The organism is Pseudomonas morbosilactucae (assembly GCF_023241715.1).
Taxonomy (GTDB): domain Bacteria; phylum Pseudomonadota; class Gammaproteobacteria; order Pseudomonadales; family Pseudomonadaceae; genus Aquipseudomonas; species Aquipseudomonas morbosilactucae.
Genome location: NZ_JALQCW010000087.1, coordinates 1 through 56,553, shown reverse-complemented (window position 1 = coordinate 56,553; position 56,553 = coordinate 1). Strand labels below are relative to the sequence as shown.

At 58.5% G+C, this 56,553-nt stretch carries 57 protein-coding genes, 1 tRNA gene and 1 pseudogene (1 of these 59 only partly in view); 20 read left to right on the top strand and 39 right to left on the bottom strand.

Features of this window, described 5'->3' with window-relative positions; all coding sequences use genetic code 11:
* The 3 genes from M1B34_RS28625 to cmoB form a co-directional block, all read left to right on the top strand.
* On the top strand, positions 1–132 hold the final stretch of the coding sequence (locus tag M1B34_RS28625; protein ID WP_268266889.1) for a lysoplasmalogenase. 504 nt of this gene lie to the left of the window's left edge; 132 of the gene's 636 nt are visible here — the last part of the coding sequence; its start codon lies off the left edge, out of view; it ends in the stop codon at positions 130–132.
* Positions 133–199: 67 nt separating this feature from the next.
* Positions 200–982 (top strand): carboxy-S-adenosyl-L-methionine synthase CmoA, encoded by a 783-nt coding sequence (gene cmoA / locus M1B34_RS28620; RefSeq protein WP_185039078.1) that lies wholly within the window; start codon positions 200–202, stop codon positions 980–982.
* Positions 979–1,935 carry a tRNA 5-methoxyuridine(34)/uridine 5-oxyacetic acid(34) synthase CmoB gene (gene cmoB, locus M1B34_RS28615; protein ID WP_123328740.1) on the top strand — a complete coding sequence of 319 codons (957 nt, stop codon included), beginning with the start codon at positions 979–981 and terminating at the stop codon, positions 1,933–1,935. Before cmoA ends, cmoB begins: the two co-directional genes overlap by 4 nt.
* 108 nt (positions 1,936–2,043) lie before the next feature.
* Here the strand turns inward: cmoB and tadA are convergent, their stop codons facing one another.
* From tadA to M1B34_RS28575, 8 genes are all read right to left on the bottom strand, one after another.
* Complete coding sequence (gene tadA, locus M1B34_RS28610) at positions 2,044–2,532, bottom strand: tRNA adenosine(34) deaminase TadA (protein ID WP_268266888.1); 489 nt, start codon at positions 2,530–2,532, stop codon at positions 2,044–2,046.
* Entirely contained in the window at positions 2,532–3,908 is a 1,377-nt protein-coding gene (locus M1B34_RS28605) for a multicopper oxidase family protein (RefSeq protein WP_123328742.1), read from the bottom strand. The genes tadA and M1B34_RS28605 overlap by 1 nt, the downstream gene beginning before the upstream one ends.
* A 132-nt stretch (positions 3,909–4,040) precedes the next feature.
* Positions 4,041–4,562 carry a helix-turn-helix transcriptional regulator gene (locus M1B34_RS28600; RefSeq protein WP_268266887.1) on the bottom strand — a complete coding sequence of 174 codons (522 nt, stop codon included), beginning with the start codon at positions 4,560–4,562 and terminating at the stop codon, positions 4,041–4,043.
* Positions 4,563–4,564: 2 nt separating this feature from the next.
* Positions 4,565–4,846 (bottom strand): hypothetical protein, encoded by a 282-nt coding sequence (locus M1B34_RS28595; RefSeq protein ID WP_268266886.1) that lies wholly within the window; start codon positions 4,844–4,846, stop codon positions 4,565–4,567.
* A 288-nt stretch (positions 4,847–5,134) separates the two neighbouring features.
* A complete protein-coding gene (gene guaA / locus M1B34_RS28590; RefSeq protein WP_123328745.1) occupies positions 5,135–6,712 on the bottom strand; it encodes a glutamine-hydrolyzing GMP synthase in 1,578 nt (525 codons plus the stop codon).
* A gap of 129 nt (positions 6,713–6,841) precedes the next feature.
* Positions 6,842–8,311 (bottom strand): IMP dehydrogenase, encoded by a 1,470-nt coding sequence (guaB, locus tag M1B34_RS28585; protein WP_123328746.1) that lies wholly within the window; start codon positions 8,309–8,311, stop codon positions 6,842–6,844.
* A gap of 205 nt (positions 8,312–8,516) precedes the next feature.
* A complete protein-coding gene (locus M1B34_RS28580) occupies positions 8,517–9,065 on the bottom strand; it encodes a sugar ABC transporter ATPase (RefSeq protein ID WP_123328747.1) in 549 nt (182 codons plus the stop codon).
* A gap of 132 nt (positions 9,066–9,197) precedes the next feature.
* Positions 9,198–9,965 (bottom strand): sulfite exporter TauE/SafE family protein, encoded by a 768-nt coding sequence (locus tag M1B34_RS28575; protein ID WP_123328748.1) that lies wholly within the window; start codon positions 9,963–9,965, stop codon positions 9,198–9,200.
* A 101-nt stretch (positions 9,966–10,066) separates the two neighbouring features.
* On the opposite strand from M1B34_RS28575, the gene M1B34_RS28570 reads away from it, so the two are divergent.
* The 4 genes from M1B34_RS28570 (at position 10,067) to leuA (ending at position 15,269) form a co-directional block, all read left to right on the top strand.
* Positions 10,067–10,969, top strand: a complete 903-nt coding sequence (locus M1B34_RS28570; RefSeq protein WP_268266885.1) for a LysR family transcriptional regulator — start codon at positions 10,067–10,069, stop codon at positions 10,967–10,969.
* A gap of 60 nt (positions 10,970–11,029) precedes the next feature.
* Complete coding sequence (gene xseA, locus M1B34_RS28565) at positions 11,030–12,409, top strand: exodeoxyribonuclease VII large subunit (RefSeq protein WP_268266884.1); 1,380 nt, start codon at positions 11,030–11,032, stop codon at positions 12,407–12,409.
* A gap of 3 nt (positions 12,410–12,412) precedes the next feature.
* Positions 12,413–13,234: a peptidoglycan DD-metalloendopeptidase family protein gene (locus M1B34_RS28560; protein ID WP_268266883.1), complete on the top strand. Its 822-nt coding sequence runs from the start codon at positions 12,413–12,415 to the stop codon at positions 13,232–13,234.
* 355 nt (positions 13,235–13,589) lie between these two features.
* On the top strand, positions 13,590–15,269 hold the full coding sequence (gene leuA / locus M1B34_RS28555; protein WP_123328752.1) for a 2-isopropylmalate synthase: 1,680 nt from the start codon (positions 13,590–13,592) through the stop codon (positions 15,267–15,269).
* A 96-nt stretch (positions 15,270–15,365) separates the two neighbouring features.
* Here the strand turns inward: leuA and M1B34_RS28550 are convergent, their stop codons facing one another.
* The 22 genes and pseudogenes from M1B34_RS28550 to trmJ form a co-directional block, all read right to left on the bottom strand.
* A complete protein-coding gene (locus M1B34_RS28550) occupies positions 15,366–15,776 on the bottom strand; it encodes a hypothetical protein (RefSeq protein WP_268266882.1) in 411 nt (136 codons plus the stop codon).
* A 67-nt stretch (positions 15,777–15,843) separates the two neighbouring features.
* Positions 15,844–16,634: pseudogene (locus tag M1B34_RS28545) on the bottom strand (amidohydrolase).
* Positions 16,622–17,770 carry a pyridoxal phosphate-dependent aminotransferase gene (locus M1B34_RS28540; RefSeq protein WP_268261793.1) on the bottom strand — a complete coding sequence of 383 codons (1,149 nt, stop codon included), beginning with the start codon at positions 17,768–17,770 and terminating at the stop codon, positions 16,622–16,624. Before M1B34_RS28540 ends, M1B34_RS28545 begins: the two are co-directional and overlap by 13 nt.
* Positions 17,771–17,936: 166 nt before the next feature.
* Positions 17,937–19,409 carry a ribosome biogenesis GTPase Der gene (gene der, locus M1B34_RS28535; protein ID WP_268261794.1) on the bottom strand — a complete coding sequence of 491 codons (1,473 nt, stop codon included), beginning with the start codon at positions 19,407–19,409 and terminating at the stop codon, positions 17,937–17,939.
* Between the two features lie 138 nt (positions 19,410–19,547).
* Entirely contained in the window at positions 19,548–20,699 is a 1,152-nt protein-coding gene (gene bamB / locus M1B34_RS28530; protein WP_123328757.1) for an outer membrane protein assembly factor BamB, read from the bottom strand.
* Entirely contained in the window at positions 20,692–21,333 is a 642-nt protein-coding gene (locus M1B34_RS28525) for a YfgM family protein (RefSeq protein ID WP_123328758.1), read from the bottom strand. Before M1B34_RS28525 ends, bamB begins: the two co-directional genes overlap by 8 nt.
* 40 nt (positions 21,334–21,373) lie before the next feature.
* On the bottom strand, positions 21,374–22,663 hold the full coding sequence (hisS, locus tag M1B34_RS28520; protein ID WP_123328759.1) for a histidine--tRNA ligase: 1,290 nt from the start codon (positions 22,661–22,663) through the stop codon (positions 21,374–21,376).
* Between the two features lie 22 nt (positions 22,664–22,685).
* Positions 22,686–23,795: a flavodoxin-dependent (E)-4-hydroxy-3-methylbut-2-enyl-diphosphate synthase gene (ispG, locus tag M1B34_RS28515; protein WP_123328760.1), complete on the bottom strand. Its 1,110-nt coding sequence runs from the start codon at positions 23,793–23,795 to the stop codon at positions 22,686–22,688.
* Positions 23,796–23,798: 3 nt separating this feature from the next.
* The gene (locus tag M1B34_RS28510; protein WP_268266881.1) at positions 23,799–24,827 is read right to left on the bottom strand and encodes a RodZ domain-containing protein; all 1,029 of its coding nucleotides are present in this window, start codon (positions 24,825–24,827) and stop codon (positions 23,799–23,801) included.
* Positions 24,827–25,585 carry a type IV pilus biogenesis/stability protein PilW gene (gene pilW / locus M1B34_RS28505; RefSeq protein WP_123328762.1) on the bottom strand — a complete coding sequence of 253 codons (759 nt, stop codon included), beginning with the start codon at positions 25,583–25,585 and terminating at the stop codon, positions 24,827–24,829. The genes M1B34_RS28510 and pilW overlap by 1 nt, the downstream gene beginning before the upstream one ends.
* A 12-nt stretch (positions 25,586–25,597) precedes the next feature.
* On the bottom strand, positions 25,598–26,746 hold the full coding sequence (gene rlmN, locus M1B34_RS28500) for a dual-specificity RNA methyltransferase RlmN (protein WP_123328763.1): 1,149 nt from the start codon (positions 26,744–26,746) through the stop codon (positions 25,598–25,600).
* 28 nt (positions 26,747–26,774) lie between these two features.
* Complete coding sequence (gene ndk, locus M1B34_RS28495) at positions 26,775–27,200, bottom strand: nucleoside-diphosphate kinase (RefSeq protein WP_017846179.1); 426 nt, start codon at positions 27,198–27,200, stop codon at positions 26,775–26,777.
* 92 nt (positions 27,201–27,292) lie between these two features.
* A complete protein-coding gene (iscX, locus tag M1B34_RS28490; protein ID WP_123328764.1) occupies positions 27,293–27,493 on the bottom strand; it encodes a Fe-S cluster assembly protein IscX in 201 nt (66 codons plus the stop codon).
* A 14-nt stretch (positions 27,494–27,507) separates the two neighbouring features.
* The gene (gene fdx / locus M1B34_RS28485) at positions 27,508–27,849 is read right to left on the bottom strand and encodes an ISC system 2Fe-2S type ferredoxin (RefSeq protein ID WP_123328765.1); all 342 of its coding nucleotides are present in this window, start codon (positions 27,847–27,849) and stop codon (positions 27,508–27,510) included.
* 3 nt (positions 27,850–27,852) lie between these two features.
* The gene (hscA, locus tag M1B34_RS28480; RefSeq protein ID WP_268266880.1) at positions 27,853–29,715 is read right to left on the bottom strand and encodes a Fe-S protein assembly chaperone HscA; all 1,863 of its coding nucleotides are present in this window, start codon (positions 29,713–29,715) and stop codon (positions 27,853–27,855) included.
* 51 nt (positions 29,716–29,766) lie between these two features.
* Positions 29,767–30,288 (bottom strand): co-chaperone HscB, encoded by a 522-nt coding sequence (gene hscB / locus M1B34_RS28475; RefSeq protein ID WP_123328767.1) that lies wholly within the window; start codon positions 30,286–30,288, stop codon positions 29,767–29,769.
* An 8-nt stretch (positions 30,289–30,296) separates the two neighbouring features.
* Complete coding sequence (gene iscA / locus M1B34_RS28470; RefSeq protein WP_123328768.1) at positions 30,297–30,620, bottom strand: iron-sulfur cluster assembly protein IscA; 324 nt, start codon at positions 30,618–30,620, stop codon at positions 30,297–30,299.
* Between the two features lie 46 nt (positions 30,621–30,666).
* Positions 30,667–31,053: a Fe-S cluster assembly scaffold IscU gene (gene iscU, locus M1B34_RS28465; protein ID WP_007929523.1), complete on the bottom strand. Its 387-nt coding sequence runs from the start codon at positions 31,051–31,053 to the stop codon at positions 30,667–30,669.
* 96 nt (positions 31,054–31,149) lie between these two features.
* Positions 31,150–32,364, bottom strand: a complete 1,215-nt coding sequence (locus M1B34_RS28460) for an IscS subfamily cysteine desulfurase (protein WP_123328769.1) — start codon at positions 32,362–32,364, stop codon at positions 31,150–31,152.
* A gap of 50 nt (positions 32,365–32,414) precedes the next feature.
* Positions 32,415–32,906 (bottom strand): Fe-S cluster assembly transcriptional regulator IscR, encoded by a 492-nt coding sequence (gene iscR, locus M1B34_RS28455; RefSeq protein WP_011063217.1) that lies wholly within the window; start codon positions 32,904–32,906, stop codon positions 32,415–32,417.
* Positions 32,907–33,142: 236 nt separating this feature from the next.
* Positions 33,143–33,919, bottom strand: coding sequence for a serine O-acetyltransferase (gene cysE / locus M1B34_RS28450; RefSeq protein ID WP_123328770.1), 777 nt, complete (start codon positions 33,917–33,919; stop codon positions 33,143–33,145).
* Positions 33,919–34,692 (bottom strand): tRNA (cytosine(32)/uridine(32)-2'-O)-methyltransferase TrmJ, encoded by a 774-nt coding sequence (trmJ, locus tag M1B34_RS28445; RefSeq protein ID WP_123328771.1) that lies wholly within the window; start codon positions 34,690–34,692, stop codon positions 33,919–33,921. The genes cysE and trmJ overlap by 1 nt, the downstream gene beginning before the upstream one ends.
* Positions 34,693–34,837: 145 nt before the next feature.
* On the opposite strand from trmJ, the gene suhB reads away from it, so the two are divergent.
* The gene (gene suhB / locus M1B34_RS28440; protein ID WP_123328772.1) at positions 34,838–35,656 is read left to right on the top strand and encodes a type III secretion system regulator SuhB; all 819 of its coding nucleotides are present in this window, start codon (positions 34,838–34,840) and stop codon (positions 35,654–35,656) included.
* 136 nt (positions 35,657–35,792) lie between these two features.
* Here suhB and M1B34_RS28435 read toward each other — a convergent pair whose 3' ends face one another.
* From M1B34_RS28435 to queA, 6 genes are all read right to left on the bottom strand, one after another.
* Positions 35,793–36,347 (bottom strand): glycine zipper 2TM domain-containing protein, encoded by a 555-nt coding sequence (locus tag M1B34_RS28435; RefSeq protein WP_123328773.1) that lies wholly within the window; start codon positions 36,345–36,347, stop codon positions 35,793–35,795.
* Positions 36,348–36,468: 121 nt separating this feature from the next.
* Positions 36,469–37,383: a protein translocase subunit SecF gene (gene secF, locus M1B34_RS28430; protein WP_268261800.1), complete on the bottom strand. Its 915-nt coding sequence runs from the start codon at positions 37,381–37,383 to the stop codon at positions 36,469–36,471.
* Between the two features lie 9 nt (positions 37,384–37,392).
* Complete coding sequence (secD, locus tag M1B34_RS28425) at positions 37,393–39,261, bottom strand: protein translocase subunit SecD (RefSeq protein ID WP_123328775.1); 1,869 nt, start codon at positions 39,259–39,261, stop codon at positions 37,393–37,395.
* Positions 39,262–39,323: 62 nt separating this feature from the next.
* Positions 39,324–39,662, bottom strand: coding sequence for a preprotein translocase subunit YajC (gene yajC, locus M1B34_RS28420; protein ID WP_011063224.1), 339 nt, complete (start codon positions 39,660–39,662; stop codon positions 39,324–39,326).
* A 47-nt stretch (positions 39,663–39,709) separates the two neighbouring features.
* On the bottom strand, positions 39,710–40,825 hold the full coding sequence (gene tgt / locus M1B34_RS28415) for a tRNA guanosine(34) transglycosylase Tgt (RefSeq protein ID WP_185039113.1): 1,116 nt from the start codon (positions 40,823–40,825) through the stop codon (positions 39,710–39,712).
* 14 nt (positions 40,826–40,839) lie between these two features.
* Positions 40,840–41,889 carry a tRNA preQ1(34) S-adenosylmethionine ribosyltransferase-isomerase QueA gene (gene queA / locus M1B34_RS28410; protein WP_123328777.1) on the bottom strand — a complete coding sequence of 350 codons (1,050 nt, stop codon included), beginning with the start codon at positions 41,887–41,889 and terminating at the stop codon, positions 40,840–40,842.
* Between the two features lie 108 nt (positions 41,890–41,997).
* On the opposite strand from queA, the gene M1B34_RS28405 reads away from it, so the two are divergent.
* The 11 genes from M1B34_RS28405 (at position 41,998) to M1B34_RS28355 (ending at position 51,044) form a co-directional block, all read left to right on the top strand.
* Positions 41,998–42,082 (top strand) — tRNA-Leu (locus M1B34_RS28405).
* A 165-nt stretch (positions 42,083–42,247) separates the two neighbouring features.
* Entirely contained in the window at positions 42,248–43,489 is a 1,242-nt protein-coding gene (locus M1B34_RS28400) for a tyrosine-type recombinase/integrase (RefSeq protein WP_268266879.1), read from the top strand.
* A gap of 290 nt (positions 43,490–43,779) precedes the next feature.
* Positions 43,780–44,628 (top strand): hypothetical protein, encoded by an 849-nt coding sequence (locus M1B34_RS28395; RefSeq protein ID WP_268266878.1) that lies wholly within the window; start codon positions 43,780–43,782, stop codon positions 44,626–44,628.
* An 86-nt stretch (positions 44,629–44,714) separates the two neighbouring features.
* Positions 44,715–44,996 (top strand): helix-turn-helix transcriptional regulator, encoded by a 282-nt coding sequence (locus M1B34_RS28390; protein ID WP_041752566.1) that lies wholly within the window; start codon positions 44,715–44,717, stop codon positions 44,994–44,996.
* Complete coding sequence (locus tag M1B34_RS28385) at positions 44,993–45,298, top strand: hypothetical protein (protein ID WP_268266877.1); 306 nt, start codon at positions 44,993–44,995, stop codon at positions 45,296–45,298. The genes M1B34_RS28390 and M1B34_RS28385 overlap by 4 nt, the downstream gene beginning before the upstream one ends.
* A gap of 531 nt (positions 45,299–45,829) precedes the next feature.
* Entirely contained in the window at positions 45,830–46,114 is a 285-nt protein-coding gene (locus M1B34_RS28380) for a hypothetical protein (protein WP_053153623.1), read from the top strand.
* Positions 46,111–46,380 carry a DUF3077 domain-containing protein gene (locus tag M1B34_RS28375; RefSeq protein WP_268266876.1) on the top strand — a complete coding sequence of 90 codons (270 nt, stop codon included), beginning with the start codon at positions 46,111–46,113 and terminating at the stop codon, positions 46,378–46,380. Before M1B34_RS28380 ends, M1B34_RS28375 begins: the two co-directional genes overlap by 4 nt.
* Positions 46,377–49,289: a DUF927 domain-containing protein gene (locus M1B34_RS28370; protein ID WP_268266875.1), complete on the top strand. Its 2,913-nt coding sequence runs from the start codon at positions 46,377–46,379 to the stop codon at positions 49,287–49,289. The genes M1B34_RS28375 and M1B34_RS28370 overlap by 4 nt, the downstream gene beginning before the upstream one ends.
* A gap of 228 nt (positions 49,290–49,517) precedes the next feature.
* The gene (locus tag M1B34_RS28365) at positions 49,518–50,360 is read left to right on the top strand and encodes a chromosome segregation protein SMC (protein WP_268266899.1); all 843 of its coding nucleotides are present in this window, start codon (positions 49,518–49,520) and stop codon (positions 50,358–50,360) included.
* A 63-nt stretch (positions 50,361–50,423) separates the two neighbouring features.
* On the top strand, positions 50,424–50,612 hold the full coding sequence (locus tag M1B34_RS28360; RefSeq protein ID WP_268266874.1) for a hypothetical protein: 189 nt from the start codon (positions 50,424–50,426) through the stop codon (positions 50,610–50,612).
* A gap of 66 nt (positions 50,613–50,678) precedes the next feature.
* Positions 50,679–51,044, top strand: a complete 366-nt coding sequence (locus tag M1B34_RS28355) for a histone-like nucleoid-structuring protein, MvaT/MvaU family (protein WP_268266873.1) — start codon at positions 50,679–50,681, stop codon at positions 51,042–51,044.
* Between the two features lie 226 nt (positions 51,045–51,270).
* On the opposite strand, the gene M1B34_RS28350 is transcribed toward M1B34_RS28355, so the two are convergent.
* Positions 51,271–52,929, bottom strand: coding sequence for an ATP-dependent nuclease (locus M1B34_RS28350; protein WP_268266872.1), 1,659 nt, complete (start codon positions 52,927–52,929; stop codon positions 51,271–51,273).
* A gap of 769 nt (positions 52,930–53,698) precedes the next feature.
* Here M1B34_RS28350 and M1B34_RS28345 point away from each other — a divergent pair.
* Positions 53,699–54,829 (top strand): hypothetical protein, encoded by a 1,131-nt coding sequence (locus M1B34_RS28345; protein ID WP_268266871.1) that lies wholly within the window; start codon positions 53,699–53,701, stop codon positions 54,827–54,829.
* Positions 54,830–55,013: 184 nt separating this feature from the next.
* On the opposite strand, the gene M1B34_RS28340 is transcribed toward M1B34_RS28345, so the two are convergent.
* Positions 55,014–55,577, bottom strand: a complete 564-nt coding sequence (locus M1B34_RS28340; protein ID WP_268266870.1) for a YfbU family protein — start codon at positions 55,575–55,577, stop codon at positions 55,014–55,016.
* Between the two features lie 14 nt (positions 55,578–55,591).
* Positions 55,592–56,095 (bottom strand): hypothetical protein, encoded by a 504-nt coding sequence (locus M1B34_RS28335; protein WP_268266869.1) that lies wholly within the window; start codon positions 56,093–56,095, stop codon positions 55,592–55,594.
* Positions 56,096–56,553: the final 458 nt, after the last annotated feature.

Sequence of the window (56,553 nt, the reverse complement as noted above, 5' to 3'; positions counted from 1 at the left end):
TTCTCCGACAGCCTGATCGGCATCAGCCGCTTCGTGACCGGCTTCGATGCCGCGCCGTACCTGATCATTGTTTTCTACTGGCTGGGCCAGTGGGGCATTGCCGCGTCAGCGTTCAGCCAGAAGCCGCGCTAAACCTTGTGTCGCACTCAAGGTCCCGAAGGCCCTTCGGGCCTTATCGCAGCCAGCGGCAGCGGCTACAATGCCGCCCCTTATTTTTATCGCCATCGCCGGAACCGCCGTGAGCAAAGAACCCGATCGCCTTTTCGCCCAGCCCCTGGCCCAGGTGCCCGACTTCGCCTTTAACGAGGATGTGGTGCGGGTGTTCCCGGACATGATTAAGCGCTCGGTGCCGGGTTACCCGACCATTGTCGAAAACCTTGGCGTGCTCGCCGCCCAGTTCGCCCAGCCGAACAGCGTGCTCTACGACCTGGGCTCGTCCCTGGGTGCGGTCACCCAGGCCCTGCGCCGCCATGTGCGCACCGACGGTTGCCGGGTGATCGCAGTGGATAACTCGGCGGCCATGGTCGAGCGTTGCCGGGAATACCTCAACGGCCAGGACTCAATGTTCCAGGAGCTGTTGCCGGTGCAGGTGATTGAGGGCGACATCCTCGCCCTGGAGTTCCAGCCGGCCTCGGTGGTGGCGCTGAACTTCACCTTGCAGTTCATTGCGCCGGAACAGCGCACCGCCCTGCTTGCACGTATTCGACAGTCGTTGCTGCCCGGTGGGGCGTTGATTCTCTCGGAGAAACTGCGCTTCAACGATAGCGAGGAGCATGCGCTGCTCACCGACCTGCACATCGCCTTCAAACGCGCCAACGGCTACAGCGAGCTGGAAATTGCCCAGAAGCGCAGCGCCATCGAAAACGTCATGAAGCCCGACAGCCTCGAAGAACACCGCGAGCGCCTGCTGGCTGCCGGTTTCTCGAAAGTCGTGCCGTGGTTCCAGTGTCTTAACTTTGCCTCGTTGATTGCCTTGCCATGATTGATCTGTCCCCCCTCGCCCGCCGCCTGGCCGGCACCCCCCTCGCCGAGTGGGCCGCCAGCCTGCAGGGCCAGCTCGACGCCAAGATGGAGAAGGGTCACGGTGATCTGGAGCGCTGGCAGAGCGCCCTGGATGCCTTGCCGAAGATCCAGCCCAGCCAGGTCGACCTGCTGCACGGCCTGACCCTGGACACCGAGTGCGACGACGCCACCCGGGCGCAGATGCACAGCGCGCTGATGGGCCTCTCGCCTTGGCGCAAAGGCCCGTTCGACCTGTTCGGCGTGCACGTGGACACCGAATGGCGCTCGGACTGGAAATGGTCACGGGTGGCCCCGCACCTGGATTTGAACGGCAAGCGCATCCTCGATGTGGGTTGCGGCAATGGCTACTACATGTGGCGCATGCTCGGCGCTGGCGCCCACAGCGTGATCGGCGTGGACCCCAACTGGCTGTTCTTCTGCCAGTTCCAAGCGGTGCAGCGTTACCTGTCAGAGCCGTCGGTGTGGCACCTGCCCTTCCCCTTCGAAGACCTGCCAGCCAACCTGGAAGGCTTCGACACGGTGTTTTCCATGGGCGTGTTCTACCACCGTCGCTCGCCTATCGAGCACTTGCTGGCCCTCAAGGACTGCCTGGTCAAGGGTGGCGAGTTGGTGCTGGAAACCCTGGTGATCGAAGGCGATCAGCATCAGGTGCTGGTGCCTGAAGACCGCTATGCGCAGATGCGCAATGTGTGGTTCCTGCCCTCGGTGCCGGCCCTAGAGTTGTGGCTGCGGCGCGCAGGCTTCAGCGACGTGCGCTGCGTGGATGTGAGCGTGACCAGCGTCGAGGAACAGCGCGGCACCGAGTGGATGAAGTACCAGTCCCTCAGCGACTTTCTGGACCCCAACGATCACAGCAAGACCATCGAGGGCCTGCCGGCGCCGATGCGCGCAGTGATTGTTGCAAAAAAATAGATCCCGCCTTCTTGTAGGAGTTGGCTTGCCAGCGAAAACGCCCGTATGAGCGGTGCAAGGCTCTAGGGCCTTTTCGCCGGCAAGCCGGCTCCTACGTGGCTGGTAAGCTCAGCGCGCTCGACGGGCTTTGAAGAATTCGCTCAGCACCGTGCCGCACTCTTCGGCCAGCACGCCGCCTTCGAACAGCACCCGGTGGTTGAGAAAACCCTGGGTGAAAAACTGCCCCTGGCTCTGCACGATCCCCGCCTTGGGCTCCAAGGCGCCATACACCACGCGGGCAATGCGCGAATGCACGATCAGGCCGGCGCACATGCTGCAGGGCTCGAGGGTCACGTACAGGGTGCTGCCGGGCAGGCGATAGTTGTTCAACGCCTGGGCTGCCGCCCGAATCGCCACCATCTCCGCATGAGCGCTGGGGTCGCTGCCGCTGATGGGGCAGTTGTAGCCGCGGCCGATGACCTGGCCATCCTGCACCAGCACCGCTCCCACCGGGACCTCGCCCAAGGCAGCGCCCTGGGCCGCCAGCGTCAGGGCTTCGCGCATAAAGTCCTGGTCACGGCTGCGGTCGATGATCGGCGACGGGCGAATCTGCCGCATCAGGCCACCTCGATGGCGGCCATCAGGCCGGTTTCCATATGGTCGATCACGTGGCAGTGGAACATCCACACGCCAGGGTTATCCGCCACCAGCGCCACCCGGGCTCGCTCGTTCTTGCCCAGCAGGTAGGTGTCGGTGAAATAAGGGGTGATCTTCTTGCGGTTGGAGGCGATGACCTTGAAGCTCATGCCGTGCAAGTGGATCGGGTGCTGATACTGGGTCATGTTCTTCAATTCGAAAATGTAGCTATTGCCCTTCTTCAAGGTCGCAATCGGCCGGTCGGCACAGGTCTTATCGGTGATGTCCCAGGCCTTGCCATTGATCTGCCACAGGCTCGGCGGCTTGCCATTATCCACGTTCACCGAGACCGAGCCCACCCACTCGAAATTGAAGTTGAGCTTTTCGGCATTCTCCAGGTCCGGCTCGGCAATCGGGTTGGCCGGCAACGCCGGAGGCCAGGCGCCCGGCGCGTCGCTGTTGGCCACCGAACGGAAAGTGCCCAGGCGCACTGGACCATTGCGCAGCGACAACTCCTCGCCGGCAGGCGGTGCCTTGATCGCCAGGCAGATGCGCATGCCCGGGCCCAACCAGTACTCCTTGCCCAGGGGGCGCGGTTCGATAGGGTTGCCGTCCAAGGCGTAGATCTGCGCCTCGACGCCAGGAATATTGATGCGGTAGGTCAGGGTGTTGTCGAGGTTGAGCAAACGTACCCGGGTGATCTGCCCGGCCGGCAGATCGACCACCGCCTGGGGCACACCGTTGATGGTCGACAAACGGCCGGCGGTGCCACCCCGGGCGGCTTCCCGGGGGATGCTGAAGGGTACGAAAGCGCCCTCTTCATCCACGTGCCAGCTTTTCAGGCTCAGGGTGCGTTCGTGTTGAAAGCCCGTGGGCTCGCGCTCTTCGATAATCAGCGGGCCCACCAGGCCACGGCCCAGCTCTTCGCTGCTGCTCACATGGGGGTGATACCAGTAGCTACCGGCGTCCGGCACACGGAACTTGTAATCGAAGTATTCCCCCGGCAGCACCGGCAACTGGGACACGTAAGGCACGCCATCCATTTCCAGCGGCAGGCGGATGCCGTGCCAGTGAATGGTGGTGGCCACCGGCAGGTGGTTGATGAAACGCACCCGCAGCCACTCGCCTTGGCGTACCCGCAGTTCGGTGCCCGGCGCCGATGGGCCGAACGCCCAGGCCGGGGTCTTGTGCCCGGCCACCAACTCCACGTCCAGGGGCGCGGCAATCAACTCGTAGTCGTGCCCCGCCTCGGCGTCGGCGCGCTTGCCCAGCCAGTACCGCGACGCGCCGCCAGCCCCCACGCCAACCACCACAAGACCGGCCAGACCACCGAGTATTTGTCGACGAGTAAAGGACATGGACTCAACTACCTCACGTATCCGCGGCGGACCCAGGCCCGCAAAAGGCGAATACGATACACCCGCAGTTGAGAAACAGTAAGGGCGGCGCGGCAAGCGGCCGCACCGTCCCACTCCGGGATCAGCACCGGGTCAATCCAGCAACACCATCAGCTCCGCACTCAAGGGCCCGGTCCGCCGCAACTCTTTGGCGGTGTTCACCTGCTGAGCGATGCGCGCCACTTCGATCACCGGGTGCTGCAGGGTGTAACCGCCCTTGCTGTCCAGCCAGGTGAGGACCTCCGCCAGGTGCCACAGCGAAACCTGGCCTTCGTGGATCGCCAGGGGAAAGCGGCCGCCATGGCTGAGCATCAGCTTGCGCATGTTCTGCCGTGACACACCGACGATATCGGCAATGTCACTGAGCCCGACAACATCTGGGCCGGCTTCCACCAGCCGCGCCTCGGGAATGATCTGCTTGATATCACCCAGGGCACTGAGCATCGCGGCCTCAGCGCTGTCGGCCTCGCGGCAGAACTCCAGGGCCAGACGACCCGCCAACCCGCTCCCCACCAAGGCATCGGTGCAACCGCCAGCGCCCAGGCGCTCGACCAACGGACCCGGGTCACAGTCGTCGGCGGGCAACAGGTAGTTAAGGGTAAACAGGTATTCCATGGTCAAAACTCCCGACCAGGCGTCGGGACCCTGCCGCCCCGCACCTGATTCAACGTGCAGCTATCAATCACCCGGCACAACGCCCGCGCATGGGACGCGGGGTTCGTCGGCGTACGCCACACACTGGTGATACAGAACTCTCCGCAGCCACAGACCTCACTGTTGTAGGGGCAGTAGAGCCTGCCCCACCCATGGCCGCCGCCGACCTCAATTCGCCATCCCTGCCACTCGGCGTAACGCAGGGCCATTTCGATGTCTTGCTGGGGATGCCTTGCACGAGCCATCCGTGGCCTCCAGTCTCATCAGCCAGAATATGTTGTCAGCTGACAACCGTACAAAAAGCGAACAATCCCGCTCAGCGGCTACACCGCACAGGTTTCAGTCGGAGGGGACATCTGAAGACTACACAGAGGGCGCTACGAAGGCCCGGGGCAACCCTTTCCTGATATTGCCAAAAGCCGGGACAAGGGGATTTCTACAGGTCCAGAAACACAAATGGCGATCGACACCCGAAGGTCTCGATCGCCATGGTTCAAGCGGGAGGGATCGCTAAGCGATCTCTCGGGGCCCGATCATTCCCACTCAATGGTCGCCGGTGGCTTGCTCGACACGTCATAAGTCACGCGGGAGATGCCTTCGATTTCATTGATGATGCGGCCGCTGACGGTTTCCAGCAGCTCGTAAGGCAGGTGCGCCCAACGGGCGGTCATGAAGTCGATGGTTTCTACCGCACGCAGGGCCACGACCCACGCGTAACGACGGCCATCACCGACCACGCCCACGGATTTTACCGGCTGGAACACCACGAACGCCTGGCTGACCTTGTGGTACCAGTCGGCCTTACGCAGTTCTTCGATGAAGATGTGGTCGGCGCGACGCAGCAGGTCGGCGTATTCCTTCTTCACTTCACCGAGGATCCGCACGCCTAGGCCCGGGCCCGGGAATGGGTGGCGGTAGACCATGTCGTACGGCAGGCCCAGTTCCAGACCCAGACGACGGACTTCGTCCTTGAACAGCTCACGCAGCGGCTCAACCAGCTTGAGGTTCATTTCCTCAGGCAGGCCACCGACGTTGTGGTGGGACTTGATCACGTGGGCCTTGCCGCTCTTGGCGCCGGCCGACTCGATCACGTCGGGGTAGATGGTGCCTTGGGCGAGGTACTTGATGTTCTCCAGTTTGTTGGACTGGGCATCGAAGACGTCGATGAAGGTACGACCGATGATCTTGCGCTTCTTCTCCGGGTCGGACTCGCCGGCCAGGTTGTTCAAGAACTGATCTTCAGCGTTGGCGCGGATCACCTTGACGCCCATGTTCTCGGCGAACATGGCCATCACTTGCTCGCCTTCGTGCAAGCGCAGCAGGCCGTTGTCGACGAAGACGCAGGTCAGCTGGTCGCCGATGGCCTTGTGCAGCAGGGCCGCAACCACGGAGGAGTCCACGCCGCCGGACAGGCCCAGCAGGACGTTGTCGGTGCCGACCTGGGCGCGCACCTGGGCGATGGCGTCTTCAGCGATTTTCGATGGAGTCCACAGGGCTTCACACTCGCAGATGTCGAGAATGAAGCGCGACAGGATGCGACCGCCTTGCTTGGTGTGGGTCACTTCCGGGTGGAACTGCACGCCGTAGTAACGACGCTCGTCGCTGAACATGCCAGCGATCGGGCAGCTCGGGGTGCTGGCCAGGATGTGGAAGTCTTCCGGCATCTTGGTGACTTTGTCACCGTGGCTCATCCACACGTCGAGGCCGAACAGGCCGTCGGCGTCAACGTGGTCTTCGATGCCGTCCAGCAGGCGGCTCTTGCCGACCACATCCACACGGGCATAACCGAATTCACGCAGTTCGGAACCTTCGACCTTGCCGCCCAGTTGCTCGGCCATGGTCTGCATGCCGTAGCAGATACCGAAGACCGGGACGCCCAGGTCAAAGACGGCTTGCGGGCAGCGCGGGCTGTTGGCTTCGTGCACAGACTCGGGACCGCCGGCGAGGATCACACCTTTGGGGGCGAATTCGCGAATCGCGTCCTCGTCCATGTCGAACGGATGCAGTTCGCAGTACACACCGATTTCACGCACGCGGCGGGCAATCAATTGGGTGTATTGCGAACCGAAGTCGAGGATCAGGATGCGGTGAGCGTGAATATCGAGGGCCATGGGAGGAACTCTTTAAAAGCAGTTGCAAGCTTCGAGCTGCAAGCTGCAAGTAATAGGGGGACTGCGCGGTAACTGCGTGGAGGCAGTTACCGCTTGCAGCTTATAACTTGTGGCTTTTAGCTGTCGGCGTTAGCCGACCCGATAATTCGGCGCTTCTTTGGTGATCTGCACGTCGTGCACGTGGGACTCAGCCATGCCTGCACCGGTGATCCGCACGAATTCAGGCTTGGTGCGCATTTCTTCGATATCGGCGCTGCCGGTGTAACCCATCGAGGAACGCAGGCCACCCATCAGTTGATGGATGATGGCGGTCAGGCTGCCCTTGTAAGGAACACGGCCTTCGATACCTTCCGGCACCAGCTTCTCGGCACCCGCGGAGGAGTCCTGGAAGTAGCGGTCGGAAGAACCTTGCGCCTGGGACATGGCGCCCAGCGAGCCCATGCCACGGTAAGCCTTGTAGGAACGGCCCTGGAACAGTTCGATCTCGCCTGGCGCCTCTTCGGTACCGGCGAACATCGAGCCCATCATCACGCAGGAAGCACCCGCCACGATGGCCTTGGACAGGTCACCGGAGAAGCGGATACCGCCGTCGGCGATCAGTGGCACGCCAGTGCCTTCCAGCGCAGCAGCCACATTGGCGATCGCGCTGATTTGCGGAACACCGACGCCAGCCACGATACGGGTGGTGCAGATCGAGCCAGGGCCGATACCGACCTTGACCGCGTCAGCGCCGGCTTCAGCCAGGGCCTTGGCCGCAGCGCCGGTGGCGATGTTGCCGCCGATGACCTGCACTTCAGGGAAGTTCTGCTTGACCCAACGTACGCGGTCGATCACGCCTTTGGAGTGACCGTGAGCGGTGTCGACCACCACCACGTCAACACCAGCAGCCACCAGGGCGGCAACACGGTCGCCCGTGTCTTTGCCGGTGCCAACGGCCGCGCCCACTCGCAGACGACCTTGGTCGTCCTTGCTGGCCAGCGGGTAAGCCTTGGCTTTCTCGATGTCGTTGACGGTCATCATGCCTTTCAAGGTGAAGGCAGCGTCGACGATCAGCACACGCTCGATACGGTGTTTGTGCAGCAGCTCACGCACGTCTTTCTTGTCAGCGCCTTCGTTGACAGTGACCAGGCGCTCTTTAGGCGTCATCACTTCACGAACGGTGGCTTCCAGACGGTTCTCGAAACGCACGTCACGGGAAGTGACGATGCCGACCAGGTCGCCATCGTGCAGCACCGGAACGCCGGAGATGTTGTGCTGGCGGGTCAGTTCGAACAGATCACGTACGGTGGCGTCGGCCTCGATGGTAATCGGGTCCTTGACCACGCCGGCTTCGAAGCGCTTGACCTTGCGCACTTCGGCAGCCTGCTGCTCGATAGTCATGTTCTTGTGGATGATGCCGATGCCGCCTTCCTGAGCCATGGCAATGGCCAGACGGGCTTCAGTGACGGTGTCCATGGCGGCAGAAACCAGTGGAATATTCAGCTCAATGCCACGGGTCAAACGGGTCTTCAGACTGACTTCGTTAGGAAGCACCTCGGAATAACCGGGTACTAAGAGAATGTCGTCAAAGGTGAGGGCTTCTTGGCTGATACGCAGCATCGCGGGGGCTCCCGGGCGGGAAAATGGAAGCGCGCCATTATACTGAGACAGCCCCTCGGGCTCAATGTAAAACTCTGTCTAATATCGCTGGAGTGATAGATGGGGATCTCGCCCCTGACTGCTGGGGCGGGCTTGCCAGCGAAATGGGGCCCCACAGTGTTCACACAGCGGTTTTCACCGACAACTCGGCCCCGCCGAGAAAGCCCTAGAGCTCGACCTTCACCCAACTCACCGGCAAGTCCAGCCAGTCGGCGAATTCGTCGATAAAGCTCTGCTTGAAGCCCGCCTCTGCCCAGTTGTTGAAGATGAACCCCAGGTTGGAAAAGCCGCACTCCTGAAGAAACAGAAAGCCGTTGATGTCATCTTCATGCCCGCACTCGGGGCAGGTGAAGTTGTCGGTGCGCCCGGGCATCCACTCCTCCAGGCTCTCGAACAGCGCCTCGCCGACCTCCTGTCGACACTCGGCGCAACCGGCCTCTTCGAGAAAGCCCTTGGCCGGGGTATAGATGCAGCGCTTGGTGATGATCTCCAGGCCATTGATTGGCTCGCCAAAAGGCAATGCCTCCGGGTGCAGCACCACCGCGCGGGCGCCAGGGGCAATGGCATGGCCCATGCGATTGCCGGTGCGGCCGCAAGTGCTGAGGTTTTCTTCGATGATGTTCTTGCGCACCAGCCAACGCACAATGGCCCGGGCTCGGGGCTCATGCACCGGCAAGGTGGAAATTTTCGGGACAAGGATGCTTTGGGAGTTCATGGATAAGCCTGGAACGTGCTGAAACAGAGCAAACGCTTTCGCCGAAAAGCCGGCCCCTATCGTCAATTGTAGGAGCCGGCTTGCCGGCGAACGGATTCAAAGGCCCGCAGCTTAATCCCTGAACCCCGCAGGTCAAGTGCTCAGGTAGCGCCCGATCAAGGCAACGCCACTGGCCAGCACCAACCAGGTCACCAAGCGGACAAAAGCCTCCCGAGACAGCTTCATGGTCACGCGCCGGCCTATCCACAACCCCAAGGCCATGGCCGGCAGCAAACAGCCCGCCAGCACCAATAAAGGCAACTCGGCATAGACCCCGGCGATCAGGAACAGGCTCAAGCGCACCAAGGTGCTGCAACTGATCAGCGCGCTCTGGGTAGCCCGCGCCGGCTCCTTGGGCAGACGGCTGTTGAGGTAAATGGCATATAAAAAGCCGCCGCTGCCAAACAAGGCCCCAAACAGCCCGCCCACCACGCCCATGGGCACCGCCCAGCCCGCCGCCAACTGCGTGGGCCGAGCCTTTACCCAAAGGCTGTAGACGGCATAGGCGCTGATAAACAGCCCCATCAACAGCAGCAAGAGGTCGGACTTGAGGTTGAGCAGGAAGATCACGCCCAAGGTGCAGCCCACGGCCATGCACGGCAACAAGCGCAGCAACTCGGCCCTGGCCACGTCCTTGCGCGACGGCAGCAGGTTGCCAAAGGCCGCGACAAAATCCAGCAACACCAACAGCGGCACGATTTTCGACAGCGGCATAAACAGAATCAGGACCGGCCCCGCCACCAACGCGGTGCCAAAACCGGCGATGCCGAACACGATGTACGCCAGGACGATGCCGACGCCAATCGCCAGCCAGGCCTGGGGCCCGAAGGCCCATTGCTGCAACAACTCGATAACACCCATGTGCGCCACATCCTCAGCCGGTATCGAATGACTTTAGCCAGCCGCGAACCTTGCGACTAATATCGTCGTAGTCGCCAACCCATCGCAAAAAGGCATGACTCGTGATCTCAACTCGCCAACTGCGCTACTTCGTGGAAATTGCCGAATGCGGCAGTTTCAGCGTCGCCGCTGAGCGGCTGTTCGTCGCCCAGTCGGCCCTGAGCCGGCAGATCAAAGAGCTGGAAAACCAGTTGCAAACGCCGCTGTTCGAACGCACCTCGCGCCTGCCACGGCTGACCGCCGCGGGCGAAGCCTTCTTCCCCAAGGCGCGCAACCTGCTGACCGAATTGCACCAGGCCAGTGAGCTGGCGACCCAGGTGGGCCTGGGCCGGCGCGGTACCTTGCGTCTGAGCCACTCCAGCACTGTGCCCATGAGCGGCCGCCTGCTGAGTGGCATCAGTGCCTACCTGGAACACTGTCCCGACGTGTCGATGGACATGCTCAAGCTGTCCTCGGAAGCGCAGTTGGAAGAACTGGCCGAAGGTCGGCTGGATATCGGCCTGCTGCGCCTGCCCGTGCTGCGGCAGCGGGACGGGGTGCAGATTGTGCCGTTGTTCACCGAACCCTTGCTGCTGGCGGTGCCACCAGAACATCCCTTGGCGCAGCATCCGCCCGGCCAGGGGGTGAACCTGGCGGACCTCGAACATGAAGCCTTTATTTCCATCCCACACCCCCAACGGGGTGGCTTGAGTTACCTGTCCGCCGAACTGTGCATGCGCCAGGGCTTCTTTCCCAAGGCCGCGCGGGTGGTGTCGCGCAAGACCACACAATTGCAACTGATCCAGGCCGGCTTCGGCATCGCCCTGCTGCCGGAGTCGATGCGCGATATCGCACCGCTGAATATCCACTTCCTGCCCCTGGCAGACGCCGCCTGCCAAAGCACCGTGGCCCTCGCCTATCGGCAACAACCGACGCCCCTAGTGGCGCAGTTCGTCGAGCATTTTCGCGCCAGTGTCGCGCGATAGCCGCTGGGCCGTTGTTGCATCCATGGAGATTGTCAGGCGAATGCCATTAAACTGCGCCACATGATTAAAGATCCCTTTGCAAGACTCGGCCTGGACCGCGAAGTCCTCACTGTCAGCCAACTCAACGGCCGTGCGCGGGTGTTGCTGGAAGACGTGTTCAGCAATATCTGGGTCGAAGGCGAAATCTCCAACCTCGCCCGCCCGGCGTCCGGCCACGTGTATTTCACCCTTAAAGACAGCGGCGCCCAAGTGCGTTGCGCGCTGTTCCGGCAGAACGCGGCGCGGGTCCGCCAGGCCCTCAAGGACGGGTTGGCGGTCAAGGTACGCGGCAAGGTTTCGCTGTTCGAAGGCCGCGGCGACTATCAGCTGATTCTCGATACCGTGGAGCCGGCCGGTGATGGCGCGCTGCGCCTGGCCTTTGATGCGCTGAAGGAAAAGCTCAGCGCCGAGGGCCTGTTCAGCGCCGAGCGCAAGGTGCCGCTGCCGGCCCATCCGCAGCGCATCGGCATTATCAGTTCACCGACCGGCGCGGTGATTCGCGACATCATCAGCGTGTTCCGCCGTCGTGCGCCGCAGGTGGCACTGACCTTGATCCCTACCGCCGTTCAAGGCCGCGAGGCGACCGCACAGATCGTCCGCGCCCTGAAGCTGGCCGATGCCCGAGGCTTCGACGCCCTGATCCTGGCCCGCGGCGGCGGCTCCCTGGAAGACCTTTGGTGCTTCAACGAAGAAGCCGTGGCCCGGGCCGTGGATGCCTGCGTCACGCCCATCGTCAGCGCGGTCGGCCACGAAACCGATGTGTCCATCAGCGACTTCGTGGCTGACGTTCGGGCGCCTACGCCTTCGGCAGCGGCCGAACTCTTGGCACCGGATTCCAGCGACCTGCAACGCCGGGTTGAGAGCCTTGAGCGCCGCCTGATGATGCGCATTCGTGATCGCCTGATGCGCGACCGCCTGCGCCTGGAAGGCCTGGCCCGGCGCCTGCGCCATCCCGGTGAGCGCCTGCGCCAGCAAGCCCAGCGCCTGGACGACCTGGACATGCGAATGCGCCGAGCCTTCGAGCGCAGCCTCAATACCCGCCGCGAACGCCTGATCCGCCTGGAAACCCGACTCGCCGGCCAACACCCGGGGCGCCAACTGGCGCTGTTGCGTCAACGCCTGGAAAGCCTCGCCGAACGCCTGCCCCGGGCCATGGGCGAAGGCCTGAAATCCCGGCGCCTGCAACTGCAAAGCCAGGTGCAGACCCTGCACGTGGTCAGCCCTCTGGCGACCCTGGGCCGTGGCTACAGCATCCTTTTGGACGAACGCGGCCACGCCATTCGCAATGCCGAGCAAACCCGCCCGGGCCAACGCCTCAAGGCACGGCTCGGCGAAGGCGAACTGCAGGTGCGGGTCGAAGACAACCACCTGACGCCTGTCACCCTCTCTTTACTGGATTGATCCATGCCGCGTTTTCTTTGCTCCCTGTTGCTGCTGTGCCTGACCTTCACGGCCCATGCCGACAGCTACATCACCCGCCTGCTGAACAAGCCGGTGCCCGGTGGCGTCGCCGTAGTCAGCCTGGGGGCCGCCACCCAGGCGCCCAAGGCCACCTATGACGGCAAGCCGGTGCTGGTGGTCAAGGAACAGGACAACTGGCTGGCGATTGTCGGCATCCCCCTGACAGTCAAGCCGGGCGACCAGCAGATCAGCGCCGGCGGCCGCTCGCTGAGCTTCATCGTGGGCAGCAAGAAGTACCCGGAGCAGCGGATCACCCTGAAGAACCAGCGCCAGGTCAATCCCAACCCCGCCGACCTGAAACGCATCGACGGCGAACTGGCCGAACAAATCCGTGCCTACCGCAGTTTCAGCCCCAACACCCCGAGCAACCTGTTGCTGGACAAGCCGGTGAACGGCCCCCTGTCGAGCAAGTTCGGCGTGCGGCGCTTTTTCAACGGTGAGGAGCGCAACCCTCACGCCGGCCTGGACTTCGCCGTGCCGGCAGGCACCCCGATCAAGACGCCAGCCGCCGGCAAGGTGATCCTGACCGGCAACTACTTCTTCAATGGCAACACCGTGTTCGTCGATCATGGCCAGGGCTTTATCAGCATGTTCTGCCACATGTCGAAAATTGACGTGAAGGTCGGCCAGCAACTGACCCGCGGCGCCGTGGTCGGCAAAGTCGGCTCCACCGGTCGCGCCACCGGGCCTCATATGCACTGGAACGTCAGCCTGAATGATGCACGGGTCGATCCGGCGATCTTTATCGGGGCGTTTCAGCCCTGATCCAGAGGCCTGGCCGCTGGCAAGCCGCCCCCACAGGGATTGCGCAGGTGCGAATGACTGCGCAATCTTTGACATTCCATTGAAGAATACCCAGCATAAAATCTCGATATAGCGTCTATTTCGAGTATTCCTCTCAATTTTTTTCCACTGCTTGCCATCTTCCACCCCAGTGGTTAGGGTTGACGCCATGAAAACCTCTCACACCCTCATTCAACGCCGTCAACACCGAAGCCTCTGCCTCGTCAGCGCACGACTGCCAGGCTGAATCGCGGTGCCTCATCCCCCTGCGTCAACACTTCACTCTTGACCCACCGGCAGGCCGCCTCTTTTCGGCCCGGACAATAAGGATTTCCCCATGAGCATGCTCAAAGACCCGTCTTCGAAGTACCGTGCGTTTGCGACCATCAACTTGCCTGACCGCACCTGGCCATCGAAGACCATCACCACCGCGCCGATCTGGTGCAGCTCCGACTTGCGTGATGGCAACCAATCGCTGATCGAGCCGATGGATGCGGTGAAGAAGCTGCGCTTCTGGAAAACCCTGGTCGCCGTGGGCGTGAAAGAAATCGAGGCCTCCTTCCCGGCCGCCTCGCAAACCGATTTCGACTTCGTGCGCACCCTGATCGAAGACGGCCACATCCCGGACGACACCACCATCCAGGTGCTGACCCAGGCCCGTGAAGACTTGATCGCCCGCACCTTCGAATCCCTGCGCGGGGCGAAGAAAGCCATCGTTCACCTGTACAACGCCACCAGCCCATCGTTCCGCCGCATTGTCTTCAACCAGGACAAGGAAGGCGTCAAAGAAATCGCGGTGAATGCTGCCAAGCTGTTCGTCAAATACGCTGCCCAGCAGCCGGAAACCCAGTGGCAGTTCGAGTACTCGCCAGAAACCTTCAGCGCCACCGAACTGGAGTTCGCCAAGGAAGTCTGCGATGCGGTGATCGAAGTCTGGAACCCGACGCCAAGCAACAAGGTGATTCTCAACCTGCCAGCCACCGTGGAAGTCGCCACGCCGAACATCTATGCCGACCAGATCGAATGGTTCGGTCGCCATATCACCCGTCGTGACAGCGTGCTCATCAGCCTGCACACCCACAACGACCGTGGCACCGGCGTAGCCGCCACCGAGTTGGGCCTGATGGCCGGCGCCGACCGTGTCGAAGGCTGCCTGTTCGGCAACGGCGAACGCACCGGTAACGTCGACCTGGTCACCGTGGCCTTGAATCTCTACACCCAGGGCATCAACCCGGAACTGGATTTCTCCGACATCGACGGCGTGCGCAAAGTCGTGGAAGAGTGCAACCAGATTGCAGTGCACCCACGTCACCCTTATGTCGGCGACCTGGTGCACACCGCGTTCTCCGGCTCCCACCAGGACGCAATCCGCAAGGGCTTCGCCCAGCAGAAATCCGATGCCCTGTGGGAAGTGCCGTACTTGCCGATCGACCCAGCAGACATCGGCCGCAGCTACGAGGCCGTGATCCGCGTCAACAGCCAGTCCGGCAAGGGCGGCATCGCCTACCTGCTGGAGCAGGAATACGGCATCAGCTTGCCGCGTCGCATGCAGATCGAATTCAGCCAAGTGGTGCAGCGTGAAACCGACCGCCTGGGCCTGGAAATGACCGCCCAGCAGATCCATGCCTTGCTTCACAGCGAGTACTTGCAGGCCAACACCCCGTACGCGCTGGTCAGCCACCGCTTGCAGGAAGAGAACGGCCACAGCGCAGTAGAAGTGGAAGTCTCGGGCAAGGGCCAGGGCGAAACCAACCTGCACTGGCGCGGTAAAGGCAACGGTGCCCTGGAAGCCCTGGTAGCCGGCCTGCCGATTCCGGTGGAGATCATGGACTACAACGAGCACGCCATCGGCGCTGGCACCAACGCCAAGGCTGCGGCCTACATCGAACTGCGAGTGAACGGTGAACGTGCCGTGCACGGCGTGGGTATCGATGAAAACATCACCACCGCCAGCTTCAAGGCCCTGTTCAGCGCCCTGAACCGCTCCCTGAGCCAGTTGGACGCCAAAGCGGCCTGATCCACGCCGCCCACTAAAAAGGCCCCGAGGTGCAAACCTCGGGGCCTTTTTTATTAGCCTGAATCACTGACCGGAGCCCGGTGAGCGATGGATGCCTCAAGCGTGGGTATCGACACCGGACGTGGCCTGGACCAAGGCCGCCTGCAGGGTTTGCAGGGTGGCGTTGGTGCCCATGATCTGGGTCTGCAGATTCATCACCTGCTGGGCTTTTTGTTCTGCACTGGCCTGCCCGCGCTGGGCGCTAGCCAATTGTGCCCGCTGCTCAGTCAGCCGTTTCTGTGTTTCTTCGATCTGCTTTTTCAACTGTTCCACAGGGTCGCTGGCCGCTTGGGCTACAGCAGCATCGGTGCTGGCGCTGCTGACGTTGATCTTCAACGAACCGTCTTTCTCAGTCTCGCCTTGCTCAGACACGCCAGCGACGGGACTTTTTTCTTCCTCACCACGAATTTTGGTGCTCGAGGATGGGACCAGATACGGGTTGAAGGTTGTCGCGTTGATACCGGTCATTAAGGCGTCCTCCTAGGGTTTTCCCTATATCGGCGAGCAACCCGCAAACTTGATCAGGCAGAACCGCCTAGGTGAAATGAAACGTATCGGCGTCCAGGTTCGCGGGGAACCGAGTTCGATACGCCGCCAACTCACTGGCACTCAGGCACACCTGGAACACCCCGTCAGCCTCGCCGGCGCTGAGCAGGGTCTCGCCCTGGAAGTCCAACACCTGGCTATCACCGGTGTAGGCAAAGCCTTTGCCATCGGTACCGATCCGGTTCACTGCTGCCACGTAACACAGGTTCTCAATGGCCCGGGCCGGCAACAGGCGGTTCCAGTGCAGGCGACGTGCCCCCGGCCAATTGGCGGTGTACAGCAGCAAGTCGGTGTCCTGGGCATCCCGGCTCCACACAGGAAAGCGCAAGTCGTAGCAAATCAGCGGCCGAATGCGCCAGCCCTTGAGCTCGAACTGCACTTGGCGCTCGCCCGGGGTGTAGTGGTTGTGCTCACCGGCCATGCGAAACAGGTGGCGCTTGTCGTAGTGCCAGACTTCGCCATCAGGCCGCGCCCACAACAAGCGATTGCGGTGGCTGCCATCGGCGGCGTGGATGATCACGCTGCCGGTGATGACCGCATTCAGCCGTTTCGCCTGGACCCGCAGCCACTGGCTGGTGGGGCCGTTTTCCGCCTCGGCCAGGGTTGCCGACTCCATGGAAAAGCCGGTGGTGAACATCTCCGGGAGGATGATCAGGTCGACGCCCCGGGCCTGCTCGAGCAACTGCTCGAAATGCTCGAGGTTGGCCTGGCGATCATGCCAGGCAGGGTGGTCTGGATCAGTGCCAGGTTGAGATCGGGCAGTGCTTTCAGATCGCGCATAGTTTTTCCGCTGCCTGACGCAACGTCTCCTCGCGTTTGGCGAAACACAGACGGACCAGTCGCTGTTGCGGCGCCGGGTTCTGATAGAACACCGACACCGGAATGGTCGCCACGCCATGCTCACGGGTCATCCAGATCGACATTTCGACGTCATTCAAATCCGGGCGGATCTGCGAATAGTCCACCAACTGGAAATAGGTACCGGCCACCCGAGTAAAGCTGAAGCGCGATGGGGCCAGCAGGTCGCAGAACAGGTCACGCTTGGCCTGATAGAACGCCGGCAGCTCCTCCACATGTTCCGGGTGTGCAGACATGTAGTCCGCCAGCGCGTACTGCAACGGCGTGACCCCGCAGAAGCTGACGTATTGATGCACTTTGCGCAGCTCGGCACTCAAGGCCGGCGGCGCCACCACGTAACCGGTCTTCCAGCCGGTAACGTGGTAAGTCTTGCCGAACGAACTGACCACAAAGGCACGGGAGTACAGCTCTTCATGGGCGAGGATGCTGACATGGGGCACACCGTCGAACACCAGGTGCTCATACACCTCGTCGCTGACCAGGTAGATGTCGCGGTCACGGATCAGCGCCGCCAGTTGGTCCAGCTCGGCACGGCTGATCAACGCACCGCTGGGGTTGTGCGGGCTGTTGAGGATGATCATCCGCGTGCGCGGGCTCAAGGCATCGCCCAGGGACTGCCAGTCAATGGCAAAGTCCTCGAGGCCCAGTTGCACATGCACACAGCGACCACCGGCCAGCTCCACCGCCGGCTCATAGCTGTCGTAGCACGGGTCAAAGACAATGACTTCGTCACCGGGTTGGATCACTGCCTGAATGGCGCAGAAGATGGCCTGGGTGGCTCCCGGGGTAATGGTCACTTCCGTGTCGGCATTCACCTGAACCCCGTAGCTGCGAGCGATCTTCGCCGCCACTTGCTGACGTAATGCCGGCAACCCGGTCATGGGCGCGTATTGATTATGGCCACTGGCAATGTGCTGGCCAACCGCATCACGCAGCGCCTGGGGGCCATCAAAATCGGGAAAACCCTGGGACAGGTTGAGCGCGCCGGTTTCCACCGCGAGCTGGGACATTTGCGTGAAGATGGTGGTGCCGACATTCGGCAACTTACTGGTGATCATGAGGGTTCCCTGCTGAACACCCGGCTCTACGGCGGCGCGGGAGCTCCCGAGAATAGCCCAAACGCCAGCGATTAAAAAAGGGTCCTTAAAGGACCCTTTCCAATGCCTGCTTCACACTCCAGGCTTTTCAACCTGTGGCTTGCAGCTAGCCGTTCACGCCTAGCTTTTAGCGTTTGTCGCGGCGTTTCTTGTCCGCTTTCTTGTGGTGCGACATCAAGCGACGCTTCTTGTTGACCTGGCGGTCGGTGAGCGTGTTCTTGTTGCCTTCGTACGGGTTCTCGCCACCTTTGAACTCGATGCGGATCGGCGTACCCACCAGCTTCAGGACGCGGCGATAGGTGTTTTCCAGGTAGCGAACATACGACTTCGGCACCTTCTCCACCTGGTTGCCGTGGATCACGATCAGCGGCGGGTTGGCACCACCCAAGTGGGCATAACGCAGCTTGATGCGACGATTGTTGACCATCGGTGGCGCGTGCTCGCCCACAGCGTCTTCGAGAATTTGCGTCAGACGGCTGGTCGGCCAGCGGGTGACCGCCGACTTGAAAGAGTTCTGCACCGACTGGTACAGGTTGCCCACGCCGGTGCCATGCAGTGCCGAGATGAAGTGGATGTCAGCGAAGTCGACGAAGAACAACCGGCGTTGCAGCTCGGTTTTCACGTAGTCGCGTTCACCTGGCGTCATGCCGTCCCATTTGTTCAGGGCGATCACCAGGGCACGACCGGCTTCCAGGGCAAAGCCCAGCAGGTTCAGGTCGTGGTCCACCACGCCTTCCCGGGCGTCCATGACAAAGATCACCACGTTGGCGTCTTTGATCGCTTGCAGGGTTTTCACCACCGAGAACTTTTCAACTTCCTCGTGGATCTTGCCGCGCTTGCGCACACCGGCGGTGTCGATCAGCGTGTACTTCTCGTCGTTACGTTCGAACGGGATGTAGATACTGTCGCGGGTGGTGCCGGGTTGGTCGTAGACGATGACGCGGTCTTCACCCAGCATGCGGTTGACCAGGGTGGATTTACCCACGTTTGGACGACCGATGATGGCGATCTTGATGCCGTCTTTCTCGCTTGGGCCCGGAATGCGCTTGGCTTCCTCGCCTTCGGCAACGATTTCTTCCTCGCCGTCTTCCGGCGCGTCTTCATCGTCTTTAGGAAATTCGCGCAGAGCGATTTCCAGCATCTGGGTGATGCCACGACCGTGGGCACCGGCGATCGGTACCGCGTCGCCCATGCCGAGTGGCGCGAACTCGGCGCGAGCCATGTCCGGGTCGATGTTGTCGACCTTGTTGGCGATCACGTAAGAGGTCTTGTTACGTTTGCGCAAATGCTCGCCGATCATCTGGTCGGCGGCGGTGAAACCGGCCTTGGCATCAACCAGGAACAGAACGACATCGGCTTCTTCAATGGCCAGCAGCGACTGCTCGGCCATTTTTTCGTCCATACCGTGCTCGTCACCGGAGATGCCGCCGGTATCGATCAGAATGTAGGAGCGCCCTTGCCACTTGGCCTCACCGTATTGGCGATCACGGGTCAGACCGGACAGGTCGCCAACGATGGCGTCGCGAGTCCGAGTCAGGCGGTTGAACAAGGTGGATTTACCGACGTTCGGTCGGCCCACCAGGGCGATTACGGGAACCATGCGGCTCTCCACTGCGTTAATTGCGAAAATACAAAAGCCGCTGCGAGGCAGCGGCTGGTGCTCGGGGCAGCACTGCAGGAGCAAGCGTGCTTGTTCCTGCAGTTCGCTTGGGGGATCTCCCCAAGCATAGTCAAACCATTACTTGATGGTCAGAGCTTCCAGTTTGCCGCTGTTGCCATACACGTAAATCATGTCACCCATCACCAGCGGACGAGCCCGCAGGCCATCGCTGTCGATGCGCTCACGGCCGACGAAACGGCCATCAACCTGGCTCAGCAGGTGCAGGTAACCTTCCAGGTCACCCACAGCTACGTAGCTGGAGAAGACTTCCGGTGCCGACAGTTGACGGCGAGCCAGCGAGTCGTTGCTCCACAGTGCGGTGGTGGAACGCTCGTCGACACTTTCAACGGTGCCGGACGACAGGCTTACGTAAACACTGCCGAAACCTTGGGCGACGCCTGCGTAGCTGGAAGCATCACGCTGCCAGAGCGGACGACCGCTTTCCAGATCCAGGGCAGCCACGCGGCCTTGGTAGCTGGCCACGTACAGGGTGCCGCCGGACAACAGCAGGCCACCGTCGATGTCCACTACACGGTCCAGCTCGGAGCGACCTTGAGGGATTGCTACGCGCTGTTCCCACACCGGCACGCCGTTGCGGATATCCAGGGCCACCACTTTACCGGTCGACAGACCGGCAACCGCCAGGCGGTTGGTGGCGATGGGGGCGCTGGTGCCACGCAGGGTCAGTACCGCCGGGGTGCTGTCGTAGAGCCACATCTGGTTGCCGGTGGCAGCGTCCAGGCCGATCACTCGGTCATCCTGGGTCTGCACGACGACCACGTCACCGTTGGTCGCAGGCGGCGCCAGGACTTCACTAGTCACGCGAGCGCGCCATTTTTCTTCACCGCTGGAAGCATCCAGAGCGATCACTTCGCCCTTCAGGGTGCCGATCATGACCAAGCCGTAACCCACGCCCACGGCGCCGGATACAGGCAGTTCAAGATCCTTCTTCCATTTGACGTCACCGTTCATGCGATCCAGGGACATCACCACGCCGGTAACGTCCGCGGCATAGATGGTGTCGCCATCAATGGCCGGTACCAGCATGTTGTAGGTTTCGCCCTGGCCGTCACCGACCGAACGGCTCCACTGCTTCTGCAGGACCACTTCTTCTTTGAAGTCGACCAGTTCAGCCGGCGGCAGTTCTTTCTTGCTGTTGCTGCTGCAACCCGCGGCCAGAATGGCCAGAGCCAGCAATGCTGCATGTTTCCAACGGATCACGTCACGCATCCCCTTTGGCCAGGTCGTCCAGCTTGATTTGAAGGCCACCGACCGCGGCTTCATCCGACAGCGCAGCCTTGGCTTTTTGGTAGGCCGCATGGGCGTCGTCGATACGGCCCAACTGCACCAACAGGTCACCCTTGAGTTCTTCACGGGTGGCCAGGAAGGCCTTGTCGGCATCACCGTCGAGCAGCTTCAGTGCGTCGTCGACCTTGTTCTGCGCCGCCAGCACTTGGGCCAGACGCTGACGCGCCACTTCACCCAAGGTTGGGTTGGCTGGCTTGTCGGTCACGGCTTTCAGTTCGGTGGCGGCGTCGTCCAGCTTGCCGCTGTCTACCGCGACCTTGGCCACGAACAGGCGGCCGTACTGGGCGTAGGCGCTGCCGCCGAAATCGCTGTTGAGCTTGCCGGCCAGGTACGTCACACGGGCCACATCCGGCTTGCCATCAGGGGTCAGCGTGGTTTCCAGCAATTGCTGATAGAGCACCGATGCGCCTTGCGACTGGTTGCTCTGATACTTGTGCCAGGCCTGCCAGCCGAACACGATGACCAGCGCCAACAGGCCGCCAGTGACCAGGGGTTTACCGTTGCGCGACCACCAGTCCTTCAATTCCGCCAGCTGTTCATCTTCGGTACTCGACACCCCAATACTCCTTATTCGCTAAATCGGCTGTTTGACAGCTTCAACCCTGCACGACGCAGGTGGCCAGGTGCGCAGCGAGTGCATCCCAGGCAATGCTTTGTTGTTCACCCTGGCCACGCAGGGGTTTGAAACCTACCACTTGCTGGGCCAGTTCGTCGTCACCGAGGATCAGTGCATACAGCGCACCGCTCTTGTCGGCTTTCTTGAATTGGCTCTTGAAGCTGCCAGCACCGGCGTTGATCTGCAGGCGCAGGTTGGGCAACTGGTCACGCACCCGCTCGCTCAAGGCCAGGCCGGCCAATTCGGCAGCCTCGCCGAAGGCGCACAGGTAAACGTCCACCTGACGGGAGATCTCTTGCGGGATCTGTTCAAGGGTTTCCAGCATCAGCACCAGGCGCTCGATACCCATGGCGAAACCTACGCCCGGGGTCGGCTTGCCGCCCATCTGCTCCACCAGGCCGTCGTAACGACCGCCGGCGCAAACGGTGCCCTGGGCGCCGAGTTTATCGGTGACCCACTCAAAGACGGTCTTGCTGTAGTAATCCAGGCCGCGCACCAGCTTCGGGTTGATCACATATGGAATACCGGCCGCATCCAGGCGCGCCTTGAGGCCCTCGAAGTGCACTCGGGACTCTTCGTCCAGGTAGTCGGCCAGTTTCGGCGCGTCCACCAGGACGGCTTGAGTGGCCGGGTCCTTGGTGTCCAGAACCCGCAGCGGGTTGGTTTTCAAGCGACGCTGGCTATCTTCGTCCAACTGCTCGTGGCGCGCCGACAGGAACTCCACCAGCGCTTCGCGATAACGCGCACGGGCTTCAGAGGTGCCCAGGCTGTTGAGCTCGAGCTTCACCGCATCACGGATGCCCAACTCGCCCCACAGGCGCCAGGTCAGCACAATCAGCTCGGCATCGATGTCCGGACCGTCGAGGTTGAAGACTTCCAGGCCGATCTGGTGGAACTGGCGATAACGGCCTTTCTGCGGACGCTCATGGCGGAACATCGGGCCGATGTACCACAGTTTTTGCACTTGGCCACCGCCGGTCAGGCCGTGTTCCAGGGCAGCGCGCACGCAAGCGGCAGTGCCTTCCGGACGCAGGGTCAGGGAGTCGCCGTTACGGTCTTCAAAGGTGTACATCTCTTTTTCGACGATGTCGGTGACTTCGCCGATAGAGCGCTTGAACAGCTCGGTGAACTCGACAATCGGCATACGGATTTGCTTGTAACCGTAGTTATCCAGCAAACGCGCGACGGTGCCCTCGAAATAACGCCACAGGGGCGTCTGCTCGGGCAGGATGTCATTCATGCCACGAATGGCTTGCAGAGACTTGCTCACAAAAAATCCTTAATTCGTTCGGTTAGCCGCGCGCGATCAGCGCAGCGTCGGCTTCGACCTTTTCGGCCGCCTTCTGCCGGATCAGCTTTTCCAACTGGTCCACCAGGTTGTCATTGGTCAATTTCTGCGCCGGCTTGCCATCGATGTAGATCAGGTTCGGCGTGCCACCGGTCAAGCCGATGTGAGCCTCTTTGGCCTCACCCGGACCGTTGACCACACAACCGATCACTGCCACATCCAGCGGCACCAGCAGGTCTTCAAGGCGCCCTTCCAACTCGTTCATGGTTTTCACCACATCGAAATTCTGCCGCGAGCAACTCGGGCAGGCGATGAAGTTGATGCCACGGGAACGCAGATGCAGGGACTTGAGAATGTCGTAGCCGACTTTCACTTCCTCGACCGGGTCGGCCGCCAACGAGATGCGAATAGTATCGCCAATCCCTTCGGCCAGCAGCATACCGAGGCCCACGGCGGATTTCACCGTGCCTGAACGCAAACCACCCGCTTCGGTAATCCCCAAGTGCAGGGGCTGGATGATTTCCTTGGCCAGCAAGCGGTAGGCCTCGACAGCCATGAACACGTCGGAGGCTTTGACGCTAACCTTGAAGTCCTGGAAATTCAGACGTTCCAGGTGTTCAACGTGACGCAGTGCAGACTCCACCAACGCTGCTGGCGTCGGTTCGCCGTATTTCTTTTGCAGGTCTTTTTCCAGGGAGCCGGCGTTGACGCCGATGCGGATTGGAATCCCGCGGTCACGAGCAGCATCCACCACGGCACGCACTCGGTCTTCGCGACCGATGTTGCCCGGGTTGATGCGCAAGCAATCGACACCTAGCTCGGCCACGCGCAGGGCGATCTTGTAATCGAAGTGGATGTCGGCAACCAGCGGCACCTTGACCAGTTGCTTGATGCGGCCAAACGCCTCTGCCGCATCCATGTCGGGCACCGAGACGCGCACGATGTCCACGCCTGCCGCTTCCAGACGATTGATCTGGGCCACAGTGGCCGCCACGTCATTGGTGTCGCTGTTGGTCATGCTCTGCACCGCGATCGGCGCGTCGCCGCCCACGGGGACCGAGCCGACCCAAATCTTGCGGGACTCGCGACGTTTGATTGGTGATTCGCCGTGCATGACTTATTGACCTAACTTCAGGCGAGCGGTCTCGCCACTGGTGAACGGAGCCACATCGACTGCCTGTCCGTTGTAGCTGATCTGTGCACCGCGGGCGTAGCCCAGGCGCACGGCAAACGGCGGTTGGCCGCTGACATCGACAGTCTCACCCTTGCGCTTGAGCGCGCTCAACAGCACTTTGCCGTTGCCATCGGTGACCTGGGTCCAGCAGTCGGCTGTGTATTGAATCTGTACCTGAGCAGCGCCGGCGACGGGAGCCGCAGCAACTGGGGCAGTGACGGCTGCAGTCGGCGCCGGAACCACCGCTGGCGTGTGCACCGCAGGCGCAGCAGGTGCCGGCGTCGCGGGAACGCTGGCCGCTGGGGCAGGCGTTGTATGAGCGGGCGCTGCCGGAGCTGCCGGGGTCGCCGGGGCCGTCGGAGTAACCGCCGCAGTATCAGCGGGTGCTTCGCCCGACGCCTGTGCATCCGGCAGCGCGAGGCTGGTTTCGCCCTCGGCCTGGCCTTCAGCAACAGCCTGGTCTTCCGGCTCGTCGATCGGGTGGATTTGGGTGGTGCCGTCAGCGCCTTCGACTTCAACGTGTTCCTGGTTGAGCGCGGTCAGGTCCTTGCTGCGCAGGGAGGTTTGATCCTGCCACCAGACAAAACCGCCGCCGACCACAGCAACCAGCAACAGCAAGCTGACAATCCGCAAGATGGTGTGGGAAACCCGAACCGGCTCCTCGATACGGCCCAAGGCGTGAACGCTGCTGCCCTGGGAGTCGGTGCCGGTGAACTGGTCGAACTCCTGGACGGCCAGCGCCTGGTCCATTCCCAGCAACTTGGCGTAGGCGCGGATATAACCCCGGGCAAAGGTGTGCCCCGGCAGCTTGTCGAAAGCGCCGGCTTCCAGGTTGCTCAGGGAGCTCACGGTGAGATTGAGCTTGTGGGCCACTTCAGCCAGCGACCAACCATTGCTTTCGCGGGCCTGACGCAGGGTCTCACCGGGGTTTACGCGAGTCACTGCTTGAACTTCGGGATGCGCCGCTTTCATCATTGCTCCGACAGGTATTGCTGATATTCCGGCGTACCGGGATAGAGTCGTTTTAATTGCAGACCGTAACTGGCGGCCTTGTCGCGATCTTCGAACACTTCGGCCAGACGCGCGCCGAGCAATAGACTACGTGCATTTTGCCCACTCAGTTGGCTAAAACGATCGTAATAGTCATGTGCGGGCACATAATGCCTGTCTTCGAAAGACAACTCAGCCATTTCCAGCAATGCGCGGGGTTGTTGATGGTTCAGACGCAGGGCTTTTTCCAGTTGCTGCCGGGCCAACTCACGCTGGCCCAACATCGAAGCAGTCATACCAAGGTTCTCGAACACTCGGGAGCGCTCGGGATAAAGAGTATCAGCCGCCGCTTGCTCAAAGCGCTCGTAAGCTTCTTTGTAACGTTTTTCTTCGAAGAGAAAGCTGCCGTAGTTGTTGAGGATACGGGCATCGGTGGGGCGCGCGGTGAGGGCTTTGCGAAAATACTGTTCAGCCAGCTCGGGCTCCATTTCCGCTTGGAAAACCAGAGCCAGGGCCGCATTGGCGTCGGCATCGGTGCTGTCCAGCTCCAGGGCCTTTTTCAACGGCACCTTGGCACGCTCGGCCATGCCTTGCTGCAGATAGCCCAAGCCCAGCTGCACATAGGCCTCGCGCGCTTCGCTACGTCCCTTGCTTGTATTCAGCGGGCTGGAATCACCCGACATGACACAGCCAGCCGAAAGGCCGACAACAAGCACAAGGAGCGCAACGCGCAAGGCCATGGAGATCCTCTCTCAGGTACGGTTCGCAGCGCTTTGCGGCAGATCGGCGTCGGCGCTCAATTCACGCACGGCGATATAACGCTCGCTACGACGGGTGCGGTCCATCACCTGCCCGACCAGTTGCCCACAGGCCGCATCGATGTCTTCGCCACGGGTGGTGCGCACGGTGACATTGAAGCCGGCGTGGTGCAGTTGATCCTGGAACCGGCGAATGGCGTTGTTGCTCGGACGCTCGTAACCGGAATGCGGGAACGGGTTGAACGGGATCAGGTTGATCTTGCACGGGATGTTCTTCAGCAACTCGATCATTTCAACCGCGTGCTCGACCTTGTCGTTGATGTCCTTGAGCAAGGTGTACTCGATGGTCAGCACGCGCTTTTCGCCCAGGGACGACATGTAGCGCTGGCAGGACTCGAGGAGCATTTTCAGCGGGTACTTCTTGTTGATCGGTACCAACTGGTTGCGCAGCGCATCGTTCGGTGCGTGCAGGGACAACGCCAGGGAGACGTCGATGTGCTTGGACAGCTCATCGATCATCGGCACCACGCCGGAGGTCGACAGGGTCACACGGCGCTTGGAGATGCCGTAACCCAGGTCGTCCATCATCAAGTGCATGGCCGCGATGACGTTGTCGAAGTTCAGCAGCGGCTCACCCATGCCCATCATCACCACGTTGGTGATAGCACGGTCGACGGTCGCCGGGACGCTGCCAAAGGATTTGTTGGCAATCCACACCTGGCCGATGACTTCGGCGGCAGTGAGGTTGCTATTGAAGCCTTGCTTGCCGGTGGAGCAGAAACTGCAATCCAGGGCACAGCCTGCCTGGGACGAAACGCACAGAGTGCCGCGTTTGCCCTGGGGAATGTACACGGTCTCGACGCAGCTGCCGGACGCCACGCGCACCACCCATTTACGGGTGCCGTCGCTGGAGATGTCCTCGCTGACCACTTCCGGACCGCGAACTTCAGCAATGGCCTTGAGCTTGTCGCGCAAAGCCTTGCTGACGTTCGTCATGGCGTCGAAATCATCGACGCCAAAGTGGTGAATCCATTTCATTACCTGACCGGCACGGAAACGCTTCTCCCCGATTGAGTCGAAGAATTTCTCCATTTCCTGTTGAGTCAGCCCCAGCAGGTTGGTTTTTACAGTCGATGTCGTCATGGATTCACCTTCACTCTTAAGCCAATGCTTAGCGAGTGGTTACTTCAGTAGCTGCGAAGAAGTACGAGATTTCACGAGCAGCAGCGGCTTCGGAGTCCGAACCGTGTACAGCGTTGGCGTCGATGGAATCAGCGAAGTCAGCACGGATGGTGCCAGCAGCAGCTTCTTTAGGGTTGGTAGCGCCCATCAGCTCACGGTTCAGAGCGATAGCGTTTTCGCCTTCCAGAACCTGAACAACAACAGGACCGGAGATCATGAAGGCAACCAGGTCGCCGAAGAAACCACGAGCGCTGTGCTCAGCGTAGAAGCCTTCGGCTTCAGCTTTGGACAGTTGCTTGAGTTTCGAAGCTACAACCTTCAGGCCGGCTTTTTCGAAACGAGTGGTGATCTCGCCGATGACGTTTTTTGCAACAGCGTCAGGCTTGATGATGGAGAAAGTACGTTGAACAGCCATGGTGTAACTCCAGAAACGGTAATTTGCGAAAAATTAAACCCGCGAATTATACGCGGGTTTATAGGGATTGCCTAACTGCGTACGTTGCGGAATCAGTCCGCTTCTTCGATCCAGGCCGCCTGAATGGCTTCAAGAACCTTCTCGCCACCGCGAGCGGCGTCGTCACTGAATTCCGGCAGTGCCAGAACCCATTTGTGCAGATCGACAAAGTTCACGTAGCGCGGATCCACGTCCGGCTTCGACTCGGCCAACTGAATGGCGATTTCCAGCACATCAACCCACTTGAGACTCATGAAAACTCCTTGAATCAGTGCGGCGCTTCGGCGGCGTGGTTGAGCGAGTATTTCGGGATTTCGATGGTCAGGTCTTCATCACCGACGATCGCCTGGCACGCGAGGCGCGACTGGGCTTCCAGGCCCCAGGCCTTGTCCAGCAGGTCTTCTTCCAGCTCGTCAGCCTCGTTCAGCGAGTCAAAACCCTCGCGCACGATGCAGTGACAGGTGGTGCAGGCACTGACGCCGCCACAGGCGCTTTCGATCTCGATGTGATGGTCATGCGCCACGTCGAGCACGGACACACCCGGCTCAACCTCGACAACCAGACCGTCCGGGCAAAACACGGCATGTGGCAGAAAAATGATCTGCGGCATCAGTTATTCCTCGATTTCATTCAAGTTGCGCCCCGCCAACGCGGCTTTCACCGTCGAATCCAGGCGGCGGGCAGCAAAGGCATCGGTCACTTGCGACAGACGCTTGGTCTGCTGCTCGATGGCGTAACCATCGGTGCCACGCATCAATTCAGTCAGCTCTTGCATCTGCAACTCAATGACCATGCGCTCTTCAGCATCCAGCAAACGCTCGCCGTCGACATCCAGAGCGCCCTGCACCGCTTCGATCAGGCGCTGGGCATCGACCTGCTGCTCGCGCAGCACGCGGGCGACCTTGTCGTCACTGGCGTACTGGAAAGAATCCTTGAGCATTTTGGCGATTTCGCCGTCCGTCAGGCCATAGGAAGGCTTGACCTGGATGCTGGCCTCGACGCCCGAGCCCAACTCGCGAGCAGCAACACTGAGCAGACCATCGGCGTCCACCTGGAAGGTCACGCGAATCTTCGCCGCACCCGCCACCATGGGCGGAATGCCGCGCAGCTCAAAACGCGCCAGGGAGCGGCAATCGCTGATCAGTTCACGCTCGCCCTGGAGTACATGAATCATCATGGCCGACTGGCCGTCTTTGTAGGTGGTGAAATCCTGGGCCCGAGCGACCGGAATGGTGGTGTTGCGCGGAATCACCTTTTCCATCAGCCCGCCCATGGTTTCCAACCCCAGGGACAGCGGAATCACGTCCAATAGCAGCAGTTCGCCGCCTTCACGCTTGTTGCCGGCCAGGGTATCGGCCTGGATCGCGGCACCGATGGCCACAACCTGGTCCGGATCGATCTCGGTCAACGGCTGGCGACCGAACATGTCGGCCACAGCGTCGCGCACTCGCGGCACACGGGTCGAACCACCGACCATGACTACGGCCTGGACTTCGTCCAACTCGACATTGGAATCACGCACGGCACGCCGGCAAGCCTTGAGGCTGCGAGCAACCATGGGTTCGATCAGCGCATCGAAGGCGTCACGGGTCAGCGGTGCACGCCAGTCGCCATAGACCACTTCGACCGACGCGGCGTCGGTCAGGGCTTCCTTGGCGGCACAGGCGGTTTGCAGCAGATTGCGTTGCGCGCCCGGATCCAGATCGGCGGACAGGCCCGCACTCTCGATGATCCAGCTGGCAATGGCGTGGTCGAAGTCATCGCCGCCCAGGGCGCTATCGCCGCCGGTGGCCAGTACTTCAAACACGCCACCAGTCAGGCGCAGGATGGAAATATCAAAGGTGCCGCCACCCAGGTCATAGATGGCCACCACGCCTTCAGCGTGCTGATCCAGGCCGTAGGCCACAGCAGCTGCGGTGGGCTCGTTGAGCAAACGCAGCACGTTGAGGCCGGCGAGCTTGGCCGCGTCCTTGGTCGCCTGGCGTTGCGCATCGTCGAAATAGGCCGGAACGGTGATCACCGCGCCCACCAATTCGCCACCCAATGTGGATTCGGCGCGCTGACGCAGCACCTTGAGGATATCGGCGGACACTTCAACCGGGCTTTTCGGCCCTTGCACCGTCTCGATAAACGGCATGTGCGACTCGCCGTCGACAAAACGGTACGGCAGCTGCTCGCCCAATTGCTTGACGTCGGACAGACCACGACCCATCAAGCGCTTGACCGACAGCACGGTATTCAAAGGATCGGCAGACGCTGCCAGGCGAGCGGATTCGCCCACTTCGACACGATCAGCGTGATAGCGCACCGCGGAAGGCAGGATCACTTGACCCTGCGCGTCGGGCAGCGGCTCGGAAAGACCACTGCGCAATGCAGCGACCAGCGAATTGGTAGTGCCCAAGTCAATCCCCACAGCCAGGCGACGCTGGTGCGGTTGAGGACTTTGGCCGGGTTCGGCGATCTGCAGTAGGGCCATGCTTATCAGGACTTATCTGTATATCAGGCGTGCGACCGGGGCGGCACTGGGTTAATCGTCGAGGCGCTCTTCTAACTGGCGCACTTCGTAGGTGAGCTTGTCGAGGAACTGCATGCGCCGCATCAGGCGTTCAGCCTGTTCACGTTGCGCCGCATCATCCCAACAGGCTGCGAAGCTTTCGTTCAATTCATCCTGAGCCGATTTCAGACGGCGCTTGAAGGCGGCTACACCACCCAGGTCGGCACTGTCTTGCAGGTCTTCGAGCTCTTCGCGCCATTGCATCTGCTGCAGAAGAAACTCCGGATCATGCACCGTGACCTCCAGCGGCAGCTCACCCCCATTCAAGGCGAGCAAGTAACGTGCGCGCTTGGGAGGACTTTTGAGCGTCTGGTAGGCCTCGTTGAGGCTCGCGGACTGTTCCAGCGCCAAGCGCTGCTCGCGCTCGCTGGCATCGGCAAAACGGTCCGGATGAACACCACGCGCCAACTCACGGTAGCGCGTAGCCAGCTGCTCGAGATCCAGGCGAAAGCCGGGCTGCAGCTCAAATAAAGCGAAATGACAAGGAGTACCCACGAGAAGCCTCAGATGTTGAAGCTTTCGCCGCAGCCACATTCACCGCGCACGTTGGGGTTGTTGAACTTGAAGCCTTCGTTCAACCCTTCCTTGACGAAATCCAGCTCGGTGCCGTCCAGGTAGGTCAGGCTTTTCGGGTCGATGATCACTTTCTCGCCGTGACTTTCGAACACCTGATCCTCTTCACCCACCTCGTCGACGAACTCCAGCACATAGGCAAGGCCGGAACAGCCTGTGGTGCGGACACCCAGACGAATCCCATCACCTTTGCCGCGCCCATTGAGGGAACGTCGCACGTGTTGAGCAGCCGCTTCTGTCATGCTGATAGCCATCGTGACTCCTTACTTGTCGCTCAATCTGTGAAAGCTGAATCCGAAATCAGATCAGGCCTTTCTTCTGCTTGTAATCGCGAACAGCGGCCTTGATGGCGTCTTCAGCGAGTACCGAGCAGTGGATTTTTACTGGCGGCAGGGCCAGCTCTTCAGCCAACTGAGTGTTCTTGATGGTCTCTGCTTCATCCAGAGTCTTGCCTTTCATCCACTCGGTAGCCAGGGAGCTGGAAGCGATAGCCGAACCGCAACCGTAGGTCTTGAACTTGGCGTCTTCGATGATGCCTTGCTCGTTGACCTTGATCTGCAGACGCATCACGTCGCCGCACGCCGGAGCGCCGACCATGCCGGTGCCGACGTCAGGATCTTCCGCGTTCATCTTGCCGACGTTGCGCGGGTTCTCGTAGTGGTCGATGACCTTTTCGCTGTAAGCCATGATTCTTAATCCTCACTCATCAGAGAGTCGCTCTTGGGGTTCCGTACACCGCCGTTGCCGACACGCTCTACAGAACCCGTTTGCGGCGACTTATATTCAGTGTGCCGCCCACTCGATCTTCGAGATATCGACACCATCTTTGAACATGTCCCACAGCGGCGACAGAGCGCGCAGCTTGGTAACGGCCTCGCAGACTTTCTGCGCGGCGTAATCGATTTCTTCTTCGGTGGTGAAACGGCCGAAGGTGAAGCGGATCGAGCTGTGTGCCAGTTCGTCGTTGCGACCCAGGGCGCGCAGTACGTACGAAGGCTCCAGGGACGCCGAGGTGCAAGCCGAACCGGACGAAACCGCCAGGTCCTTGAGGGCCATGATCAACGACTCGCCTTCAACGTAGTTGAAGCTCAGGTTCAGGTTGTGCGGTACGCGGGCGGTCATGCTGCCGTTGATGTACAGCTCTTCCAGGTGCTCGACCTGCTGGTAGAAACGGTCGCTCAAGGCTTTGATGCGAACGTTCTCGGCAGCCATGTCTTCCTTGGCAACGCGGAAGGCTTCACCCATGCCGACGATCTGGTGAGTGGCCAGGGTGCCGGAACGCATGCCGCGTTCGTGACCGCCACCGTGCATGGTGGCTTCCAGGCGCACACGCGGCTTGCGGCTGACGTACAGCGCGCCAATGCCTTTAGGGCCGTAGGTTTTGTGGGCAGAGAAAGACATCAGGTCGACTTTCAGCGCCTGCAGGTCGATCTCGACCTTGCCGGTGGACTGAGCACCATCAACGTGGAACAGGATGCCTTTGGAACGAGTCAGCTCGCCGATGGCGGCGATGTCGTTCACGGTGCCGATTTCGTTGTTCACGTGCATGATCGACACCAGAATGGTGTCGTCGCGCAGGGCGGCTTCAACCATGGCCGGGGTGATCAGACCGTCTTCACCGGGCTCGATGTAGGTGACTTCGAAGCCTTCACGCTCAAGTTGGCGCATGGTGTCCAGGACAGCCTTGTGCTCGATCTTCGAGGTGATCAGGTGCTTGCCCTTGGTGTGATAGAAATGCGCGACACCCTTGATTGCCAGGTTGTCGGACTCGGTAGCACCGGAAGTCCAGACGATTTCACGCGGGTCGGCGTTCACCAGGTCAGCCACTTGGCGACGGGCATTTTCCACCGACTCTTCAGCCTTCCAACCGAACACGTGAGAGCGGGACGCCGGGTTACCGAAGTTTCCGTCGACCAGCAGGCATTCACTCATCTTTTGCGCGACACGCGGATCAACCGGGGTGGTCGCTGAGTAATCAAGGTAAATCGGCAATTTCATGGACTCTCTCCTAAATCAGGCTGGCTGGCGTACCGCTAGCTCTTTGGCTGTCATTCGACGGCGGACGCTTCAATCTTGTCCAGGCGCGGCGCCTTGCCATTACAGCGGCGCTGATCCTGACGCTGGGCTACCTCTTGCACCTCACGGCGAGTCACAAGGTCAGCCAAGCTGATACCGCTTAGAAATTCGTGAATCTGCAGGCTCAGATCGCACCACAAGTGGTGGGTCAGACAGGTGTCGCCGGCATGGCAATCACCGAGCCCTTGGCATTTGGTGGCATCGACCGACTCGTTTACCGCATCGATCACCTGGGCGACCTGGATCCCTTGCATGTCACGCGAAAGCTGATAGCCGCCGCCTGGGCCACGCACACTGGAGACCAGGTTGCTACGGCGCAGTTTGGCAAAAAGCTGTTCGAGATAAGACAGGGAGATGCCTTGGCGCTCTGAGATATCGGCCAGTGACACCGGGCCATGTTGCGCGTGCAACGCCAGATCGAGCATGGCGGTTACCGCGTATCGGCCTTTAGTAGTGAGTCGCATGGACAGGTACCACGGAGTTTCGGAATGGAGGCGAGTATGTAATACCCGAGCAATCGAGTCAACTATAAGACCAACTACTTTAGTCGGGTTTACCCACAAAACAGCGCGCGAATCATAGCAAAGTCTGCGACGTAATGGCACAGCCCCATGGGAGCAACTGACCTGCGGGTCGCTTTTGACACCTGCGACCCACTCACTGCCCCATCAGCCCGAATAAAGAACCGGCTGGCCGAGACTTAGCCGACCTGGCTGTCGCCCTTATCCTTGACCTCGGCGAAGTCCTCGTCACGCAGCACCGGCAGATCCTTCGCGCAGTAGTTACTGCCCAACTCCGTCAAGGCGCCGCACATACCTTCGAGACGACCATCAACAGCCTGCAGATGATCGAGCAGCTGGCCAATAGCCCGAGCCACCGGATCCGGCATGTCCTCACTGACGCCATAGGCATCGAAGCCGAGCTTTTCCGCCATGGCCTTGCGCTTGGCTTCCTGCTCATCACTGGACTTCATGATGATACGACCAGGGATCCCCACCACCGTCGCACCCGCGGGCACAGCCTTGGTAACCACCGCGTTAGAGCCCACCTTGGCGCCGGCACCGACCGTAAACGGCCCCAACACCTTGGCACCCGCACCCACCACCACACCATTTTCCAAGGTCGGGTGACGCTTGCCCTTGTTCCAGCTAGTGCCACCCAGGGTGACACCCTGATAAAGCGTGACGTCATCGCCAATCTCGGCGGTTTCACCAATCACGATGCCCATGCCGTGATCGATAAAGAAGCGACGACCAACCTTGGCCCCTGGATGAATCTCGATGCCCGTCAACCAACGACCGAAGTTCGACACCAGGCGCGCCAACCACTTCCACCCCATCCCCCACAAGGCACCGGACAGGCGATGGATCCAGATCGCGTGCATGCCCGGGTAGCAGGTCAGCACTTCAAAGGCATTGCGCGCCGCCGGGTCACGATGGAACACGCTTTGGATATCTTCACGCAAACGCTCGAACATCATTGATCCTTCCGCTTTTGCAGCTCGCCACGGGCCGCTTTCTGGGTTTCCGTGAGAATGCCGCGCAATATATTCATTTCCGCCCGACTGACCGAGCTACGACCGTACAAGCGGCGCAAGCGCGCCATCAAGTGCCGTGGTTTTTCCGGATCGAGGAAGTCGATGGCCACCAGCGTCTGCTGCAGATGCTCATAGAACCGCTCCAACTCATCCATGGTCGCCAGCTCATCACTGCGCGGCGACGCCACTTCATCTTTCTCGACCTTGCTTGGCCGGCCTTCAGCCGCTAGCCAGGACATGCGCACCTCATAGGCCAGCACCTGCACCGCCGTCGCCAGGTTCAGAGAGCTGAACGCCGGGTCCGACGGAATGTGCACGTGAAAGTGACATCGCTGCAGCTCGTCATTGGTCAGCCCGGAGTCTTCGCGCCCGAAGACCAGGGCAATCTCGGCACCCTGCCCGGCCTCCTCGACTACCTTGACCCCGGACTCACGGGGATCCAGCAGCGGCCATGGAATACGCCGATCACGGGCACTGGTGCCGAACACCAAGGTGCACCCCACCAGGGCCTCTTCCAAATTGGCGACGACCTGGGCGTTTTCAAGGATATCGGTAGCACCCGAGGCGCGCGCATCGGCCTCGTGGTGAGGGAAGACCCGCGGCTCGACCAGCACCAGCCGCGACAAGCCCATGTTCTTCATGGCTCGCGCAGCCCCACCGATGTTCCCAGGATGACTGGTATTAACCAGGACGACACGAATGTTCTGCAGCAAGGGAGGCGCTCTCGGACGGGGGAAAGGGGAGCAAATCTTACAGAGCATCGGAAAGTTAAGCTACGAAAGCGCACGCCGGCCTTCATCTGTAAAAGTTTTCTGCTAGAATGCCCGGCTTTCTTTAACAACCTTAGGTGACACATCCATGCAGCCAATGCTGAATATCGCGCTGCGCGCCGCCCGCAGCGCCAGTGAATTGATTTTCCGCTCCATCGAGCGCCTGGATACCATCAAGGTCGACGAAAAAGACGCCAAAGACTACGTATCCGAAGTTGATCGTGCCGCAGAGCAGAAGATCATCGACGCGCTGCGCAAAGCCTACCCGAACCACTCCATCCTCGGTGAAGAAACCGGCCTGCACGCCGGTAACGGCATCGAAGGCGAAGAGTACCTGTGGATCATCGATCCACTGGACGGTACCACCAACTTCCTGCGTGGCATTCCGCACTTCGCTGTCAGCATCGCCTGCAAATACCGTGGTCGCCTGGAACACGCCGTGGTCCTGGACCCGGTTCGCCAGGAAGAATTCACCGCCAGTCGTGGCCGTGGCGCCCAGCTGAACGGTCGTCGCCTGCGCGTCAGCGGTCGCACCAGCCTCGACGGCGCCCTGCTGGGTACCGGCTTCCCGTTCCGCGACGATCAGATGGACAACCTCGACAACTACCTGGGTATGTTCCGCGCCTTGGTTGGCCAGACTGCCGGCATCCGTCGCGCAGGCGCCGCCAGCCTGGACCTGGCCTACGTCGCCGCCGGTCGTTTCGATGCCTTCTGGGAGTCGGGCCTGTCCGAGTGGGACATGGCTGCAGGCGCCCTGCTGATCCAGGAAGCTGGCGGCTTGGTGAGCGACTTCACTGGCGGTCATGACTTCCTGGAAAAAGGCCACGTAGTTGCAGGCAACACCAAATGCTTCAAAGCGGTCCTGACCGCCATCCAGCCGCACCTGCCGGCTTCGCTGAAGCGCTAAGCAACAGCGACAAAAAAAGCACCCCGAGGGGTGCTTTTTTTATGCCCATAAAACACCAACCTGTAGGAGCCGGCTTGCCGAGGAAGGCGATCTCAAGGCCGACGACCGCCAGCAAGCTGGCTCCTACAGTGGAAGGTTATTGCCCGGGTTGATTTTCGTTCTGGCCGAGGATCAGACGACCGTCTTTATCCACTGGAATCTGATTGCCCGGATCACGATCCATCCGCACCTGGCCTTGCTTGCCGCCCAGGTCGTACTTCACGTCATAACCCACGACCTTGTCGCTGATGTCATTGACCGTATTACAGCGGGTTTGCGTGGTGGTGTACGTATCACGCTCCTGCATGCCTTCCTGCACTTTGTTACCGGCATAACCACCGCCGACCGCACCAGCCACCGTGGCGAGCTTCTTGCCATTGCCGCCGCCCACCATGTTGCCGAGCAGACCGCCGCCGACCGCACCGACCACCGTCCCCAGGATCTGATGCTCATCCTTGACCGGCTTCTGCCGAGTCACGGCGACATCCTTGCAGACTTCACGAGGGGTCTTGATCTGTTGTTTGACCGGCTGAACTGCCAGCACTTGCGCATACTCAGGGCCGCCTTTAACCAGGCTGTAGGTGGCAACGGCACCCCCGGCGGTGACACCGACAGCACCCAATACCGCACCCACCAGCAACGACTTGTTCATAGAACCTCCTGACCATCACAAGCGGGACACGCCCGCGCTTCTCCCAGCCTTGGAGCAACAAAAAAAGGCGCGAGTTCAACACTCGCGCCTTTTTCGTCGACAACCGGAGAAGTAATGACCGTCAAGGACGCTCGTCGACTTCCTTCTCGGTGTTCACGGTAGGAATCAGATCCTCGCTGTTCAGGTTCAGCCAGATCAGCACCACGTTGGCGATGTAGATCGACGAGTAGGTACCCGCCAAAACACCGACAAACAGGGCTATGGAGAAGCCCCACAGGTTGTCGCCGCCGAAGAACAGCAGCGCAACGATCGCCAGCAGGGTGGAGATCGAGGTCGCCATGGTCCGCAGCAGGGTCTGGGTGGTCGAGATGTTGATGTTCTCGATCAAGCTGGCCTTGCGCAGTACACGGAAGTTCTCACGCACCCGGTCGAACACCACGATGGTGTCGTTGAGGGAGTAACCGATGATCGCCAGCACCGCCGCCAATACTGTCAGGTCGAAAGTGATCTGGAAGAACGAGAGGATACCCACCGTTACGATCACGTCGTGAATCAGCGAGACAATAGCCCCCACCGCGAACTTCCACTGGAAGCGGAACGCCAGGTAAATCAGGATGCCGCCCAGCGCCATAAGCATGCCGAGGCCGCCCTGGTCGCGCAGCTCTTCTCCCACCTGCGGGCCGACGAACTCGACGCGCTTGACCTGAGCCGGGTTGTCACCGCCGACCTTCTGCAAGGCCTCGGCCACCTGGTGACCCAGTTGCGGGTCTTCGCCAGGCATGCGCACCAACAGATCGGTGGTAGCACCGAAGCTCTGCACGATGGCTTCGTGATAGCCGGCCTTGACCAGCTCGCTGCGCACCAGGGTGACGTCGGCCGGCTTCTCGTAGGTCAGCTCGATGAGCGTACCGCCGGTGAAGTCCAGGCCGTAGTTCAGACCCTTATGGAACCAGCTGAACAACGCCAGCAGGGTAAGAAACACAGTGACGCCGAACGCGAAGTTGCGCACGCCCATGAAGTTGATAGTACGTAACATGGCAGCCCCTTAAATCCACAACTTCTTGAAGTCACGACCGCCGAAGATCAGGTTGACCATCGCACGGGTCAGCCAGATGGCCGTGAACATCGAGGTAAAGATCCCGAGGGACATGGTCACCGCGAACCCTTTGACCGGGCCGGTGCCCATGGCAAAGAGGATCCCGCCCACCAGCAGAGTGGTCAGGTTGGAGTCGAGAATCGCGGTGAATGCCCGGCCGAAGCCTTCGTTGATTGCCCGCTGCACGCTCATGCCAGCAGCGATCTCTTCACGTATCCGCGAGAAGATCAGTACGTTGGCGTCCACCGCCATACCCATGGTCAAGACGATACCGGCGATGCCTGGCAGGGTCAGTGTTGCCCCCAGCAGCGACATCAGGGCCAGCAGCAGCACCATGTTCAACGCCAGCGCCACGGTGGCGATCACGCCGAAGAAGCGGTAGATGGCGATGATGAACAGCGACACGAACAGCATGCCCCACAGCGACGCATCGATACCCTTGGTGATGTTGTCAGCACCCAGGCTCGGACCGATTGTGCGCTCTTCAGCGAAGTACATCGGCGCCGCCAGACCACCGGCACGCAGCAGCAGCGCCAGCTCGGAGGACTCGCCCTGGCCATTCAGACCGGTAATCCGGAACTGGCTGCCCAGCGGCGACTGGATGGTCGCCAAGCTGATGATTTTTTTCTCTTCCTTGAAGCTTTGCACCGCGACGTCTTTTTCGACGCCGTTGACCATTTGCTTGGCGTAGGTGGTGATCGGCTTCTGCTCGATGAAGATCACCGCCATGCTGCGGCCGACGTTGCTGCGAGTCGAACGACTCATCAGCTCACCACCGTGACCATCAAGCTTGATGTTCACCTGTGGACGGCCGTGCTCGTCGTAGCCCGCCTGGGCGTCGGTCACCTGGTCACCGGTGATGATCAGGCCACGCTCGATCTGCGCCGAAGGACGGTTGCCTTCACGGAATTCGAAGGTTTCGGAAGTGGCTTTCGAAGCGCCCGGCTCAGCGGCCAGACGGAACTCAAGGTTGGCCGTCTTACCCAGGATCCGCTTGGCTTCAGCAGTGTCCTGCACGCCCGGCAGCTCAACCACGATACGGTTGGCACCCTGACGCTGAACCAGAGGCTCGGCAACACCCAGCTCGTTGACGCGGTTACGCACCGTGGTCAAGTTCTGCTTGATGGAGTATTCACGGATTTCCGCCAGCTTGGCCGGGGTCATCGTCAGACGCAGCACCGCCTGACCATTGAGGTCGGCCGGCACGATATCGAAATCGGTGAAGTTCTTGCGAATCAGTGCACGGGCTTGTTCACGGCTGCCTTCATCACTGAAGCCCAGCTGGATCGCACCGTTGAGCTGCGGCAGGCTGCGGTAGCGCAGACGCTCTTTGCGCAGCAGGCTCTTGACGTCGCCTTCGTAGACTTTCAGGCGTGCGTCGAGGGCTTTTTCCATGTCCACTTCCAGCAGGAAGTGCACACCACCCGACAAGTCCAGACCCAGCTTCATCGGATGCGCACCGAGGTTACGCAGCCACTGTGGTGTGGTTTGTGCCAAGTTCAAGGCCACAACATAATCGTCGCCCATGACCTTGCGTACAACGTCCTTGGCCGGCAGTTGGTCTTCCTGTTTGGTCAGACGCAGCAAACCGCCCTTGCCATTGGCAGCAATCGAGGAAGCCTTGACGTTGATGCCGGCATCGGCAAGCGCTTTGCTCGCACGATCCAGATCCGCCTGGGTGACCTGCAATGCCGTGCTGGCACCGCTGACCTGAATCGCCGGGTCATCCGGGTATAGATTGGGAGCGGAATAAATAGAACCGATCGCCAGCACCGCCAGGATCAGTAGGTATTTCCACAGAGGGTATTTGTTCAGCATCACGCCGCCCGCTTATGACGCGGGGCGCCTTGCGCGCCCCGTCGATTGGTAAAAGATGAAACTTAGATCGCTTTCAGCGTGCCTTTTGGCAGCGTGGCGGCAATGGCGCCTTTCTGGAACTTCAGCTCTACGGAGTCCGATACTTCCAGAACCACGAAGTCGTCGGTCACTTTGTTGATCTTGCCGGCGATACCACCGGTGGTCACAACTTCGTCGCCTTTCTGCAAGCTGCCCAGCAGGTTCTTCTGCTCTTTAGCGCGCTTGGCCTGTGGACGCCAGATCATCAGATAGAAGATGACCAGGAAGCCGACCAGGAAAATCCACTCGAAACCAGTGCCAGCAGGACCGGCAGCAGCAGGTGCAGCGGCGTCCGCATACGCGGCAGGGATCAAAAAGCTCATTTATCACTCCGATAATTGCAAAATTAGTGGCTTAACGTCTTTAGTACTTAGTCTAAAGGCGGCACGGGTAACCCGCGTTTGGCATAGAAGGAATCGACAAAGGCGGCCAATGTACCTTGTTGAATAGCCTCGCGCAAACCAGCCATAAGGCGTTGGTAGTGACGCAAATTATGGATGGTATTGAGCATGCTCCCGAGCATTTCGCCGCACTTGTCCAGATGGTGCAGATAAGCGCGGGAGAAGTTCTGGCAGGTGTAGCAATCACAAGTAGGATCCAGGGGCGAATCATCATGGCGATGAAACGCGTTACGGATCTTCAGCACGCCAGTATCGATAAACAGATGCCCATTGCGGGCATTGCGGGTTGGCATCACGCAATCGAACATGTCCACACCGCGGCGCACACCCTCAACCAGATCTTCCGGCTTGCCAACCCCCATAAGGTAACGAGGTTTGTCTGCTGGCATTTGGCCTGGCAGGTAGTCCAAGACCTTGATCATTTCATGCTTCGGCTCGCCCACCGACAGGCCGCCGATGGCCAGGCCGTCAAAGCCGATCTTATCGAGGCCTTCCAGGGAGCGCATGCGCAAATCCTGGTGCATGCCGCCCTGGACGATGCCAAACAGCGCCGCGGTATTTTCACCGTGGGCATTCTTCGAGCGCTGAGCCCAGCGCAACGACAGCTCCATGGAGATTCGCGCCACGTCTTCATCGGCCGGGTACGGGGTGCATTCGTCGAAGATCATCACGATGTCCGAACCCAGGTCGCGCTGCACCTGCATGGACTCTTCCGGCCCCATGAAAACCTTGGCGCCATCCACCGGCGAGGCGAAGGTCACGCCCTCCTCCTTGATCTTGCGCATGGCGCCCAGACTGAACACCTGGAAACCACCGGAGTCGGTCAGGATCGGGCCACTCCACTGCATGAAATCATGCAGGTCGCCGTGCTTCTTGATGACCTCGGTGCCTGGGCGCAGCCACAGGTGGAAGGTATTGCCCAGAATGATCTCGGCGCCGGTGGCGACGATATCCCGCGGCAGCATGCCCTTGACCGTGCCGTAGGTGCCGACCGGCATAAAGGCCGGCGTTTCCACCGTACCGCGAGGAAAGGTCAGGCGGCCGCGACGTGCCTTGCCATCGGTGGCAAGCAACTCGAACGACATACGACAGGTGCGACTCATACAGTGTCCTCTGGGCCGCGTGGCGCGGGATTACGGGTGATGAACATGGCATCACCGTAGCTGAAAAAGCGGTATTCCTGCTCGACGGCAGCCTTGTAGGCGGCCATGGCTTCGGGGTAACCGGCGAAGGCGGAAACCAGCATCAACAGCGTGGACTCCGGCAAATGGAAATTGGTGACCAGGGCATCCACGACATGGAAGGGACGGCCCGGGTAGATAAAGATGTCGGTGTCGCCGCTGAAAGGCTTGAGCACCCCATCGCGAGCAGCGCTTTCCAGGGAACGCACGCTGGTGGTGCCCACCGCGACGACACGCCCACCGCGCGCACGGCACGCAGCCACTGCATCCACCACCTCCTGGCCGACTTCCAGCCATTCGCTGTGCATGTGGTGTTCTTCGATGGTCTCGACCCGCACCGGCTGGAACGTACCAGCGCCGACGTGCAACGTCACAAACGCGGTCTCCACGCCTTTGGCGGCAATCGCCTCCAACAGCGGCTGATCGAAATGCAGTCCCGCCGTTGGTGCCGCCACGGCACCGAGGCGCTGGGCGTACACCGTCTGATAGCGCTCGCGGTCGGCACCTTCATCGGGGCGGTCTATATAAGGAGGCAACGGCATGTGGCCGACGCGATCCAGCAGCGGCAGCACCTCTTCGGCAAACCCCAGCTCGAACAACGTATCGTGCCGAGCCAGCATCTCAGCCTCACCGCCGCCATCGATAAGAATCTTTGACCCCGGCTTCGGTGACTTGCTGGAGCGCACATGGGCCAGCACACGATGGCTGTCCAGTACCCGCTCGACGAGGATTTCCAGCTTGCCGCCAGAGGCCTTTTGACCGAACAGCCGCGCCGGAATCACCCGGGTATTGTTGAACACCATCAAATCGCCCGGGCGCAAATGCTCGAGCAAATCAGTGAATTGACGGTGGGCCAGGGCGCCCGTAACCCCATCCAGGGTCAACAGACGGCTACCGCGACGCTCGGCCAAGGGATGGCGGGCGATCAGCGAATCAGGGAGCTCGAAGGTAAAGTCAGCAACACGCATGATGGGGTTCGTCTAGCAGGGCCGGAAAGTTTAGCGGAATAAGTGAAAATTGACCATGAAAGTCGATTGACCAACGGCAACCTCATCTCTATACTTCGCCGCCATTGAGCCCTGATGGCGGAATTGGTAGACGCGGCGGATTCAAAATCCGTTTTCGCAAGAAGTGGGAGTTCGAGTCTCCCTCGGGGCACCAAACAGCAGTATCTGAGAGTCTCCAACAGCCTCTCAGACCCAAAGAAACCGGCCACTTGGCCGGTTTTTTTTGTGCCTATCTATCTACCCCAGTCTCCCCCTATCCGTTGTATCCCTGTATCCCTGCTTGTATCCTGAGAAAAATACCGAACTTTGGGATACAAGGATGAAGCGCGCAGACATCAAGCGCCGCCCTCTCGCTGACACGACACTTGCGGGATTGGAGCCGGAATCAAAGGAGTACCGCGAGCTGGACGGCAGCGGCCTCTACTTCAGGGTTAAACCTGATGGCGGTAAGTCCTGGCAGCTTCGCTATAAACGTCCGGCGGGCAACTGGGCCTGGATGGGGCTTGGAGGCTATCCGGAAGTAAGTGGTGCGTTGGCCAGGGACAAAGCTGCCGAACTGCGCAAGGTAGTGAGTAGCGGCGCCGATCCACTCGAACAGAAGCGATCCGCCAAAGCAGCCATTGATGCAGCCAAGACACGCACCTTCAGAGCTGCCGCTGATGCCTGGCTCAAGGCAAAAGAAGAGAAGGGCCTTGCCCCTGCCACCCTCAATAAAATCCGTACCTATCTCGACAAGGACATTCTCCCTGCCTTGGGAGACAAACCTCTCGATGAAATCACTCGCACCGATTGCGCCGAACTCCAAGCCTCTATCGAAGCCCGAGACGCACACAACGTAGCGGAAAAATGCCGTACCTGGATCAATCAGATTTTCGGGAGAGCCATCGGTTTAGGCCTTACGGAGAACGACCCGGGAAGCCGTCTTAGGGATATCGCAGCACAAGCCCCTAAGACTCAACAGCACCCGCATTTACTAGAACCAGAGTTAGGTGATTTTCTTACTGCACTGAAGAACACCCCAAGTAGGCTGACGGCCCGAACCGCTGCTTGGCTTTGCATCTGGACTGCCTCACGACCAGGTATGGTTCGCCTAGCCGAATGGAAAGAGTTCGACCTCGACAAAGCAACTTGGACGACACCAGCCGCAAAGATGAAGATGCGTAGAGACTTTGTGTGTCCACTACCACATCAAGCACTTTCAGCCTTAAAAGAACTTCATTGCCTGACTGGCCGTAGTCGTTGGCTGTTTCCTGGAGTCGGCGCCAAAAACCCAACCATCAGTGAAAATACGATAAACAAAGTCTTCGCCATCATCGGATATAAAGGCCGGCTTGTAGGCCACGGTACTCGGCATACTGCAAGCACATTACTTCGAGAGCATGGCTGGCCCAAAGAACATGTTGAAGCCCAACTAGCCCATAAAGAGGAAGGAATTTCAGGGGTGTACAACAAGGCTCAATATCTTGAGCACCGCATAACAATGATGCAGTGGTACGCCGACTACCTAGACGCCCTAGAGCGAGGGAACGTTGTTCAGGGACAGTTCGGTAAAGCCCAATGAAGGTGACTACCCTACCCCTACTCAAAAACAGTGTTACGCGTGTTACTCGTGTAACGACAATTTTCAAGCAATTGAAATCATTGGGATTTTTCAACGTCACACGCTATACCCCATATCCGTACACCCTGTGTAACGCGGCCTTAGCGTGTAACGTAAAAACGCCCCCCACCCCACTGATGGCGGGCTTTCGGTTCGAGTTCGAGCTATTCGCACCCGTGGCTCGCTGGACACGCTTGCTGAATCAAGGGCGTGGGAATGGGCAAAGGTGTACGGGTTAAGAGCTAATCACCATGACAATAAACGAGTTAGCTCAAGGACCTCAGATACAACCATCGACAGGCCTGATCGAGTATCTATCCGCACAACCGCTCTATGCCCTATGCAGTGATCAGATCCTGCACGCGTGCGAACTGATCGACCGCTGCTGCTTACGCATCCAGACGGACGATATCAACAGCGACCTCAACACCCTGTGCATCAAGGTGACGCAGCTCGAAGAGACCATTTCCCAATACGCAATGACCGGCCCTTATGAACGCCTGGCCGACCTCGTTCGTCAATTCAGCGACTGCTACCTTGCAACAGACGATCAGACGCATGCGGCGTACATCATGGCCTGCGCGGTGAAAGCGCTGGAAGTCATGAGCTACTGGATGCGAGACGCCGAGCAAGACGCCCTTCCCAAAGGGTTGGAGATGACATCGTGGCCGTGGGACTTATATAGCGACTTTTTAGAGCGCCAGGTTAACGAGCATGACCGCATTGAAGCCCTAGAGTTGTACGTGGTTTACCTGAAACCAATCGTTGTTTTGGCTTCACTGAAGCACGATGAATTGAGGCCTTTAGCCGCCAGCGCTATCAGAGAGGCAACACGACGCAAGGGCGGCGTTCATAGCGGCCATGACCGGAACCAGGAGATGAGTGCTCGCGATGCAGCCCTGGTCGAAAAGGCACGGACTCTTTTGCGTAACGGGATGCCACGGCGGTTTGTCACTACAGCTGTGCACCGCTGGCTTGAACAGCAAGTCGCGAAACCACCCAAGGATCGGCTCAAATGGATAGCCCTTGAGACCGATAAAGCACTCACACGCAAACGCGTGGAAGCCATCCTTAAACATCACCAGGTGTTGTTAACCTAATATTTCAAATGGAAGTGAACTCCTTTTGAAATTTCATCGCCTAGATCATTGCTCTCGTCAGTCCAAACCTATCGAGAGCAATACCTATGAGTACCTCTGTAACCGAGATTTCCCGCAAAGCACCTGCCAACTCTCCCTCGCTGTTTGATGCCGCCTCGACCCTGATCCGCATGCGCGAGGTTGAAGGCATCGTGGGCATGAAGCGCTCGACCATCTACAAGCTCATGCAGCGTCCCGACTGCGGCTTTCCCCAGCCCGTCAAACTCAGCAACAGCAACGCCCGTGGCGCTCCCGTGGCCTGGGTGCTTTCCGAAGTACAAGCGTGGGCACGCAGCCGCATCGAGGCCCGTGATCAGGTGGCCGCATGAATCGCGAGATTGCCCAAAACGCCAAGATGTATCCCTTCTCCAAACTGCGCCAGATCGGCTTCTCGCAACGCCTCATGCAGCGCCTGGAGCGCTACCGCAGCCAGCAGGAAAAACAGGGCCGTGTAGTCAGCGTATTGAGCTGGGCCGACGGCACCTGGTGCGCCCTCTCACTTCACTGCGAAGAGTTCGCGATGGTGATCGTCGATGAAGGCCAGCAGATCGACGCCTACGAAGACGCTCGCTCCTGCATCGATGGCGACTTCCTTCCGCTGCTGTCCCTGCGCTGGGAAATCCATGCCTGAAACGAAAACGCCCCCGGGGGCAATCCGGAGGCGTTGAGGTCAATCTACATGCACGAACAATTTATGCCGCACCTGAAAAATCCGCAAGCCATCGGCGTAGTTGCACTTTCAAAAAACGGACGTTACTCTCTGGCTGTCGCTGCAAATTCAGCGACCGGGTTTGGCGACCCGATCAACAATAGGCGCACAGGCGCCCCCATTACGATTGCAGGCGCTTTTTTTTGTGCCCGCATTCCTGTTTTATGGCGGCTGTGCGTGGGAGACCTTCGGGTCTGCCGGGTTCCTATTGTCCCGGTTCGCCAACCTGCGCACAGCTGCCACCCTAATTCGTTTGGCGACGAAGCGTGGCAGCTCCTCAACAATAGGAGTTCCACCCATGCACGCCCTCAATCCGTCCAAAATTCGCGCCGCCGCCCACAGGGCTATGGCTCTCGCCGCTTTACACGCCAACTCCAGCCTCGCTACACGCCTCTCCCGTTACAACGCCCACATGACCAAGGCTCGCGCCCTGGAAACCGCAGGGGGTGTCCAATGAACAACACCCTGAGTTGCGCCCTGCCCGAAGATCTTCTTTGCGTCAGCCTGAACGCAGAAGCCGGTGTTCCCATTGATGCAATTACTTGCGCTATTACGCGCGCCGATTCCGTGCTGACTCTGCTCGAGGATCATTTCGAAAACGAATCTTCGCGTCTCGCTAACCACGTCATTGCCGCCATTCTTTGGGACGTTCGCGGCACCCTCGGCCTGATCAAGACCCTCGCCTTACACGCTGACGTGACGTCCGTTCCGCTGGATCAAAAAGGCGGTGCTCAATGAACACTCAGACCACGTTGGGCCGGGCGTCATTTTTTGACAGCACCAACGGCCAATGCCTCTTTCGAGTCAATGCCGGGGCGTCGATTGAGGATGCACTCGAAACGGTTTCGCTCCTCCAGTTCTACGCCAACCAACTGACCCTAGACGCTGCCATGACTGAAAAAAGTGAGCGCTACAGCTGGTGCGCGCTTTACCTCGGTGAAATGGCTAAAGCGCTGCTCGATGACGTGAACGACTCGCTGTTTGTGAAGAGGGCCACGCCATGACTCAACGCACAGGCAGCACCTCCAAACGGCCCAGCTTTGCGGATGTGAAAAGCGCCGCCCTAAAGAACATAGACCGCGTACTCGCTCACTGGCTGCCCCACGGCAAACGCGTGGACGGCGGTAAGGAATACACCGCCCCAAATCCCACCCGCACCGACAAACGCGCAGGCTCACTCAAGGTCAGCTTGAGCAAAGGCACCTGGTCGGACTTCGCCACCGGTGACAAGGGCGGTGACCTGATTGACCTGGTGCGCTACATCGACGGCGGTACGGACGTAGAAGCCTGCAACAAGCTGGCAGAACTGCTCAACGTGTCTGCCGGAACAGCCCAGGCTAAACCCGTACCGGCCAAACCCAAGGCACTGGAATGGATCGCGATTCAGCCGATCCCGGCCGAGGCCATGGGCAAGTGCCCGGCCAAACATCGGCAGCACGGCGCGCCATCCAAGGTGTGGATCTATCGCGACGCTCAAGGCCTGCCGGTCATGGCGCTCTATCGCTTCGACCTGGGCCCGGATGAAGACGGTAAGCCAAGGAAGGTCTTTGCTCCGCTGACCTGGTGCAAACGGTCCGATGGCCAAACCACTCAATGGCGCTGGCAAGGTTTGCCTGAGCCGCGCCCTTTGTTGCGCCTTGATGAGCTGGCCCAACGCGCCGATGCCCCGGTGGTGCTGTGCGAAGGCGAAAAGGCCGCAGACGCCGCGGCTGAACTGATGCCTGAGTACGTGGCCACCTGCTGGCCGAACGGTTCGAACTCTTGGCACAAGGCCGACCTGTCGCCGCTCAAAGGTCGTTCGGTACTGTTGTGGCCCGACAACGATGCCAGCGGTAAAGCCTGCATGGATGCCATCGAGCCGAAGCTGCTTGAGCTGGGTGTGGAGTCAGTACAGCGAGTGACGCTTGAGGTGTTCAAACGCAAGCCCACCACTAAGAACGGTAAGCCTTCCTTTGCCAAAGGCGGCAAGTGGGTCGACGGCGACGACGCAGCCGACGCACTGAGCAAAGGCTGGACCGCTGACCACGTTGCCGAGCTGGTGCGCGGCGGTGAATTGTTTGAACTGCCTGAGGAGAAGTCGGCAGCGGAATCGACCGAAGCCAAGCCGGAACCGAAGACGAAAGCAGCGGCCAAGCGTCCGGCGAAATCGAAAAATGACCTGATGCCCGGTGGCTTTCGCCTGACGTCCGAAGGGGTGTTTTATGCCGGTGATGATGGTGAGGCACGTCCGGTGTGCTCACCCCTGGAAATCATTGCCCGCACCCGTGACGAGAAGGGTCATAACTGGGGCTTGCTGGTCGAGTTCGACGATCCAGACGGCGCCAAAAAGCGCTGGAACATTCCAGCGCGCACCATGACCGGCGACTTCGGCAAAGACGTATTGGGGCCACTGGTAGACATGGGCCTGCGCCTCGCAGGGAGCCGTTCGGGACGCAACGCACGCAACGACTTGCAGAGCTACCTCGGCGGCTTTGACAGCGCACAGCGGGCCCGTCTGGTGACGCGCCTGGGCTGGCACGGCAACGCCTTCCTTTTGCCTGAGCAACAGATCGGATCGCACGAAGAGCACCTGCACTTCTACGAAGCCGGTGCCCAGCTCCCGCCGATCAGCGAGGCGGGCTCCCTGGAGCAATGGCAGCAGCAGATCGGCGCTCTGTGCGTTGGCAATCACCGCTTGGCGTTTGTCGTTAGCGTGGCCTTTGCGGGCCCTCTGCTGAACTTGCTGGGCCATGAGTCGGGCGGTTTCCACTTCTACGGCGACAGCTCAGGCGGCAAAACCACCCACTTGCAGGTGGCCGCCTCGGTCTATGGCGGGCCGCGCCTAGTACGTTCGTGGCGCTCTACGGACAACGCCCTGGAGTCCATCGCCGCCGCGCACTCAGACGGGCTTCTGGTGCTGGATGAAATCGGCATGTGCGATGCCCGCATCATTGGCGAGACGGTCTACATGCTCGGCAACGGCACCGGTAAAGCCCGGGCCAATGATCGGGGCCAAGCAGGCCGACAGGTTCAGGAGTGGCGCTTGCTGTTTCTCTCGACCGGCGAAAAGACATTGGCGCAGCACATGGCCGAGGCGAACAAGGAGCTGAAAGCCGGCATGGAGGTGCGAATGCTCGCGGTGCCAGCGGACGCCAGCAAAGGCCTCGGCATGTTTGATGTGCTGAACGGTTTTGAGGATGCCGCCGCCCTCTCCGATGCGCTCAAGGCTCGCGTAGCCAAGTTCTACGGCACGCCCCTCACCGCCTTCCTGAAGGCCCTGAGTAAGCCCGGCGAGATGCTGAGGTGGTCGGTGATCGTTCGCCGCACCTTGGAGCAATTCATTACTCAAAACCTACCCGCCACGGCCAGCGGTCAAGCTCAACGTGCGGCCCTGCGCTTCGGCCTCGCCGCTGCGGCGGGCGAGCTGGCGACGGCCTTTGGTGTCACCGGCTGGCCGGATGGCACTGCCACGACTGCCGCCCGGGTTTGCTTGCATGGGTGGCTGGCTGAGCGGGGTGGCGCGGGCAACCTGGAGGGCGAAGCCATCATGGCCCGACTGCGCCAGGTGATCGAACGCTTCGGAGAAAGCCGGTTCACCCGATGGGAATCCACTGCCGCCAAGATCGATGAACACGGACCACGGACCATCGACCGGCTGGGCTTTCGCAAGACCATGGAACACGGCATGGGCGACACCCTGCACACAACCATCACCTACTACGTGTTGCCGGAGGCATGGCGTTCGGAGGTGTTTCGGGGGTTGAACCTCACAGCCGTCAATCGAGAACTGATCCAGCGGGGCGTGCTGCAGCCCGCCAAGGACGGAAAGGCTTCTTGCTCGGTACGTCTGCCCGGCATGGGGGTTCAGCGCTGCTATGTGGTCTTGAGCGAACCAGGGAATGAGGTGGCATTGGCAGAAACGGAAGCAGCCTAAAGGCAGCTCATGACGACGAGATTTAGCCGGGCGCTTCCGGCCTCGCCAGCCACTCATTCAACCCACATCAAATTTTAAGGAACAACACAGATGAACGATTCCCAAGCAAACACCGAACAACGCGAACTGCTGCCTAATGAGCTGAAAAGCGGTGAGGTCACAGACCTTGCACAGCCTATTTTGGGCGCCAGTGAAACAACCGCCTATTGCGAAAAGAAACAGCAACTGCTGGACGAGCTCGAAAAGCTAAAAGATCGCCGTGACAAATTCCTGGGTGAAGCCAAACAACTCTATAAAGAGATAGCTCCCCTGGAAGCGCTGTTGGAAGGCGATGAAGTGATGGACGCTGATCGGACGTATGAAATCCGAAGGAAGTACAACGAACTGAAACTCCCTTATGACGCCCTAAATCATCGAGCCCACCTCGAGAACAATAAGATTTATCGACGCGAGAATCTCGTCAATTACGAAACCTTGATGTCGGGTTACACCGAGTCGATGGCGAACTGGAAAGCCGACGAAAAAGAACTCAACGAAAAGCGGGACAGCCTCAGTACCCGTTTGGCACAGATCCAGAAGCAAGCAACTGAGGACATGGCAAAAGCCCGCCAGGCCGAAACCGACGCCGCCACCGCTTACGCTCAGGCCGTGGCATGGGGCGACACGGAAGGCGAAAAGAATGCCAATGCCGACGCCCAAAAAGCAGCGAAAAACCTTACCGCCGCAACCGAGCACAATCGTCGCCAGCACCTGATCATTACTGCACTGGAGCAAGAACTGATCACCGTAGATCAATACATCACGGAGGCCCAAAAAGAGCACAAGACCATCGAACGAAAAGCCCTGAATCTGGCTCATACACTGCTGGAAGAAAAATGGAATGAAGCAGCAAAAGCACTGTTTGAAGTCGGGGGAAAGCTATGGGCTGCCTACAACCTGATCGGCCAGGATCAGGTCGTCCTATTTAAGATGATCGTACCTGAAGAGGGGGAGAATTTCGGTAGTTGGACCTGGCGTGAACTGTCCGACCGAGCAAGCAAGCTCAGCATTCAAGACGTGCTCACCGTGTAGCACCGCTGCCCCTGAAACAGCCTGCGCACGTGGGCTGTTTAGAATCCCACCAGGACAACGATCATGACCAAACACATACAGAGCAGCGCGAGCTGGACCGACACCCTGAAGGCCCGTAAAGATCACTTAACAACGCTGCTGAAAATTGTAGATATCAAAACCGGCAAAACCACTAAGGTGGAGGCGCTCACGGTAAACTTGATTAAGAATGAAATTAGCCACATCGAAAGCCAGTTAAAACGCCGACAATAGCGCTGACCTCAAGTACAGTAATATCATTTAAACAAACATCTTCAAAACAAATATCAGGAAAATTTCATGTCCAAACTCGCAGAATTCCGTCAACTGGAAAAACACCTGGCCGAGCAGCTTCAAGCACTAGAAGCCCTGAAAAGCGACGGTGCCCTGAAGAAAGAAATCGAATTCGAAACCAAGCTCCGTGGGCTGCTGGATCAGTATGGCTTCAGCCTTAAGCACATCATCAATTTGCTCGATCCACAGAGCACCAAGCGCGCTCCAGCGTCGGCCACTACGCCAAGCACTCGGAAGCCTCGCGAGTTGAAGGTCTACAAAAACCCACACACCGGGGAAGTCGTTGAAACCAAGGGTGGTAACCAGAGAACACTGAAAGAATGGAAAAACCAGCACGGCTCCGACGTGGTTGAGAGCTGGCTGCAAAAGTAAGATCGCTTCATCTGAAAAAGGGCCCAAGCGGGCCCTTTTTGTTGCTCGCTTCATTGCGACAAAACCTAAAACTATCACTGTCAGCTCGAAAACTTTCAACAATTTCTTACCATAAAAACCCGAGACGCTTTTCCCGTTGAAAATCCGAGGACGCCATTTCGGTGGGATGACGATATCGCATGAACGATCATTATCAGCATAGGAATTTTTTATTGACCGCACTCCGCTAGCTATTCCACGCACGTATTTTCATTACAAGTGCAGTGACTTGCTCTTCCAACTCAGGGCGAAATGACAGGTTTTTTTTGGTCAGGTGCGTTGCATAGGCAAAGGCCTTGCTATGCTTTTTGGTGTATTCTTTTGCACTCGATATCTTGTTTTTTCTAAGATAGTCTTGGATCGCTTCATATTCACCAATTTGTGCAAGCTCGACTTTACCATGAACCGCCTCGAAGGCTTCCTTAGGTATATAGTTTTCGATTTCCTTGCAGCAAGTAACCCACACCACTGCACGCGTATCGGCCACCTCTTTAATAAGCTGAGCGACACGAGGTTTTAAAGACCCGCTCGAGTTTCTACGATCACTATCACAGATAAAAGCAAAGTTTCGGTTGATTTTAAATGCTGCTATCGCTTCTCTCGTGTCATTATCTGGCAGGCGTGCATCTATATTAGCAAGCACACTTCCTCCGTAAAATACAAACTGATAATGCCGTCCTTCGCTGAGTTCATTGTCACTCCACAAATCGATCCACTTTTTTAGAAACACACGATCAGAGGGACCTTCCACCCAAATTAATCCGTTTGCTTGTAGCAGATCGCTTGCTCGCACCCCGAGATCGTCCAGGACTCCGTGACCAACCGCGTCTCCGGTATAAGTGTTACCGATAATTCCATCTTCGCCTCGCATGATATGTAAAATCTGCGAATGCTCAGAATGTCCGAAAATGTCGATGGCTACGTTGGAATGCGTTGTAAGAAAAAGATGACATTTGTTTTCAATAGCGAACGCTTCCAAATAAATGAATAAATTTCTTTGTAGTGCGGGATGTAGGTTGTTTTCAAGTTCCTCTAGCGAAAATATATAACTGCCGATGGGTTTTTTTTCAAAATCTGGACGCACTAACAGATTGAGCAAAGTAAGTATTACTGTTTTTAGGCCGCTGCCTGATGCTGATAACGCGATAGGCCCCTTGCTCGCTTCTCCTAAAAATATCTCCCACCGGTTTGACTCTGAATGGAAACGAGTAGCTATTTCATTAAACTCAATATCTGGAGAAAAGATTTGGTTAAGAGCCGTGAGTAAATCTACCTGAATTAATGACCTATCAAATCCAACGTGCTGTAAATATTTATGAATAATCCGTGTTGCACCTCCTCCCCCACTGGATAGTGAAATACTCTCGTCAATGCTTTCAGGGATTATATCTCTGTCTGCGTCGAGCTTGATGTGTATAAAGGAGCGTAGGCTAGAAGTCGGGCGAATCTTGGATATATATTCTTTTTCAATCTTCGTAACATTTGCGTCGACTCTAATGAACTGACTGAGGTTTTCGTATATTTCTTTCCATGTGAAGGATGCGCCAATAAAATTTTCGACATGATCCTCCCAGTGGCTGCCGCCCAGGTTATCTCTGGTAGTCCTAGGATTAAAAACCTGCATTAGCGCCACTTCATCTAACGGCTGAGTTATCTCTATTGACGAAGCGATATTGTTGTGATTGGTCCAATCGCTGCACAAAAAGTCCAAAGAGTGCAGTAATGCAGATTTACCAATATTGTTTCGGCCGACAATAACGTTGATTGGTTTTATGTTTGTGAGCCTAACCCCGGTTGGCCCGAAGCTTTTATAATTTTTTAGATGAAATCCTGTATCAATGGTCATAGCGCACTCCTCGCGGCATCGCGTTTTTATCCGACAGCACAGTGATTGCATGCTGGGATTGGTTATGACGCCCCTTTTCACCGATAGCAGCTTCTCACGAAGGCATGCAATCGGCAAAGAACAGGCGCTCAGTCCTAAGTCTTTTGCCAGCAAAAAATAGCGTTAGGACTAACTATATTTGAATATTTTTCTAGGAAAAAATATTAGATAATTTTTATTCATGACCGCGTTCAACAATTGCCATCTAAGATAGTTTTTCGGTGGCTGCCCCCCGCGTAAGAAGGACTTTTTAACGAAAAACATATGGGGTGCTATATTGAGCATGTCATCCGTTACCCGTTTAGCTCCATAGGAGGTGGCCATATGCTACCCGGCCTATCTGGCGACTGTCTTGCCCAATCGGTTACACCTAAATTTCATGGGGAATTTGAACGGCGGCTTTGGGCTGTACATCAACCGTTTACTGCCCTTCCCCAGAGGCAGCTATCGGCCGATTCTGTTGAAAAAGTCGGCCATGGATTTTAAGGCAGAAAAGTATGCGTCGGAGATTGAAACCCTGTATGTCCGCGAGCCTTTCAGGCTGAAATTTCACGTAGAAGCGTGCTGAAGAGGCGCTTTCACCGACCCGTCTAACGACAATCTGAGAAGCCCGATTTTTTCAAAAGAATCGGCCAAAAGCGGTCATTGGGTTACTCCAGCTTGATTGATCCCTCATCATGCTTATGCTGTGTGCAAACCTCTTTTTTATCTTTTACCAGGGAAGTGAGAGATGTTCGTATACCTTGATGAGACCGAGTTCGGTGAAGGCGCATTCAGTGGTTATGCCAGCCTCATAACTGAGGAACGGATCGGTCAAGACGTTATCGATGAGGCATTAGAAAATCTTCGAATCGATACGGATCGCTTCCTGATGCCTCAAAAAGCTATGGATGATAGAACGCTTGAAAGAGGATACTTTCACGCCGCAGATGACAGCAAAAATGCGCATTCGCATCTTTGTAGCTCTATAAATAAGCATGTCACTGGAAATTTCAAGTCACATATTTTCCATGCAAGAAAGCATAGCTTTTCTGATGTTGAGGAGATTTACAATCTTGCATCAAAACTTGCTGTAGTAGGTTTATTTTCAAAAGCACGAGAGCTAACTTTTATTTTTGAGGGTAGGAATGGACTTAGTGTACAGGCGCTAATGGAAATGTGGTGGCCAGACCTTTGGAAAGGACTGAGCCAAAACTGTTTTTTAGCTCCATTTGTTGTCAAGTATTACCCAGATGTAAAATTCGAAATTTCCGATAAAAGTAACCCAGGGTCGCAAGTCGTAGATTTTATGCTTTGGTCTTCGCAGCGAGCTGCCTACGCGAAAGATCCAAAATGGTATGATCGGTTACATGGGTGGGCCAAGAGTAGTATAACTACTGTCGATGGCGGATGGGATGGTCATAGCATAACTAGAATTATTCCAGAGAATTTGAACCTCAAACGATATGACATAGAGGACGTCCTGAGAGTAACGCCGCTCTTGGGCCTAGATAATGATCTCCCTACAATTTTAATAAATGTACAAAAAGTAATTAACATGAGTCAATCAGCGCCCAACAAAAGCCACATTAATCATTTCATTACAGATGTAGATTTTATGGTTAAAAATCGGCGGACTCAGCACGGCGTTGACTTTATCGTAAAAATGGCTGATTGCTTCATAAAATTATTTGACAACATTTCACTGATTTCTAGTGAAACCCCTGCCACTGAAAAGACTTTTTGGCTTATGGCACGCAAGTGCATGGCCTTAACGCTACGCGATGAGCTAGAGGCTAGAATTCACGCAATTAGGCTTTGCGATATTCGGAGTGACTTGATTGAAAATCACCCCGAGCTATTCGAAGAAGGTCTCTCCTGAGGGCGCGCATGTCAGCTACGGGCCGGAAGCAACCCTTGGTGAGTCACCGCTCAGCCGATAGCGGCCTTTAACTAGCGGCTCCTTCCGGCCAGGAGCGGACTGTTTCCCAGTAAATAAATCTGTCCCCTTTTCCCTGCTGCTTATCAACTTAGGAGAAATCATTGCCGAAAGCAACACGAGAGCGTCAGGTCGATGTCTTTCGTTGGCTAGGATGAGTGCATGCGTTTAATACCTGTGCAATCTCGTCAACGTTCAGGTACCTATCATAGGACGATAATCGAACAAAAGCGAAATCGTGAAGCATGCGCTGATAAACGTCCATCATAGGGGAATGTGAGTTGAGATATCTGCCCTTGAATCGTTCGAACCGATCAAGATCGTTAACAAGCGTTGATGCAATCCCTATATATCTCGATTCATTATTACCATCAAACCCCCGAAATGTAGGATTTACCCCGAACGGTTTGGCCTTCTCAATAAGGGCTTTTTTGTCGTCGGCAGAAAGCTCAGCGTAGGAGTCTTCAATCCAATCCCACATTTCAAGTACATCCAAAATTTCTCTTAGGCTTTCAGGTTCATCCTGTTCAGTAAAGGGGATGCCTGGGTATTTCCATGCGATACTCCATTCACTTTCTGAATGGATCGCCGACCTTATGAAATCTGGATCTATCTCGCTGTCTACTTCGAGCTTGTCGTAAAGTTCGCACAGCATCAACGCGATTACTTTTTCACCATCTGTAAACTTCATATAGTCGCCACTCCTTATTTCACGTCTTGCATGCGTTCGTCAGATATCTGCTTGGCGACTGGCATGAAATTATTGGTTTCAATATAAATCAACGTACCGGCCTTTATAACACCTTCCAAATCAGACTTATTAGTCACGGCCGGCAAATTATTCAATATTGACTTTGAAAGGTTAACTGCATGGCTTTCGATATGGACGCTAAAAAGATGTCCATGTTCTGAGAGGGTCTGACAATAACTTTCTAGCGCTCTAGATATTTGAGAAAGATCAATGCCCTTGATATTCTTGACTTGTCCAGAGGGCCCTATAGGAGAGATAGTCTGCAATATCGTCCTAGTAGCATGCAGCACCTGATGCGCCTCAGCACTTTGCCTGGAGTTAATCATTCGCGAATACAGTACATCGACTTTTGATGCCGAGTCAGATGCCTTTAATGCCTCACGCCATGCCCATACAGCGCTGCCGATAGATGCGATTGACGAGACAAGAGCGAGCCACCACATAAAACCTGTTTCCACGCAGCCTCCCTGCCATATGACTTCGCTTTAGGCATTGAAGCTTATCCTCATCAAGCCGCAACCGCCATGCCCTTTTCCTCCACTAGCACCACCGTCAGCGGCCTCAACGCCTGCCCATCTAGCCGACCGACCACACGGAACAGATCCTGAATAACCCAGCCCCATCACGAAACCAGGTGGGTGGAAAAGGGGGGCAGATTTATTTACTGGATGACCGTCCGCTTCTGGCCCAGAGTGTGTAAAAAACACTTTTCGTATCTGGGATGCCTAAGCCTAGCGCTCTTGGGCGAGGCGTTCACCTAAACATTTGCCATGATTAGCACCGGTAGCGCTGCAAAGTGTTTATTGAAGCGCTTTAGCGCCTCTTGGAGCAGCAAAAGCTGGGCTTTTACGCCGCCATCGCCTTCAGCAAGCCTTCTGTACCGATGATTTTCATGACTCGTTTCAATGTTGTAGCG

Excerpts from the sequence above, each read along its gene's own strand:
- M1B34_RS28510 (WP_268266881.1), bottom strand. The coding sequence starts at position 24,827 with ATGAAAGCGGCGCATCCCGAAGTTCAAGCAGTGACTCGCGTAAACCCC.
- M1B34_RS28350 (WP_268266872.1), bottom strand. The coding sequence starts at position 52,929 with ATGACCATTGATACAGGATTTCATCTAAAAAATTATAAAAGCTTCGGG.
- tgt (WP_185039113.1), bottom strand. The coding sequence starts at position 40,825 with ATGTCGTTCGAGTTGCTTGCCACCGATGGCAAGGCACGTCGCGGCCGC.
- M1B34_RS28595 (WP_268266886.1), bottom strand. The coding sequence starts at position 4,846 with ATGGCTCGTGCAAGGCATCCCCAGCAAGACATCGAAATGGCCCTGCGT.
- M1B34_RS28460 (WP_123328769.1), bottom strand. The coding sequence starts at position 32,364 with ATGAAATTGCCGATTTACCTTGATTACTCAGCGACCACCCCGGTTGAT.
- M1B34_RS28345 (WP_268266871.1), top strand. The coding sequence starts at position 53,699 with ATGTTCGTATACCTTGATGAGACCGAGTTCGGTGAAGGCGCATTCAGT.
- M1B34_RS28340 (WP_268266870.1), bottom strand. The coding sequence starts at position 55,577 with ATGAAGTTTACAGATGGTGAAAAAGTAATCGCGTTGATGCTGTGCGAA.
- guaA (WP_123328745.1), bottom strand. The coding sequence starts at position 6,712 with ATGGCCCTCGATATTCACGCTCACCGCATCCTGATCCTCGACTTCGGT.
- M1B34_RS28360 (WP_268266874.1), top strand. The coding sequence starts at position 50,424 with ATGACCAAACACATACAGAGCAGCGCGAGCTGGACCGACACCCTGAAG.
- M1B34_RS28400 (WP_268266879.1), top strand. The coding sequence starts at position 42,248 with ATGAAGCGCGCAGACATCAAGCGCCGCCCTCTCGCTGACACGACACTT.
- M1B34_RS28390 (WP_041752566.1), top strand. The coding sequence starts at position 44,715 with ATGAGTACCTCTGTAACCGAGATTTCCCGCAAAGCACCTGCCAACTCT.
- M1B34_RS28605 (WP_123328742.1), bottom strand. The coding sequence starts at position 3,908 with ATGTCCTTTACTCGTCGACAAATACTCGGTGGTCTGGCCGGTCTTGTG.
- hscA (WP_268266880.1), bottom strand. The coding sequence starts at position 29,715 with ATGGCCCTACTGCAGATCGCCGAACCCGGCCAAAGTCCTCAACCGCAC.
- guaB (WP_123328746.1), bottom strand. The coding sequence starts at position 8,311 with ATGCTGCGTATCAGCCAAGAAGCCCTCACCTTTGACGACATTCTCTTA.
- suhB (WP_123328772.1), top strand. The coding sequence starts at position 34,838 with ATGCAGCCAATGCTGAATATCGCGCTGCGCGCCGCCCGCAGCGCCAGT.
- cmoA (WP_185039078.1), top strand. The coding sequence starts at position 200 with ATGCCGCCCCTTATTTTTATCGCCATCGCCGGAACCGCCGTGAGCAAA.
- M1B34_RS28385 (WP_268266877.1), top strand. The coding sequence starts at position 44,993 with ATGAATCGCGAGATTGCCCAAAACGCCAAGATGTATCCCTTCTCCAAA.
- rlmN (WP_123328763.1), bottom strand. The coding sequence starts at position 26,746 with ATGACGACATCGACTGTAAAAACCAACCTGCTGGGGCTGACTCAACAG.
- yajC (WP_011063224.1), bottom strand. The coding sequence starts at position 39,662 with ATGAGCTTTTTGATCCCTGCCGCGTATGCGGACGCCGCTGCACCTGCT.
- tadA (WP_268266888.1), bottom strand. The coding sequence starts at position 2,532 with ATGCGGCAGATTCGCCCGTCGCCGATCATCGACCGCAGCCGTGACCAG.
- xseA (WP_268266884.1), top strand. The coding sequence starts at position 11,030 with ATGATTAAAGATCCCTTTGCAAGACTCGGCCTGGACCGCGAAGTCCTC.
- der (WP_268261794.1), bottom strand. The coding sequence starts at position 19,409 with ATGGTTCCCGTAATCGCCCTGGTGGGCCGACCGAACGTCGGTAAATCC.
- M1B34_RS28395 (WP_268266878.1), top strand. The coding sequence starts at position 43,780 with ATGACAATAAACGAGTTAGCTCAAGGACCTCAGATACAACCATCGACA.
- M1B34_RS28375 (WP_268266876.1), top strand. The coding sequence starts at position 46,111 with ATGAACACTCAGACCACGTTGGGCCGGGCGTCATTTTTTGACAGCACC.
- M1B34_RS28380 (WP_053153623.1), top strand. The coding sequence starts at position 45,830 with ATGAACAACACCCTGAGTTGCGCCCTGCCCGAAGATCTTCTTTGCGTC.
- iscA (WP_123328768.1), bottom strand. The coding sequence starts at position 30,620 with ATGGCTATCAGCATGACAGAAGCGGCTGCTCAACACGTGCGACGTTCC.
- secF (WP_268261800.1), bottom strand. The coding sequence starts at position 37,383 with ATGTTACGTACTATCAACTTCATGGGCGTGCGCAACTTCGCGTTCGGC.
- pilW (WP_123328762.1), bottom strand. The coding sequence starts at position 25,585 with ATGGCCTTGCGCGTTGCGCTCCTTGTGCTTGTTGTCGGCCTTTCGGCT.
- cmoB (WP_123328740.1), top strand. The coding sequence starts at position 979 with ATGATTGATCTGTCCCCCCTCGCCCGCCGCCTGGCCGGCACCCCCCTC.
- iscR (WP_011063217.1), bottom strand. The coding sequence starts at position 32,906 with ATGCGACTCACTACTAAAGGCCGATACGCGGTAACCGCCATGCTCGAT.
- queA (WP_123328777.1), bottom strand. The coding sequence starts at position 41,889 with ATGCGTGTTGCTGACTTTACCTTCGAGCTCCCTGATTCGCTGATCGCC.
- bamB (WP_123328757.1), bottom strand. The coding sequence starts at position 20,699 with ATGCGTGACGTGATCCGTTGGAAACATGCAGCATTGCTGGCTCTGGCC.
- M1B34_RS28600 (WP_268266887.1), bottom strand. The coding sequence starts at position 4,562 with ATGGAATACCTGTTTACCCTTAACTACCTGTTGCCCGCCGACGACTGT.
- iscU (WP_007929523.1), bottom strand. The coding sequence starts at position 31,053 with ATGGCTTACAGCGAAAAGGTCATCGACCACTACGAGAACCCGCGCAAC.
- M1B34_RS28580 (WP_123328747.1), bottom strand. The coding sequence starts at position 9,065 with ATGAACTCCCAAAGCATCCTTGTCCCGAAAATTTCCACCTTGCCGGTG.
- M1B34_RS28540 (WP_268261793.1), bottom strand. The coding sequence starts at position 17,770 with ATGATCACCAGTAAGTTGCCGAATGTCGGCACCACCATCTTCACGCAA.
- ndk (WP_017846179.1), bottom strand. The coding sequence starts at position 27,200 with ATGGCTGTTCAACGTACTTTCTCCATCATCAAGCCTGACGCTGTTGCA.
- cysE (WP_123328770.1), bottom strand. The coding sequence starts at position 33,919 with ATGTTCGAGCGTTTGCGTGAAGATATCCAAAGCGTGTTCCATCGTGAC.
- M1B34_RS28560 (WP_268266883.1), top strand. The coding sequence starts at position 12,413 with ATGCCGCGTTTTCTTTGCTCCCTGTTGCTGCTGTGCCTGACCTTCACG.
- fdx (WP_123328765.1), bottom strand. The coding sequence starts at position 27,849 with ATGCCGCAGATCATTTTTCTGCCACATGCCGTGTTTTGCCCGGACGGT.
- secD (WP_123328775.1), bottom strand. The coding sequence starts at position 39,261 with ATGCTGAACAAATACCCTCTGTGGAAATACCTACTGATCCTGGCGGTG.
- ispG (WP_123328760.1), bottom strand. The coding sequence starts at position 23,795 with ATGCACGGCGAATCACCAATCAAACGTCGCGAGTCCCGCAAGATTTGG.
- M1B34_RS28355 (WP_268266873.1), top strand. The coding sequence starts at position 50,679 with ATGTCCAAACTCGCAGAATTCCGTCAACTGGAAAAACACCTGGCCGAG.
- iscX (WP_123328764.1), bottom strand. The coding sequence starts at position 27,493 with ATGAGTCTCAAGTGGGTTGATGTGCTGGAAATCGCCATTCAGTTGGCC.
- M1B34_RS28550 (WP_268266882.1), bottom strand. The coding sequence starts at position 15,776 with ATGACCGGTATCAACGCGACAACCTTCAACCCGTATCTGGTCCCATCC.
- M1B34_RS28370 (WP_268266875.1), top strand. The coding sequence starts at position 46,377 with ATGACTCAACGCACAGGCAGCACCTCCAAACGGCCCAGCTTTGCGGAT.
- M1B34_RS28575 (WP_123328748.1), bottom strand. The coding sequence starts at position 9,965 with ATGGGTGTTATCGAGTTGTTGCAGCAATGGGCCTTCGGGCCCCAGGCC.
- M1B34_RS28435 (WP_123328773.1), bottom strand. The coding sequence starts at position 36,347 with ATGAACAAGTCGTTGCTGGTGGGTGCGGTATTGGGTGCTGTCGGTGTC.
- leuA (WP_123328752.1), top strand. The coding sequence starts at position 13,590 with ATGAGCATGCTCAAAGACCCGTCTTCGAAGTACCGTGCGTTTGCGACC.